The organism is Cellulomonas sp. NS3 (assembly GCF_024757985.1).
GTDB lineage: Bacteria > Actinomycetota > Actinomycetes > Actinomycetales > Cellulomonadaceae > Cellulomonas_A.
On sequence record NZ_CP103289.1, the window covers coordinates 3,308,361 to 3,366,031 of the forward strand.

Here is a 57,671-nt window from a genome sequence, read left to right on the forward strand (position 1 = left end):
GGCCGCGACGGCTCGTGGCGCCAGAAGGCCGACCCGCTCGCGAAGGGCACCGAGATCCCGCCGGCCACGGCGTCGGTCGTCGTCGAGTCCGCGTTCGAGTGGGGCGACACCGACTGGCTCGTCGCTCGCACGGAGCGCGACCCGCACACCGCCCCCATGAGCGTCTACGAGGTGCACCTCGGCTCGTGGCGCCAGGGCCTGTCGTACCGCGACCTCGCCGCACAGCTCACCGATTACGTGCTCGAGCTCGGGTTCACGCACGTCGAGCTCCTGCCCGTCTCCGAGCACCCGTTCGGCGGCTCGTGGGGCTACCAGGTGTCGAGCTACTACGCGCCGACGTCGCGCTTCGGGCACCCGGACGACTTCCGGTACCTCGTCGACACCCTGCACCGCGCCGGCATCGGCGTCCTGCTCGACTGGGTCCCGGCGCACTTCCCCAAGGACGAGTGGGCCCTCGCCCGGTTCGACGGCACCCCGCTCTACGAGCACCCCGACCCGCTGCGCGGCGAGCAGCCCGACTGGGGCACCTACGTCTTCGACTTCGGCCGCGCCGAGGTCCGCAACTTCCTCGTGGCGAACGCCACCTACTGGCTCGAGGAGTTCCACGTCGACGGCCTCCGGGTCGACGCCGTCGCCTCGATGCTCTACCTCGACTACTCGCGCCAGGCCGGCCAGTGGCGGCCGAACGTGCACGGCGGCCGCGAGAACCTCGAGGCCATCTCGTTCCTGCAGGAGGCCAACGCCACCGCCTACCGGCGCAACCCCGGGACGATGATGATCGCCGAGGAGTCCACCGCCTGGCCCGGCGTGACGGCCCCGACGAACGCCGACGGCCTCGGGTTCGGGCTGAAGTGGAACATGGGCTGGATGAACGACACCCTCCGCTACCTGGCGGAGACGCCGATCAACCGCCGGTACCACCACCACGAGATCACCTTCTCGATGGTCTACGCGTACTCCGAGCGCTTCATCCTGCCGATCAGCCACGACGAGGTCGTGCACGGCAAGGGGTCGCTGCTGCGCAAGATGCCGGGCGACGAGTGGCAGCAGCTCGCCGGCGTCCGCTCGCTGCTGGCGTACCAGTGGTCGCACCCGGGCAAGCAGCTGCTCTTCATGGGCAGCGAGTTCGCCCAGTCGTCCGAGTGGGCCGAGGGCCGCAGCCTCGACTGGCACGAGCTCGACCACGGCGGACACCGCGGCGTGCACACGCTCGTCCGCGACCTCAACGCGCTCTACAAGGAGCACTCCGCGCTGTGGCAGCTGGACCACTCGCCCGCAGGCTTCGAGTGGCTCACGTCCGACGACGCCGACCACAACCTGCTCGCGCTCCTGCGCCGTGACGCCGCCGGCGGCGTCGTCGCCGTGGTGGTCAACTTCGCGGGCACACCCCACGAGGACTACCGCCTGCCGCTGCCCTCGGGCGGTCGCTGGCGGGAGGCCCTCAACACGGACGCCGACATCTACGGCGGCTCCGGCGTCGGGAACCTGGGCTCCGTCCAGGCGGAAGCCGTGCCGCTGCACGGCCGGGCCTTCTCGGCGACGCTGCGGGTGCCGCCGCTCGGGGCGCTGTACCTCATCCCCGAGTGAGCCCTCATCCCCGAATGAGCTGACTCCGTCCACGACGCGATCGAGGCGCCGGCCCTCCGTGGGCCGGCGCCTTCGTCGTCTGCCCCGAGGGCCCATGAGACGTCGCTCGGTGCGCCGCTCCATGACCGAGCAGCAGCACGACCAAGCAGCAGCACGACCAAGGCCACGAGCACTGCGGGGACACCACCACTCGCATGTGCGGCGGTGCGCCCGCCATCTGCCCTGCAGGCGGTGCCCGGCGCGCTGCCTTCGAGGGGGTGCGGGGTGGTTGGGTGCGCCGGTGCGGACGGGTGGTTGCCGGCGGTGTGCGCGCGGGGGGCGCGCGGGCGTGTTCCGGGCATACAGAAAGAGCCACCCCAGCTGGGGTGGCTCTTTCTGAATGGTGTCCGGCGGCGACCTACTCTCCCACACCCTGGCGAGTGCAGTACCATCGGCGCTGAAGGGCTTAGCTTCCGGGTTCGGAATGGGACCGGGCGTTTCCCCTTCGCTATGACCGCCGTAACTCTGTCGAGTTATGACTTCACGGGAGTTCCCGTTCGTCTCTCGGGAACCGCACAGTGGACGCGTCGCACAAAAGTATTGTGGTGAAGTTGTCGGCTTATTAGTACCGGTCAGCTTCGTGAGTCTTTAGTCCCCACTTCCACATCCGGCCTATCTACCCAGTGGTCTAGCTGGGAGCCTCTCAGGGAACAAGTCCCCGTGGAAACCTCATCTTGAAGCAGGCTTCCCGCTTAGATGCTTTCAGCGGTTATCCCTTCCGAACGTAGCCAACCAGCCGTGCTCCTGGCGGAACAACTGGCACACCAGAGGTTCGTCCGTCCCGGTCCTCTCGTACTAGGGACAGCCCTTCTCAAGTTTCCTGCGCGCGCAGCGGATAGGGACCGAACTGTCTCACGACGTTCTAAACCCAGCTCGCGTACCGCTTTAATGGGCGAACAGCCCAACCCTTGGGACCTACTCCAGCCCCAGGATGCGACGAGCCGACATCGAGGTGCCAAACCATGCCGTCGATATGGACTCTTGGGCAAGATCAGCCTGTTATCCCCGGGGTACCTTTTATCCGTTGAGCGACGGCGCTTCCACAAGCCACCGCCGGATCACTAGTTCCGACTTTCGTCCCTGCTCGACCTGTCAGTCTCACAGTCAAGCTCCCCCTTGTGCACTTGCACTCGCCACCTGATTGCCAACCAGGCTGAGGGAACCTTTGAGCGCCTCCGTTACATTTTAGGAGGCAACCGCCCCAGTTAAACTACCCACCAGGCACTGTCCCTGATCCGGATTACGGACCGAGGTTAGATATCCAGAGCGACCAGAGTGGTATTTCAACGTTGACTCCACCGACACTGGCGTGCCGGCTTCACAGTCTCCCACCTATCCTACACAAGCCGCACCGAACACCAATACCAAGCTATAGTAAAGGTCCCGGGGTCTTTCCGTCCTGCTGCGCGTAACGAGCATCTTTACTCGTAGTGCAATTTCGCCGAGTTCGCGGTTGAGACAGCGGGGAAGTCGTTACGCCATTCGTGCAGGTCGGAACTTACCCGACAAGGAATTTCGCTACCTTAGGATGGTTATAGTTACCACCGCCGTTTACTGGGGCTTAAATTCTGAGCTTCGCCTTGCGGCTGACCCGTCCTCTTAACCTTCCAGCACCGGGCAGGCGTCAGTCCGTATACATCGTCTTGCGACTTCGCACGGACCTGTGTTTTTAGTAAACAGTCGCTTCCCCCTGGTCTCTGCGGCCGTCAGTGCTTCCCCAGCAAGTGGGTACACACGTCGGGCCCCCCTTCTCCCGAAGTTACGGGGGCATTTTGCCGAGTTCCTTAACCACGATTCTCTCGATCGCCTTGGTATTCTCTACCTGATCACCTGAGTCGGTTTAGGGTACGGGCGGCTAGAACCTCGCGCCGAGGCTTTTCTTGGCAGCATAGGATCACCCAATCATCCCGCATTCGCGGTCACCATCAGCTCTCAGGCTATGTGAGAGGCGGATTTGCCTACCTCTCGCCCTACAACCTTGGACGTGGTCTACCATCGCCACGCTGGGCTACCTTCCTGCGTCACCCCTGTTAATACGCTTACCTACTACCGGTTCGGGTCGCGCGCTCCCCCCCGTCCGAGTCCCCGAAGGGACGGTGGACGGCTTCGGGCGCTTAGCATCACCGGGCTCGGTATGGGCGGTTCTTCGCCGGTACGGGAATATCAACCCGTTGTCCATCGACTACGCCTGTCGGCCTCGCCTTAGGTCCCGACTTACCCAGGGCGGATTAGCCTGGCCCTGGAACCCTTGATCATTCGGCGGACGGGTTTCTCACCCGTCTTTCGCTACTCATGCCTGCATTCTCACTCGTGTGGCGTCCACCGCTGGGTCACCCCGCGACTTCACTCGCCACACGACGCTCCCCTACCCATCCACACGCCTGAACCCACAAGGGGCTGAGCTATTGTGTGAATGCCACAGCTTCGGCGGTGTGCTTGAGCCCCGCTACATTGTCGGCGCGGAATCACTTGACCAGTGAGCTATTACGCACTCTTTCAAGGGTGGCTGCTTCTAAGCCAACCTCCTGGTTGTCTGTGCAACTCCACATCCTTTCCCACTTAGCACACGCTTAGGGGCCTTAGCTGGTGGTCTGGGCTGTTTCCCTCTCGACTACGGAGCTTATCCCCCGCAGTCTCACTGCCACGCTCTCACTTACCGGCATTCGGAGTTTGGCTAACGTCAGTAACCTGGTGGGGCCCATCGGCTATCCAGTAGCTCTACCTCCGGCAAGAAACACGTGACGCTGCACCTAAATGCATTTCGGGGAGAACCAGCTATCACGGAGTTTGATTGGCCTTTCACCCCTAACCACAGGTCATCCCCTCGGTTTTCAACCCAAGTGGGTTCGGTCCTCCACGCGGTCTTACCCGCGCTTCAACCTGCCCATGGCTAGATCACTCCGCTTCGGGTCTAGAGCACGCGACTGAAACGCCCTATTCGGACTCGCTTTCGCTACGGCTTCCCCACACGGGTTAACCTCGCCACGTACCACTAACTCGCAGGCTCATTCTTCAAAAGGCACGCTGTCACCCCTGCTAGGGAGGCTCCAACGGATTGTAGGCACACGGTTTCAGGTACTATTTCACTCCCCTCCCGGGGTACTTTTCACCTTTCCCTCACGGTACTTGTCCGCTATCGGTCACTAGGTAGTATTTAGGCTTACACAGTGGTCTGTGCAGATTCACTCCGGGTTTCTCGGGCCCGGAGCTACTTGGGATCCCCTTCGGGAGGCCACGCCATTTCGTCTACGGGGGTCACACCCTCTGTGCCGGGCCTTTCAATGCCCTTCGACTATGACGCGACTTTCTGACTCCCTGCTCGGACGGCAGTCCCAGCTGAAAGGTCCACAACCCCGCACACGCAACGCCTGCCGGCTTTGACACGCATACGGTTTGGCCTGATCCGCTTTCGCTCGCCACTACTCACGGAATATCTCTTCCTGCCGGTACTGAGATGTTTCACTTCCCGGCGTTCCCTCCACACACCCTATATATTCAGGTGCGGGTCACTGGACATGACTCCAGCGGGGTTTCCCCATTCGGACATCCTCGGATCACGGTTCGTTTGCCAACTCCCCGAGGCTTATCGCAGGCTACAACGTCCTTCTTCGGCTCCTAGTGCCAAGGCATCCACCCTGTGCCCTTAAAAACTTGACCACAAAAACATACAAAGATGCTCGCGTCCACTGTGCAGTTCTCAAGCTACGAACGATCCCCGTCATCCCCGGCGCCTACCCCCAGCACCGACCACCGAAGCGATCGACACCAGGAGCGGTTCATCCGGACCCGACAGGCCCGCAGGCAGCCACCCCCACCGGGGGCGACCCCCAAGGACAACAACCGGTGAACGGCTGTTCCCTCAGGACCCAACAGCGTGCCAGGCCGACCCCCCACGAACCCCGCTCGTTCCCTCCCCAGGCGAACCCGAGGCGTACTAGAGCCAGACCCGCGACGAGCGCGGCCGTAGTCGATGTTCCACCCTTGAGCTCCACCCCGATCGCGTTCGGACCGAGCGTGGGCCTGGACACCAGGGCGCCGGCCACGAAGGACCGACCCGGTGCCAGATGCTCCTTAGAAAGGAGGTGATCCAGCCGCACCTTCCGGTACGGCTACCTTGTTACGACTTAGTCCCAATCGCCAGTCCCACCTTCGACGGCTCCCTCCACAAGGGTTGGGCCACCGGCTTCGGGTGTTACCGACTTTCGTGACTTGACGGGCGGTGTGTACAAGGCCCGGGAACGTATTCACCGCAGCGTTGCTGATCTGCGATTACTAGCGACTCCGACTTCATGGGGTCGAGTTGCAGACCCCAATCCGAACTGAGACCGGCTTTTTGGGATTCGCTCCACCTCGCGGTATCGCAGCCCTTTGTACCGGCCATTGTAGCATGCGTGAAGCCCAAGACATAAGGGGCATGATGATTTGACGTCATCCCCCCACCTTCCTCCGAGTTGACCCCGGCAGTCTCCTATGAGTCCCCACCATGACGTGCTGGCAACATAGGACGAGGGTTGCGCTCGTTGCGGGACTTAACCCAACATCTCACGACACGAGCTGACGACAACCATGCACCACCTGTACACCGACCTTGCGGGGAGCACATCTCTGCACTTTTCCGGTGTATGTCAAGCCTTGGTAAGGTTCTTCGCGTTGCATCGAATTAATCCGCATGCTCCGCCGCTTGTGCGGGCCCCCGTCAATTTCTTTGAGTTTTAGCCTTGCGGCCGTACTCCCCAGGCGGGGCACTTAATGCGTTTGCTGCGGCACGGAACTCGTGGAATGAGCCCCACACCTAGTGCCCAACGTTTACGGCATGGACTACCAGGGTATCTAATCCTGTTCGCTCCCCATGCTTTCGCTCCTCAGCGTCAGTTGCGGCCCAGTGACCTGCCTTCGCCATCGGTGTTCCTCCTGATATCTGCGCATTCCACCGCTACACCAGGAATTCCAGTCACCCCTACCGCACTCTAGTCTGCCCGTACCCACTGCAAGCCCGAGGTTGAGCCTCAGGTTTTCACAGCAGACGCGACAAACCGCCTACGAGCTCTTTACGCCCAATAATTCCGGACAACGCTTGCGCCCTACGTATTACCGCGGCTGCTGGCACGTAGTTAGCCGGCGCTTCTTCTGCAGGTACCGTCACTTGCGCTTCTTCCCTGCTGAAAGAGGTTTACAACCCGAAGGCCTTCATCCCTCACGCGGCGTCGCTGCATCAGGCTTGCGCCCATTGTGCAATATTCCCCACTGCTGCCTCCCGTAGGAGTCTGGGCCGTGTCTCAGTCCCAGTGTGGCCGGTCGCCCTCTCAGGCCGGCTACCCGTCGTCGCCTTGGTAGGCCATCACCCCCACCAACAAGCTGATAGGCCGCGAGCCCATCCTTGACCGATAAATCTTTCCAGACGCAACAGATGCCTGTACGTCTCATATCCGGTATTAGCCGCCGTTTCCCGCGGTTATCCCAGAGTCAAGGGCAGGTTACTCACGTGTTACTCACCCGTTCGCCACTGATCAGACAGGGCAAGCCCCGTCGTCACCGTTCGACTTGCATGTGTTAAGCACGCCGCCAGCGTTCGTCCTGAGCCAGAATCAAACTCTCCGTAAATGTCTACATGGCACCCCACCGCCGAAACGGCAAGGCAACCGACACACGAAACAGCCCCGAATCACTCCGGGACCAGTTGAATTCGGCTTCATGAGGACCGCACCCCCACGGAGGCGGAAGACGATCCCCAGTCAACCAAGACTCACCACACGAGACCACCCGACCAAACGGCCGAACAACCCCGCCGATGAACCATCTTGGCATCGACTACTTGGCACACTGTTGAGTTCTCAAGGAGCAGACGCTCATCCATCCAGGTCCTTCGACCCATCCGGAGGCAACTTCTCAATCTTACGTGCTTCCCTCGTCCCCGTCAACCCGCTCTTCCGAGCCGGTCTTCGGTGGGAGTTCCGCTCCGAGCACGCCAGGTGAGGCGGAAGACCGCCTCGGACGAGCTCGGGGTGTGGCTGCCTCGGTGGGACCGACCACCAGGAGCGTTCCTGGTGTCCGTTCCTCCCTGCCGGGCGGCCTGCTGAACCTTACCTGAGCTTCTCGCTCTCCGTGACCACCCGCTCGGGGCGATCCGGTCCGGCCCGCTGGGCCGATCCGAGGAGAGAGACTAGCTCATCCCGAGCGTGTCTCGACCGGCGCCAGAAGCGCCTCGGTGACTGCTCGGGGGTGGCCGCCTCGGTGGGACCAGCCACCAGGATGACTCGCTGGTGTCCGTTCCTCCCTGCCGGGCGACATCGAGAAACTTACGCAGCGGCCCGACGGCGGTCAAGTTGCGCCGAGGTGACGGCCGTCACGTGCGCCGGCCCCCGGTCGGTGGTGCGCCGCGGCCAGCTCCGCGTCGCCGCGACCGCGCACGCGGCCGGCGGCTGATCCCCTGCGTGCTGCGTCGGGCGGGGCCCCGGATCACGTCAGCACGACGCCCGGCCCACCGTCGAGGTGGACCGGGCGTGGTCGAGGGTGCCGGGTGCGCCGCCGGGAGCGAATCCCCAGGCGCTCCCCCGGCGCGGGTGCGGAGTTGGGGCGCCGCGGCTCAGTACAGGGCGTTCGCCAGCGCACGGCGGGCGGCGCCGACGCGCGGGTCCTCCGAGCCGACCACCTCGAACAGCTCGACGAGGTGCAGCCGCACGCGCTCGCGCTCCGGCCCTGCCGTGACCCGCACGAGGTCGACGAGCCGGCCGAACGCATCCTCGATCTTCCCGCCGAGGACGTCGAGGTCGGCGACGAGCAGCTGCGCCGCGACGTCACGCGGGTCGTCCGCCGCAGCACGCCGGGCGGCGTTGAGGTCCGCGTCGCGGGTCCGGGAGAGGAGCCCGACCTGCGCCAGGCCCGCCCGGGCCATCGCGTCACGGGGGTTCTCCCGGAGCGCCTGGGAGTACGCCTCCTGCGCGGCGGGGAGGTCGTCGCGCTCGATCGCGTCGTACGCCGCCTGGTGCAGCGGCGGGAGCGGCGGCTCCTCGGGCTCGTCCGTCGCGGCTGCGCCCGTGCCCGGCACGGTGCCCGTCACGCCGTTGGCCGCCGCGGCCGCGATCACCTGGTCGATCACCCCGCGGACCTGCTCGATCGGGTACGCGCCCTGGAACAGCGGGAGGGGCTGGCCGGCGACGACGGCGACCGCGACGGGGAGCGACTGCGGCGACTGGACGCCGAACGCCCGCGCGATCTGCGGGTTCGCCTCACCGTCGATACGGGCGAGCAGGAAGCGGCCCGCGTACTCGTCGGCGAGCGTGCCGAGGTCGGCTGCGAGACCGACGCTGACCTGGCTCCACGGCGCCCAGAGCAGGACCACGACCGGGTACGTCGTCGAGTCCTGGACGAGCTGGCCGAACGACGCCTCGTCCACGTCCACCACGAAGCCACCGGCAGCCGGCGGCCCGCCCGGCGCACCGGGCGGCGGCGTGCTCGGTCGGGCGAGCGACGACAGGTCGATCGCCCCGCGCACGTCGAGTCGAGGCTGGGGGGCGGACGGCTGGCTCATCGTGAGGCTCTCCTGGTCGGCGGGCCGGCTACTGACCGGCGACGGACGTACGGGCGTGCTCCCCCGCGAGCAGCTGGACCTGCGTCGTCTCGGAGTCCGCCGGGGGGACGTAGAACACGAGCACGTCGGCCCACGTGCTCACGAGGCCGCTCGTCACGCGGGGCTTGCCCGCGAGGGCCGCGGTGGTGGGGTCGAGGTCGATCCCCGGCTCGGCGATCGCGAGCGTGGTCGTGGTGTCGATGGCTCCGACGACGATCGCGCCGCCGTCCGCCGTCGCGAGCGCCACCGGCGCCTCCGCCCGGGGGACGTACGTCTCGGCGACGGTCCCTACGGGGGCGACCGCGGCCTGCATGGTGGCGCGCGCGGCCTCGATGGTCTGCCGGAAGAAGTCCTGCGGGTGCGTCGCCGCGTGCACGGACGCGTCGCCGTTGGCGAGCACGTCGGCATACTGCGGGAGCACGGACGCGGGCGGCACGAGCAGCGCGGTCGAGTCCGGTGCGACCGTCGCGCTGCCGAGCGTGGGGTCCGCGGTCGCGGGCATCTGGACCCCGGGACCGAGCCGCGCCCACCCCCACAGCTTGTACGGCTCGCGCGGCGACTCCTGGCGCAGCACCAGGATGCGCGGGGCCTCGAGCGTGTCGGGCTGCTCGGTCACCACGAGCTGCGTCCGAGGCCACTCCGTGGTGTCCGGCACGACGATCGCCTGCGGGGCGGTCGGCAGCGCGGTCGGGAGCCGGGTCCCGCCGGTCGAGGTCGCCCGCGCGTACTCGAGACGGCGCACGTCGAGCGCGGGCCCCATGAGCCGCGCGGGCAGGCCCGTCGCGTCGAACGTCGCGTCACCGGCCGCGAGCACCGCACCGACGTCCTCGAGCACGCTCGTCGACTGGGCGACCGTGAGCGCCGGGGGCGCGACGGCCGGGACCGGCTCGGGCTGGGGCTCGGGCGGCGGGGTCGCGCACGCGCCGAGCGCGAGCACGAGCCCGAGGGCGGCCGCGGCGGGGAGGCCACGGCGTGCACGTGCGTTCATCGCTGTCCCTCCCGGTTCGTCGGTCCGTCGTCCTGCTCGTCGTCCGTGGGCTCGGGGAAGCCCCAGGCCCGCCGCCAGGCGTCGGCCCGCGCGGCGGGCACCTCGCTCGGTGCGGCGTGGCTCCCGTGGTGCGGGGCGCCGGCGCCCGGCGCAGGGGCGCGGTCGCTGCGGCCTCCCGCGACGTGCGGGGCGGCGACGCCGGTGCGCGGACCGGCACCGGCCGTCGACGGCCGGGCGGCGGCCTGGCCGGGGCCTCGCGTCGGCACCGGCTGCGCGGAGCCGGGGCCGGACGCGGCGGGCCGGGCTCGAGGCGCGTCCTGCGGGCGCGCGCCCGGGGGCTGGGACGGGCCGGAGGGCAGCCACGACGCTCGCGGTCCGGTCGGCGAGGCGTCCGGGTGCGACGGACGTCCCGGAGGCCCAGGGAGCCGCGACGAGCCGACGGGCTGGCCCGGTCCGGCGGCGGGGGCTGCCCCGGGACGCGCGGGCGCCGACGGCGTCCAGCCCGTGGGTGGTCCGGCCGGGCGCTCGGGGCGGGCACCCGGACCGGGCGCGGAGGGACGGGACGCAGCGGGCTTCCCGGCGCCCACCGGGGCACCGGGTGCGCTGCCGGCGCCGGGGCCAGCGGGCTGTCGGCCGGGCGGCGGGACGGGGACCGACGGCGCGGGACCCGCGGCCCGGCGGCCGAGCTGCGCGGCCCACGCGGGGCCCCGGGGTGCGTCGCCCAGGCGCTCCGGCTGTGCGGGTGCGGGTGCGGCCGGCGGCCGGTCGGACGGGCTCGTCGCCGGAGGTGCGGGGGCGACGGGGCGGGTCGCCCCGGGGGCCGGGGCGTCTGCCGACGGGCGCGGCGCAGCACCGGGGACGGCGCGTCCCCACGGCGGACGTGCGCCCTCCGAGGGTGCGGCCGCCCGGCTCGTGGTGGGCACGGCGGCTGCGGCGGCGGCCCAGCGCGGGACCGGTGCGTCCGTGGGCGGCGCGGTCTCGGTGGGCGACGTCCCGCGCGCGACCCGGGCCGGTGCGTCGGCGGGCAGCGCCTGCTGCTCACCGGTCGCTGCGCGGCCCGCACGCTCGCGCCGGCGCGACCGGGTCTCGCCGGTCAGCCCGGCGTCGCGCATCTGCCGGCGCGTGAGCACGACCGTCTCGCCCGTGTCATTGCCGGCGGACGAGGTCGCGGCACCGGCGCCTGCGCCGGCGACCACGGGGACCGGCCCGGTGCCGACGGGGTGCCACTCGGCCGCGTCCTCACCGCGGCGGGCGCGCAGCCACAGCCGCACGGCGAGCGCGAGGCCCGCGAGCAGCAGCAGGGCGCCCACGGCGACGCACGGCCAGAGCCAGGGGGTCGTGACGGTGCGGGGCCAACTCAGCTCGACGACGGGCGGGGCCTCGCCCAGGCTCACGGCGACGAGGCTCCAGCGACCGGCCTGCGCGGGCCACGTGAGCGTCGCGCTGCCGACGCCGCTCTCCTCGAGGACCCACAGGTCCGAGCCCGCCGGGTTCGGGATCGCGGGGGGCGCGACGGCGGCTGCCGGGTCGGCCGCGGCCGGGTCGGCCGCCGGGTCCGCGGGTGCCGGGTCCGCGGGTGCGGCGGCGTCGTCGGCGGGGGCGGTGGCCTCGGCCGACGGCGCGGGCTCGGCCTCGACGTCGGTCGTGCGGAGCTCGTGCCAGCCGGACAGGCCCGTGACGCGCACGTGGGCGTCCTCGCCGACCCAGGCGGCGACGTCCGTGTCGCGCCCGACCGCGAGGACGACCGGCGAGTCGTCGGCGGCGGTGACGCGGACGGTGACCGGGTCGCCGGCGAGCTCGAGCACCCCGGCGTCCGTGGTGACGATCCGGGTGTCGCCCGACGTACGGGCGTCGGCGACGAGCACGTCGTCGGCGCGCCAGGCGGTCGCCGAGGCGACGCCGAGCCCGCCGACCACGAGGCCGAGCACGCCGAGAACGGCGGCGATGAGTCTCTGGAGCACGCGGGGTCCTCTCGAACGTGACGACCCAGGATAGGCGGAACCCTCGGCCGGGGCAGAACGGGCGGGTGTGCGACATGCTGGTCAGGGCACGGTTCGGCCCTCTCACGAGGACCGATATCCTGCCCGAGGACTACCGGCCGACTTGCCCCGCGCCTCGATCGAGGCGCCCGCGGACCGGCGCCGACGCGCCCAGGAGGATCCCGTGCCAGAGGACCGTTCGCCCTTCCCCGTCGTGAACTTCCGCGGGTACGACCGAGGACCCGTCGACGCGCGGATCAAGGCGCTCGAGCAGGCGCTCAGCGAGGCGCGCGACCAGGTCGAGCAGCTCGACGGCCGGGCGATGCAGATGGCCGGCGAGCTCTCCGAGGCGCAGCGGCACCTGCGCGAGGCCGAGCGCCCGACCTACTCCGGTCTCGGCTCGCGCATCGAGCAGCTCCTGCGCTCCGCCGAGGAACAGTCGTCCGACGTGGTGCAGCAGGCGAACGCGCAGGCGTCCGACGCCCTCGCGCGCGCCAAGCTCGCGGCCGGCCAGCTCCGCTCGCGCGCCGAGAACGAGGTCGGCGAGATGCTCGCGACGGCCCGGCGCGAGGCCGAGGAGCTGCGGACGACTGCGAGCACCGAGGCCGAGAGCACCGTGCTCGCGGCGCAGCGGCGCGCCGAGGAGCTCCTCGGGTCCGCGGAGCGCGAGGCCGCCCGCATCCACTCGGCGCTCAACACCGAGGAGAGCGAGCGCCGCACGTCGCTCGAGCGCGAGCTCGGGACGCTGCGCGCGACGGTCGAGCGCGAGGCGACCGAGCTGCGCATCTCGACCGAGCGGGCCGCGAGCGAGCTGCGGTCGACGACCGAGGCGGACACCGCCGCGCAGCGCGAGGAGGCCGAGCGCTATGCGCAGGACCTGCGCCAGAGCGCGGACGCCGAGACCACCGCCCTGCGCCAGCGGGTCGAGGGCGAGCTCGCGGCGCTGCGGGCGGAGGCCGAGCGGTACGCCGCGATGCAGCGGTCCGTCGTCGCGACCGAGGTGGCCGAGGCCCGGCAGCAGATCGCGGCGGAGTCGACGTCGCTGCGTGCCGAGGCGCAGGAGTACGCGGACGGCGTGCGCGCCCGTGCCGAGCGCGAGGCTGCGGCGCTCGAGCACCAGGTCGCCGCCGAGGTCGCCGGGCTGCGCGGCGAGGCGGAGCAGTACGCGGGCTCGGTGCGCGCGAGCGCCGAGCGGGAGACGGGCGAGCTGCGGGCGGCCGTCGGCGACGAGATCGCCGCATTGCGGGCGGAGGCCGAGCAGTCGATCTCGGCGCTGCGGCTCGAGGCGGAGCACTACGCCGCGGAGATCCGCGCTCAGGCCGAGCGCGAGACGACCGAGCTGCGCGAGCGGACGGTGCACGAGACGGTGCACCTGCGGTCCTCCGTCGAGCGCGAGACGGACGAGCTCCGGGACGCCACCGACCGGGAGACGACCGAGCTGCGCGACCGCACCGAGCGCGAGCTCGCCGAGCAGCGCGAGGCGACCCGCGTCGAGGTCGAGCGTGCCCTCACGGACGCGCGCCGGACCGGCGCCGAGATCGTCGCCAGCGCGCGGGCGCAGGCCGAGGAGCTCCTGCAGCGCGCGGAGCAGGCGCTCGCCGACGCCGAGCTGTCGATCGCCGCGCGGCACGAGGAGGCCGAGCGCGCGGACGCCGAGCGCCACGAGACGGCGCGCGCGGAGACCGAGCGGCTCGTGCGGGACGCCGAGGCGCACGCCGCCGACGCCGAGGTGCGGGTCGCGCAGGCGCTCGAGCAGGCCGAGAAGGTCCGGGTCGACTCCGAGGCCCACGCCAAGGAGCTGCTCGCGAACGCCCGGCGCACGGCCGACCGCGTGGTGGCCGAGGCGCGCGAGTACGCCGAGAAGTCGCTGTCCGACGCACTCACCGAGTCCGAGCGCGAGCGGACGACCGCACAGCGCCAGGTCGAGGAGCTCAACCGGCAGCGCGAGTCGATCACGTCCTACCTCGACGAGCTGCGCAACCTGCTCGGCAACGACCCCGTCCCGAACCGGACGACGCTCGAGCGCGCGGAGCAGGCCGAGGCCAGGCTGGCCTCCGCGGCGCCGGAGCCGGTCGAGAGCAGCGAGCCCGAGCCCGCACCGCGCACGCCCGCGCGCCCCGCGAACCGCCCGCAGGGCCGCCCGGCCGGCAAGCGTCCCTCCCCCGTGTCGGCGGCCGGGCGGGCGCGCGCGGCGGCGATCTCCTCGGCGCCCGCCGCCGACCCGGACGAGGGTGCGCCGTCGGCGTCGAGCGCAGCAGGGGCCGCCGGCCGCTCGAGCACGCCCGCCGCCGCGTCGGACGAGGCGGACCGGCCCACGCGGCCTGACAGCGCCGCCCCGCACGTCGGTTCGACGGGCTCGGCGGACGACGCCGCGGGCGACCCGGCCGCGCACGGCTCCGCGGCGCCCGACCGGGCGGGTGACGAGGCGACCGTCGATGTCGAGGCGTCCGAGGTGGGGACGACGGCGTCCGACGACGTGGACGGCGAGGAGCAGGTCGAGGTCCGGGACGGCGAGGCAGCCGACGACGAGGCCGAGCCGGTGCAGGCCGAGCCCGACGGAGGCGCCGGGGGCGCGGACGACGCGACGTCGGACCCGGGAGCGGGCACGCGCGGCACCGAGCCCGCGGTGGAGCAGGAGGTGGGGGCCGGCAGCGCGGCGCAGGACGAGACGGGGTCGTCGGCCGACCGCACCGCGACGGCCGGCGACGCGCGGTCCTCGACGCCCCGCCCGTCGAAGGCCCGCCGATGAGTCGCGCGCGGACCCGCGAGTGAGCACACCCGCGGGCGACGACTGGCGCACGCAGCGTCGGGAGGCCGCCGCGGTGCACGCCGAGGCGCTCGAACGGCGGCGGCTCGCGGAGTCGACGCGGGCGCGCGCGCTCCTCGCGGAGTTCGTCGAGACCGCGCGTGCACGCGGCGTCGTACCCGTGCCGCTGCGGGCGCACAGCTACGACGGCCGGCACCGCTACCGGACCCCGCACACGGGCTGGTACCTGCGCCGCGACGAGAAGGTCGCCGTCGGCACCGACGGCGAGTACTACGTCCTCGGGGTCCCGACCAGCCTGCGGGCGCAGCTGCGCGGGACGACGCTCACGCCGCAGGACCCCCCGCTCGTCATCGGCGCGGGCGGCAAGGACGGGGAGTCGCTGGACCTGCCCGACGCCCTCGCCCGCGCGCTGGGTCGCTGACCTCCCGCTGACGCCGGGAGACCGGGGTCACCCCTCGGGGTGGCGCTCCCCCGCGGTGTCGGCCCGGAGCGCGAGACGCTCGAGCGCCGCCGCGACGGGCCCGGGCTGCTCGACGGCGCTCAGGTGCCCGGCTCCGGGGACGACGACGAGCCCGGCGTGCGGCGCGGCGGTCCGGAGCCGCTCGGCGTCCGCGAGGGGCGTGATCGTGTCCTCGTCGCCGACGAGGACGAGCACCGGCCCGGCGTACGCGGCGAGCGCGGCGGTGCGCTCGGGCCGGGCGGCCATCGCGCGCTGCGACCACGCGATGCCGGCGGGCGGCTGCTCGCCGACCCACACGGCGACCTGGTCGACGACCTCCGGGCGGCCGGCGAGGGTCGTCGCCCCGAGCACCGCCCGCGCCATCGGTCGCACCTCGTCGACGGTCGAGGACCCCTCGACCGCGGCCGCGACGCGCAGCCGGTTCGCGCGCGCCTCGTCGGCGTCCGCCGTCGCGCGCGTGTCGAGCAGGCCGAGACCCGCGACGAGCGCGGGGTGCCGCTCGAGAAGAGCGAGCGCGACGTAGCCGCCCATCGACAGCCCGGCGACGACCGCCCGCTCGACCCCGACCTCGGCCAGCGACGCCGCGACCGCGTCCGCCACGGCCTCGAGCGACGGCTCCGCGGGGGTCAGCCCGGCCGCGGCGCCGTGACCCGGCAGGTCCAGCGCCAGCACCGGGCGGTCGGCCGGGAGCGCCGCGGCGACCTCGTCCCACATCCGGGCGTCGAACGGGAAGGCGTGCAGGAGCACCACGGGCAGCGCGGCGTGGTGGTGCGCGCGCCCGGTGCCGTCGGCATAGGTGCGGACCGGGAGGACCAGGTCGGCGGGGTCGGGTGCGGTGCTCATGCGGGCTCCTGGACGTCGGCGGTCGTGCTCTCGCCGTGCCACGTGGTGGGCAGCGGGACGGGGGCGCCCGGCAGCACGTGGGCGACGATCTCGTCGAGCACACGACGCACGGCCGGCTCGCCCACCCACAGGTGCTTCGCGCCGTCGACGCCGATGACCTCGGCGTGCCGGACGCGCGCGAACCGCTCGCGGGCCTCGGCCGGGCGCAGGTAGTCGTCGAGCTCGGGGACGAGCACGACGAGCGGCTTGCCGAACGCGTCCCACGCGTCGAGGTCGGCGTCCGTCGCGCGGTGCAGCGGCGGCGAGAGCAGGATCGCGCCCTCGATCGAGGGGTCCCGGCCGTGCATGAGCGCGAGCTCGGTGCCGAAGGACCAGCCGACGAGCCAGCGGTTCGGCAGGTCGTGGAACTCGGCGTACTCGATCGCGGCGTGCACGTCGAGCCGTTCGCCGACGCCGCCGTCGAACGCGCCGTGGCTCGTCCCCCGCGGGCTGCTCGTGCCGCGCGTGTTGAACCGGAGCACCGCGACGCCGGCCATCGCGGGCAGCCGCCACGACGCCTTGCGCAGCACGTGGGAGTCCATGTACCCGCCGTGCGTCGGCAGCGGGTGCAGCGTCACCAGGGTCGCGGCCGGTGCCGGCAGGCTGCCGTCCTCGGCGACCGGGCGCGCGAGCTCGCCGACGAGCGTGAGGCCGTCGGCGGTGTGCAGCTCGATGTCCTCGCGCTGCGCGGGCAGGACGGTCAGCGCGCGGACGGGGGTCGGTTCGCCGGTCAGGGCGTCGTCGGTGCTCATCGCCCCCGAGACTAGCCGCGCGTGCCCGGCCTCAGCGCGCCGGGCCGACGTACCCCGGAGCGTCCTCGAGCAGCCGGAGCGCCGCCTCGAGCTGCTCCGCGACGCCGTCGTCGTCGTTCGCCGCGCACCGGCGGCTCGCGGCGCCCGCGACGTCCGGGTGCGCGTTGCCGACGGCGAACGAGACGCCCGCCCACGCGAGCATCGGCAGGTCGTTCGGGGCGTCGCCGAACGCCCACACGTCGTCCGGCCCGAGCCCGCGCTCCTCGGCCCACGTCGCGAGCGTCGAGGCCTTCGTCACGCCGGGCCCGGTCACCTCGGCGAGCCCGACCGCCCCGGAGTCGGCCAGCACCGCGTCGGCCCCGAGCACCCCGGCCACGTCGCGCAGGAAGGCCGCAGGGTCCTCGCCGGGACGGCGTGCGAGGAGCTTGTAGGTCCCGTCGTCGAGCGCGGGCTCGAGCACGGCGACGACCGGGGCGCCCGCCGGGAGCGGGTGGGGGCCGACGAAGCCCTGCTCCGCGAGGATCCCGGCGCGGCGCTCGACGGCGAAGCGGGTGCCCGGGAGCCGGTCGCGCACGCGCGCCACCAGCGCCGACACCGCACGGCTGTCCATCGCCCGCTCGGCGAGCACGACGTCGGCGCGCACGTCGAGGACAGCGGCGCCGTTCGCGCAGATCGCGATGCCGTGCCGGCCGACGACGTCGCGCACGTCCTGCAGCCAGCGCGGCGGCCGCGCCGTGACGAAGACGACCTCGATCCCCGCGCGCTCGGCGGCGACCAGCGCGGCGCGCGTGCGCGGGGAGACGCTCCCGTCGCTGCGCAGGAGCGTGCCGTCGAGGTCGGTCGCGACGAGGCGCGGGGCCCGCAGGAGGGACGGCATGCGCCGAGGCTAACGACCGGGGCGGCGGCGCGTGCGCGCGGACCAGCACGAGGTGTGCCAGTGCCGCCGGTCCGCGAGCGCGGCGTCCGCGCCGAAGAGGTGGTCGGTCGGCCACGCGACGACGTGCGCGACGCCGGGCCCGACGAGCTGGTCGCACCCCGGGCAGCGGTAGCTGCGCTCGGAGGCCCCGACGCGCTGCACGGTCCACCCGCCGTCCGGCCCGGACTCGGTCGAGCGCCCGCCGCGGACGCGGTCGAGGTCGAGCGGCTCGACGGGCGCGCCGTACGGGCGCTTCGTCGAGCGTCGTCCCTTCGGCACCTGCCCATCCTCTCGTGTGCGGCCGGGCGTCGCGTGCCCGGCTGTCGGGTCTCGGGCGTCGGCGGGCGCCGCGCGCCGTCGCCGTGCCACGCACGGCCGGGCGCACCGCCGGGGCGCACCGCCGCCGGGTCGTGGACGACGAGCGCGCACCGGACCGTGGGGTCCGGTGCGCGCTCGTCGGTGCCGGGAGCGGTCGTCAGTCGGCCGCTCCGGGCGGTCAGGTCAGGTCGGCCGCCGACTCGATCGTCGGGATCGTGTTCGTGCGGACGAGCTCGGCGTACCAGTACGACGAGTCCTTGCGGGTGCGCACGAGCGTGTCGTAGTCGACGTGCACGATGCCGAAGCGGCGGTCGTAGCCGTACGCCCACTCGAAGTTGTCCATGAGCGACCACACGAAGTAGCCGCGGACGTCCACGCCCTTGTCGATCGCGTCGCCGACGGCGTCGATGTGGTCGTGCAGGTACGTCACGCGGTCGACGTCGTGGACCCGGCCGTCCTCGGCGACGGTGTCGTAGAACGCCGCGCCGTTCTCGGTGACCGCGAGCGGGACCTCGGGGTAGCGCGTGTGCACGTCGACGAGGAGCTCGGTGAGGCCCTCGGGCTCGATGTTCCAGCCCATCGCCGTGTACGGGCCGGGCTGCGGGAGCCACTCGACGTCGTCGGCCGCGGGCCATGCGCTCACCGGCGAGGACTTGTGGCCGTCGGGTCCGGGCGTGCCGTCGCCGGGGACGTAGTCGCCCTCGCGCTTCTTCACGAGGCCCGTCGAGTAGTAGTTGATGCCGAGGACGCTGAGCGGGACCTGGCAGAGCTCCGCGTCGCCGTCGTGCACGAACGACCAGTCGGTGACCGACGCGGTGTCGGCGAGGAGCTCCTCGGGGTACCGGCCCTCGAGCACGGGCTGCAGGAAGATCTCGTTCGCGAGGTTGTCGATGCGGCGCTTGGCGTCGACGTCCTCGGGCGCGGTGCTCGCGGCCCGCGTCACGTGCAGGTTGAGCGTGATCGACAGCTTCGCGTCGGGCAGGACCTCGCGGATCGCGCGACCGCCGAGGCCGTGCGCGAGGTTGAGGTGGTGCGCCGCCGCGAGCGAGTCGGCGTGGCTGTTGCGGCCCGGGGCGTGCACGCCGGACGCGTAGCCGAGGTACGCCGAGCACCACGGCTCGTTGAACGTGGTCCAGATCTCGACGCGGTCGCCGAGCACCTCGGCGACCTTGCCCGCGTACTCCGCGAACCGGTACGCCGTGTCGCGGTTCGGCCAGCCGCCCGCGTCCTCGAGCGGCTGCGGGAGGTCCCAGTGGTAGAGCGTGACCACGGGGGCGATCTCGGCGCCGCGCAGCTGGTCGACGAGCCGCGAGTAGAAGTCGAGGCCCTTCGGGTTGAACGCGCCCGAGCCGGTCGGCTGCACGCGCGGCCACGCGATCGAGAAGCGGTACGCGTGCAGGCCGAGGTCCTTCATGAGCGCGACGTCCTCGTCGACCCGGTGGTAGTGGTCGGCGGCGACCGCACCGGTGTCCCCGTTGAGGACCTTGCCGGGCGTGGCGGAGAACGTGTCCCAGATCGACGGCCCGCGGCCGTCCTCGGTCACGGCGCCCTCGATCTGGTAGGACGCCGTGGCGCTCCCCCAGAGGAAGTCGGCGGGGAACGTGCGACCGGAGGCGCGCGAGCTCGTCATCGGGAGTCCTTCGGGGTGAGGGGTACCTGCGGTGCAGGTCGTGCGGTGGTGGTGCGGAGGGGCCGGCGACGGCGCTGGTGAGGCGCGCGCGCGGCCCGAACACGTATCGAATCGATACGATACACGGACCGCACCCCGCCGAGAACGTCTCGGCGGGGTGAGTCTGGGGCCGGCCGCACAGGCGGCTCAGACGTCCAGGTCGACGCGTGTCGCGCTCGGGGCCGCCGCGACCGGCTCCCCCGTACCGATCTGGACCGACCAGGGCACGCTCGTGCCCGCGGCCTCGACCTGCACCCGCGACCCGTCCCGCGTCACCGTGAACGTCGCGCCCGGCGCACCGTCCGGGCCGGGGACGTGCGTCACCGAGCGGTGGCCGTCCGCGAGCTCGAACAGCCGCAGCGTGACGCCGTCGGCGTAGTCGTAGTCGGGCCGGTCCGTGCGGGCACCGACCGGGAGCACCGTCCCCGGGCGCACGAGCAGCGGCAGGGAGTCGTACCCGTGGCGCTCACGGACCCAGCGCGGGCCCGTGACCGTCTCGCCGGTCAGCAGGTGCGTCCAGGTCCCCTCGGGCACGTAGACCTCGACGTCACCCTCGGCGTTGAACACCGGCGCGACGAGCAGGCTGTCGCCGAGCATGTACTGCGTGTCGACGGTCGCGGCGCTCCGGTCGTCCGGGAACTCGAGCACCATCGGCCGCATCACCGGCACGCCCTCCTCGTGCGCCTGCGCGCCGGTGCGGGCGAGGTACGGCATGAGCGAGAGCTTGAGCCGCGTGAAGTGGCGCGTCACGTCGACGGCCTCGTCGTCGAACGCCCACGGGACGCGGTACGAGTCGGAGCCGTGCAGGCGGCTGTGCGAGGACAGCAGGCCGAACGCGAGCCAGCGCTTGAAGACGGCGGCGTCCGGCGTGCCCTCGAAGCCGCCGATGTCGTGGCTCCAGAACCCGAAGCCGGAGAGCGCGAGCGAGAGCCCGCCGCGCAGCGACTCCGCCATCGACACGAACGTCGACTCGCAGTCCCCGCCCCAGTGCACGGGGAACTGCTGCCCGCCGACCGTCGCCGACCGCGCGAAGAGCACCGCCTCGCCCTCGCCCTTCTCCTCCTCGAGGAGCTCGAAGACGGCCTTGTTGTACAGGTGCGTGTAGTAGTTGTGCATGCCCTGCGGGTCGGAGCCGTCGTGCCAGACCACGTCCGTGGGGATGCGCTCGCCGAAGTCCGTCTTGAACGCGTCGACGCCCTGGTCGAGCAGGACGCGCAGCTTGCTCTGGTACCAGGCGGTCGCCTCGGGGTTCGTGAAGTCGACGAGCGCCATGCCCGCCTGCCACAGGTTCCACTGCCAGACGGACCCGTCCGGGTTCTTCACGAGGTAGCCGCGCTCGCGGCCCTCCGCGAACAGCTCGGAGCGCTGCGCGATGTACGGGTTGATCCAGACGCAGATCTTGAGGCCCTTGGCCTTGAGGCGCGCGAGCATCGCCTCGGGGTCCGGGAACGTCGCCGGGTCCCACACGAAGTCGCACCAGTGGAACTGGCGCATCCAGAAGCAGTCGAAGTGGAACACCGAGAGCGGCAGGTCGCGCTCGGCCATCCCGTCGATGAAGCTCGTGACCGTCTTCTCGTCGTAGTCGGTCGTGAACGACGTCGACAGCCACAGGCCGTACGACCACTCGGGCACCCGCGCCGGGCGGCCGGTGAGCGCGGTGAGCTTGCGCAGCACGTCCTTGGGCGTCGGTCCGTAGATCACGTAGTACCGCAGCGACTGGCCCTCGACGCTGAACTGCGTGCGCGAGACGACCTCGGTGCCGACCTCGAACGACACGCGCTCGGGCTGGTCGACGAGCACGCCGTAGCCCGCGTCGGTCAGGTAGAACGGCACGTTCTTGTACGCCTGGTCGCTCGCGGTGCCGCCGTCGGCGTTCCAGATGTCGACCGTCTGACCGTTCTTCACGAGCGCACCGAAGCGCTCGCCGAGGCCGTAGACGTGCTCGCCGACACCGAGCGTGAGCTGCTCGCGCACGAAGTGCCGGCCGTCGGCGTCGGTGATGACGCCGATGCTGCGCGGGGTCGACGTGGTCAGCGTGCGGCCGCCGGCGAGGAAGTCGACGCCCCACTCCCCCTCGGTCTGCACGCGTGCGGTGAGCGCGCCCGAGCGGAACGTCGCGACGGGCTCCCCCGCGAGGTCCGGGCCCGCGACCTTGACGTCGGCGACCGAGCGCGCGATCTCGAACTCGGGGCCGCGGCTCAGCCCGCCCTGGAAGTGCTCGATCGTCACGCCGACCACGTCGTCCATCGGCGAGTCGAACGAGACCGTGATGAGCGGGCGGTTGAGCGTGTCCCCGCGCTTCTCCAGGGGCCCGGTCGCGGCGTAGACCGTGAGGCTCTCGTCGCCGGTGACGACGTCGTCGACCGCCTGCGGACGCAGGATCGTGACCCCGGGCAGGACCTGCCAGTAGCCGTCGGTGAACTTCATGAGGTCCTCTCGATCAGGGCGACGGCGTCCTCGGCTTCGAGGCGGACCGCGCCCGTGGTGTCGGTTCCGGAGAGCAGGTCGTGGTGGGTCCCGTCGAGCGCGAGCTCGTGCGCGACGGGCGAGGTGTTGAGCAGGAAGAGGACGTCGCCGCGGCGGACGGCCTCGACGCCCTCGGGGAGCGGGGACGCGCCGGGGACGACGCCGGTGACGCCGGCGGCGCGTGCGGCGCGGGTCAGCACGTCGTCGAGCACCGCGCGGGGCGGGAGCGTCGCGACGTACCAGGCCTCGCCGGTGCCGGCCCGGTGCCGGACGACCGCCGGGCAGCCGTCGAGGTCGGCCCCCGCGAACGTCGCGAGCGCCTCACCCCCGTCGAGCCGCAGGCGCTCGCCCCAGACGGTCCCGGTGAAGTCGCCGAGCTCGGCCGACGTCACGGGCACGCCGTCGTCGGGCAGCGGGCAGAACTCCTCCCCCGAGGCCCCGACGAGGTCGGCGAAGGGCACGGGGAAGCGCCCGGTCCGCACGTGCCCGTCGCGGTCGGCGACGCCCGAGAACGGCCCGAGCACGAGCACCCCGCCGCGCTCGACGACCCCGCGCAGGTGGCGCGCGTCGTCGTCGTCCACGAGGTAGAGCTGGGGCGCGACGACGAGGTCGTACCCGGCGAGGTCGCCGCCCGGGTGCACGACGTCGACCGCGACGCCCGCACGCCACAGGGCGCGGTAGTACGCGAGCACCTGGGGCAGCACGCGCAGCCGGTCGCTCGGCTGCGCACGCTCCTCGGCGGCCCACCAGCTCGACCAGTCGAAGACGAGGGCGGTGCGCGCCTCGACGCGGGTCCCGGCGACGCGTGCCAGCGACCGGAGCTCGGCGCCGTGCGCGCGGACCGCGCGGTGCAGGCGGGTGTCGGGGCCGGCGTGCGGCACGAGGGCCGAGTGGAACCGCTCCGCGCCGAACGTCGACGCGCGCCACTGGAAGTAGCAGGACCCGTCGGCGCCGTGGGCGACCGCGCGCAGCGAGTCGAGCCGGGCCTGCGCCGGGGACTTCGGCAGGTTGTGCGGGCGCCAGTTGACCGCGCTCACCGCCTGCTCCATGAGCAGCCACGGCTCCCCGCCGCGCAGCGAGCGCATGAGGTCGTGGCTGAGCGACTGCAGCACGCGCGACTCGGGGTCCGCGGGGTCGCCGTAGGTGTCGTCGGCGACGACGTCGACCTCGGACGCCCAGCGCCAGTAGTCCGTCGCGTGGTGGAACCCCATGAAGTTCGTGGTGACGGGCGTCTGCGGCGCGTGCGCCCGGACGAGGTCCCGCTGCTCGGTGTAGAGCGCCAGGAGCTGGTCGGATGCGAAGCGCCGGTGGTCGAGCACCTGGGTCGGGTTGATCAGGTACGGCGCGGCGCGCGGCGGGACGACCTCCGCCCAGCCGTCGTAGCGCTGGCTCCAGAACGTGGTGCCCCAGGCGCGGTTGAGCTCGGCGACCGTGCCGTACCGCCGCTCGAGCCAGGCCCGGAAGCCCGCGGCGCACAGGTCGCACGAGCACACCTGCCCGTACTCGTTGCCGATGTGCCACATCCGCACGGCCGGGTGAGCGGCGTACCGCTCGACGAGCACGCGGGCGATCGCGAGGGCGCGCTCGCGGTACACGGGCGAGGACGGGCAGAAGTGGTTGCGCGAGCCGTGGCTGAGCCGCACGCCGTCCGGGGTCACCGCGCGGGTCTCCGGCCAGCGCAGGCCGAGCCACGGGGGCGGCGACGCGGTGGGGGTCGCGAGGTCGACCGCGATCCCACCGGAGTGCAGCAGGTCGAGGACGTCGTCGAGCCAGCCGAGCTCGTGCTCGTCCGGGCGCGGCTCGAGGGTCGCCCAGCTGAACACCCCGACCGTCACGAGGTTGACCCCGGCGGCCTGCATGAGCGCGACGTCCTCGTCCCAGACGTGGCGCGGCCACTGCTCCGGGTTGTAGTCCCCGCCGTACAGCAGGCCCAGCTCGCCCGTGAGGGCGGCGAGGCCGGGCCGGGGAGGCGTCGGGCTGCTCACGCGGGGAACCTCCGGACTCGTGGGCGGGGAGAAAGGGACGACGTCGTACGCGGGAACCCGTGCGAATACCGATCGTCGAAGCGGTTCAACACCGTAGCCGCGTGCTCCCCTGCATGTCCAGGGACATACGAGCCACCTGCAGCAGGGATTGTGCGCCAGCCAAATCGAAGCGCTTCCGCAATGTTTCGATAACGCGTCGGAGCCCCGCGCGCAGGCCTCGCGGCGCTAGGGTGAGCGACGACCGACCAGCCCCGTGCGGCGCGCGACGAGCGACGTGCGCACGGACACGACAGGGGCACACCGTGGCAACCATCGACGACGTGGCACGCGCCGCAGGCGTCTCCACCTCGACCGTCTCCTACGTGCTGTCCGGCAAGCGGCCGATCTCCGGCCCCACGCGCCAGCGCGTCGAGCGCAGCATCCGCGATCTCGGCTACCGCCCCCACGCCGGCGCACGCGCGCTCGCGTCGAGCCGGACCAACGTGCTCGCGCTCATGGCGCCCCTGCGCGTCGACGTCAACGTGAGCGTCATCATGCAGTTCGTCACCGGCGTGGTGACGAGCGCCCGCACCTTCGACCACGACGTCCTGCTGCTCACGCAGGACGACTCCGCGGGCCTCGAGCGCGTCGCGGACGGCTCGATGGTCGACGCGCTGATCATGATGGACATCGAGGCCGACGACCCGCGCGTCCCGGTCCTCGCCGGCCTGCGCCAGCCCGCCGTGCTCATCGGCCTGCCGACCAACACCGAGGGCCTCTCGTGCGTCGACCTCGACTTCGAGGCCGCCGGGCGCACCGCCGTCCGCCACCTCGCGCAGCTCGGTCACCGCCAGGTCGCGCTCATCGGCTCCCCCACCGCGGTGCTCGAGCGGCACACCTCCTACGCCGACCGGATGCACCGCGGCTTCACGCAGCAGTCCGCCGAGCTCGGGCTCGACCACGCCTACGAGCCGTGCGAGTCGTCGCACTCGGGCGCCGTGGACGCCGTCGACCGCGTGCTCGCCCGCATGCCGGGCGTGACCGGGCTCGTCGTGCACAACGAGGTCGCGCTGCCCGCCGTGATCGCGACGCTGCGCGAGCGCGGCCGCACGATCCCCGACGACCTCTCGCTCGTCGCGGTGTGCCCCCAGGACATCGCCGTCGGCCAACCCGTCCCCCTGACCTCCGTGGACATCCCTGCGCACGCGATCGGCCGCGTCGCGGTCGAGATGGCGATGTCCCGCGTGGTGGGCGACCAGCCCGCCGAGACCCGCCTGCTGGCGCCCGTCCTGACCGAGCGGGCCACGACCGCGCCCGCACGATGAGCGCGCGGGCCGCGCCGAGATCGCCGTCGGCCCCGCGGTCCCCCGGCGGCCGGGACCCCCTGTCCCCGCCGCCGGGAGCCGCGTCCCCTGCACCACGTCAGCCCTTGATCGCGCCGAAGATGACGCCCTTCGTGAAGTGCCGCTGGACGAACGGGTAGACGATGAGGATCGGGACGAGCGCCAGCACCATCACCGCCATCTTCGCGGCGAGCGACGGCACCGCACCACCCGCACCGAGCTCGATCACCGTGCCCGTCGTGCCCTGCGGCGGCTGACCGCGCAGCACGTACGCGCGCAGCACCATCTGCAGCGGCCACTTCGCGCTGTCGCGCAGGTACAGCATCGCGTTGAAGAACGCGTTCCAGTAGCCGACGCCGTAGAACAGCGCGACGACCGCGACCACGGCGCGCGACATCGGCAGCACGATCGAGCCGAGCACCCGCCAGTCCCCCGCGCCGTCGATCCGCGCGGCGTCCGTGATCGACGCGTCGATCCCCATGAAGAAGTTCCGCAGGATCAGCACGTTGAACGCGGAGATCGCCCCGGGGAGGATCAGCGCCCAGTACGAGTCGATCAGGCCGAGCTGGCTGACCCACAGGTACGTCGGGATGAGCCCGGCCCCGAAGAACATCGTGATGAGGAAGACGAACAGGATCGGCCGGTGCAGGAACGAGTCGGTGCGCGAGAGCCCGAACGCGGCGAGCACCGAGACCACCGTCGAGATCAGCGTCCCCACGGCCGTCACGCCGATGCTCACGACGACCGAGCGGAACACGACGCCGCCGTCGAGCAGCTGCTGGTAGGCCGCGAACGTGATCTCGCCTGGCACGAGCACCATGCCGCCGGCCTCGCTGATCACCGACTGCGGCGACAGGCTGGTCAGCACGATCGTGTAGAGCGGCCCGAGCACGGCGAGCACGACGAGCGCGAGCGCCGCGAACTTCGCGATCGCGCCGCCGACCGTGGGCGGCTCCTCCCACGCGGGGCGGTGCTTGGACTTCCGGGGCCGCCTGCGGCTGCCCGCGGGCGGCTCGAGGACGATCGCCGGGTTCGTCAGGGAGTTCTCCGTCGCTGTCATGACCGCTTGTACACTCCTGCCTCGCCGAAGACGTGCGCGAGCTTGTTGGCGCCGAGCACGAGGATCAGGCTGACGACCCCCTTCATGAGGCCCGCTGCGGCCGCGAAGCCCCAGTCGCCGAACTGCACACCCTGGAAGTACACGTAGGTGTCGATCACCTCGGAGACCTGCGCGCCGACCATGTCGCGCTGCAGGAGGAGCTGCTCGAACCCGACGGTCAGCGCGTCGCCGAGGCGCAGGATGAGCAGCAGGATGATGACCGGCCGCAGCGCCGGCAGCGTGATGTGCCACATGCGCCGCCACCGGTTCGCGCCGTCCATCACCGCCGCCTCGTACTGCGCGGGGTCCACGGTGCTGAGCGCCGCGAGGAAGATGATGACGCCCCAGCCGGCGTCCTTCCAGATCGACTGCGACGTGATCAGCAGCAGGAACGTGTCGGGGTTGGTCATGATGTCGACCGGCTGCTGCCCGAGGCCGCGCAGCGTCTGGCTGAGCAGGCCGGCACCCCCGAAGAGCTGCTGGAACACCGCGACGACGAGCACCCACGAGAAGAAGTGGGGCAGGTAGACGATCGACTGGATCGTCGTGCGGATCCGCGGGCTCACGACGCTGTTGAGCAGCAGCGCGAGGAAGATCGGCACCGGGAAGTACAGCACGAGCTGGAACACCGTGATCGCGAGCGTGTTCTGCACCGCGTTGAGGAACAACGGGTTGTCGAACACGCGCAGGAAGTTGTCGAAGCCGACCCACGGGCCGCCGAGGAACCCGCGGTAGGGCGAGAACTTCTCCCACGCCATGACGTTCCCGAGCATCGGGATGTACGCGAAGAGCACGAGCAGCACGACGCCGGGCAGCGTCATGAGCAGCAGGGAGCGGTCCCGGCGGAGCTTGGCCCGCCAGGTGATCTTGCGAGCCGGGGGCCGGGCGGGCGAGGTGCCCGCCCGGCGCTTCGGCTCGTCGCCGGACGTCCGCGGGGACGTCGGTGCGTCGAGGGCTGCCACGATCAGGCCTCGAGGACGCCCTGGTAGAACTCGCGCAGCTGGTCGCCGCCCGACTGACGCCACGTCTCGACCGCGGCGTCGAGGTCGTCGAGGGACTTGCGGCCGCGCGAGATGTCCTTCTCGAGGTCGACGAACGGCTGACCGATCGAGGCGTACTCGTCGGGCTCGCTGATCTGCACGCCGTAGAACAGCGGCTCCTCGGTGTACTGCGCGGCGTCCGCGGTGAACTCGCTGGACGCCTTCACGAAGCCCGGGTACTGGACCTTCGCGTTCACGACCGGCGGCGCGGTGAGGAACATGTACGTCGGCTGGAGCTCGGTCGCGGCCAGCTCGGTCGGGACCGGCAGGCCGTCGGCGCCGCGCGTGAAGTGCACGCCCTCGACGCCGTTGTTGATGAGGTCGAACTCGGTGGTGCCGAACGGCGCGGCGAGCAGGTTCGCGATCCGCAGGAGCTCCTCGATGCGCTCGGGGTCGTCCGACTTCTTGAGGAAGCTGAAGATGTTCGCGGGCTGGCCCTTGTAGTAGACCGGGTCACCGCCGTCGGCGCCGAAGGGCGGCAGGGGCTGCTGGTTGTACGTCGGGTTGGTGGTGAGCTGTCGGCCGAGCGCCTCGTGCCACCCACCGATGCCGTCGTTCATCACGAGCAGCTTCCCGGACTCGAAGAGCTCCTTGTTCCAGGCGGTGTCGATGTCGGGGTGCACGAGCCCGGCGGCCCACACCGCGGCGTTCCACTCGAGGGCCTTGCGGTACTCCTCGGTCTCGACGCGGTGGACGAGCTTGCCGTCCACGAGCTTCCACTTGGGCACGACGCCGTGGATGATCGTCGACGTGTTCCACAGGTCCGCCGCGGCGTAGACGCCGGCCGACGGGTTGTTGATCTCCTGGAGCAGCGCCAGGAGGTCGTCGGCGCTCTTCACGTCCGGCGTGATGCCCAGGCCGTCGAGGATGTCCTTGCGGTAGAACACCACGTCGTTGATGACCTCGCCGGGGAACGGCAGGCCGTACAGGCGGCCGTTGAACGACGACCACTGCCAGGCGGCGGTGGGGATGTTCGCGAGGTTCGGGTACTCGAGCGCCTTGTCGCCGGCGAGGAAGTCGGTCAGGTCCTGGAAGACGTTGGGCACGACCTCGGAGGCGAAGCGCGGCGGGACGTTCCACGTCGGGACGCAGACCCAGTCCGGCAGGTCGTCCGCGGCCGAGAGCGCGGTCGCGAGCACCGTGCCGTAGTCGTTGCCGTCGGCGATGTTGAACGTGATGGTCGCGCCGAGCGCGGCGTTCACGGCCTCGTAGTACTGGTTGCCCTTGACCGGCGGCGGCGTGCCCCACAGCGGGGTCATCGCGGTGAACTCGGTCCCGTTGCCCGGGGGCTCCTCGACCGACTGCACGAGGTCCGTCGGGATCGTCTCGTAGCCCGCCGTCGACCCGTTGACGCTCGGGTAGTCGGGCTCCGCGAAGACGATCTCCTTGTACGTGGGCAGCACGTCGGCGCCGGCCGTCGCCCCGGGCTCCGCCGTCACGCCGGCCTCGCCGTTCGAGCACGCGGTCAGCAGCGACGGGACCCCGACGACGGCCGCGCCCGCGGCGACCATCCCGAGGAAGGACCGCCGCTTGACGGCGATCTCCCCGACCTGGCCGAGCTGTGTGGTGGTGTTCATGAGCGCCCTTCACTCCCTTGTGGAAACGCGGTGTCCTCGTGGTCCCCCGTGCCGACGACCCGCGATCGTCCGTGATCGGTGCGGGTGTCGGTCGATCCGCGAACATCGAAGCGGTTCGACGCCCGCACTCTACGGCCTCCCCCCGCGACCGAGCAACCACTGCCCAGATCGAGACCGGAACGTCATCGCGACGGGCGCGCGGCCGGTCGTAGGCAGGTCGACCGGTGCTCACGCGTCCGCTAGCGTGTGGCCCGCGTCACGCCCAGCACGTGGCTGCTATCGTCGAAACGGTTCGACGATCCGATCGAAGCGGTCCCCCCGCAGCGCGCCTCGCCGCAGCGCAGGACCGGTTCGCCCACCGCACCAGAACGAGGGACCCCCGTGGCCGACGACGACCTCCAGGCAGCCCCGACGTACCGCGACCCCGCCCAGCCGTTCCCGGCCCGGGCCCGTGACCTGCTCGCACGGCTCACGCTCGACGAGAAGGTCGCGCTGCTGCACCAGCACGCGCCCGCGGTCGACCGCGTCGGGCTGCGGGCCTTCCACACCGGCGCCGAGGTGCTGCACGGCGTCGCGTGGCTCGGCGTCGCGACGTCGTTCCCGCAGCCCGTCGGGCTCGCCGCGACCTGGGACGCGGCGCTGCTGACCCGGGTCGGCGAGGTCGTCGGCACCGAGCTCCGCGCCAAGCACGCCGCCGACCCCGCCGTGAGCCTCAACGTCTGGGCGCCGGTCGTGAACCCCCTGCGCCACCCCCTGTGGGGCCGCAACGAGGAGGGCTTCTCCGAGGACCCGCACCTCACGGCGCACCTCGCGACCGCCTACGCCCGTGGCCTGCGCGGGGACCACCCCGTCTACTGGCGCACGGTGCCCACGCTCAAGCACTTCCTGGCGTACAACAACGAGACCGACCGCGCGCTCACGAGCTCGCAGCTGCGCCCGCGCGTGCTGCACGAGTACGAGCTGCCCGCGTACCGCGGACCCATCGAGGCCGGCGTGGTCGGCGCCGTCATGCCGTCGTACAACCTCGTCAACGGGCGGCCCAACCACGTCGCCCGGGAGCTGCTCGACGAGCTGCGCAGCTGGACCGACGCCTCGCTCATGGTCGTGTCCGACGCCGCCGCGCCCGGCAACCTCGTGACGTTCGAGCGGTACTACGACGACCACGTCGAGAGCCACGCCGCGATGGTGCGGGCCGGCGTCGACTCGTTCACCGACAACGACGCCGACACCCGCCCGACCGTCGAGCGCCTGCACGCGGCGCTCGAGCGCGGGCTGCTCACCGAGGCCGAGGTCGACCGGGCCGTGCTGCGCCAGCTCGAGCTGCGCCTCGCGACCGGCGAGCTCGACCCCGGCCTCGACCCGTACGCCGGCGTGGGGGCGGACGCGCTCGACCTGCCGGAGCACCGCGCGCTCGCGCGTGAGGTCGCGGCGCGCGCCGTGGTCGTGCTCCAGAACGACGGCGTGCTGCCGCTGCGGCCCGGCGCGAGCGTCGCCGTCGTCGGCCCGCTCGCCGACCGCGTGCTGCAGGACTGGTACTCCGGCACCCCGCCGTACCTCGTGGGCCTCGGCAGCGCGCTCGCCGAGCGGCTCGGCTCGTCCGCGGTCCGCGTCGCCGACGGTGCGGATCGCGTCGCGCTGCGGTCCCTGACCACGGGCGCGTACGTGCGCCAGGTCGACGCCGCGACCCCCCTCACGGCCGACGCCCGCACCGCGACCGACGAGGGCGCCGCGTTCGACGTGACGTCGTGGGGCGAGGGCCTCGTGACGCTGCGCGGCGTCCGCTCAGGGCTGCTCTGGTCCGGTGCCGGCTGGGTCGTGCGCGCCGACGCCGAGCGCGTCGGCGGCTGGGTCGCCCAGGAGAGCTTCCGGCTGCACCGGCACCCCGACGGCACGTGGTCCGTCCAGCACGTCGGCTCGGGCCGGTGGGTCCGCGTCCAGAACGACACCACCGGCACGCTCGTGGCCGAGGCGCACGATGCCGCCGACGCCGAGCGGTTCACGCTGCGCACGCTCCGCTCCGGGCACGCCGAGGTCGCCGAGGCGGCCGCGGGCGCCGACGTCGTGGTCGTCGCGGTCGGGAACGACCCGCACCTGCTCGGGCGCGAGACCGAGGACCGCCCGCACCTGCGCCTGCCCGACGCGTCCGCCGAGCTCTGGCGCACCGCGCGCGACGCGAACCCCCGCGCGGTGCTCGCGGTGGTGTCCTCCTACCCGTACGTGCTCGGTCCCGTGGCCGACGAGGCCGCCGCGGTCCTGTGGTCCTCGCACGCCGGCCAGGAGCTCGGGCACGGGCTCACCGACGTGCTCGTGGGCGACGTCGAACCCTCCGGGCACCTCGCGCAGACCTGGGTCGCGGACGAGTCCCACGTCGGTGACCTGCTCGACTACGACGTGATCAGCGCCGGGTCGACGTACTGGTACGCCCGGCACGAGCCGCTCTACGCGTTCGGCCACGGGCTGTCGTACACGACGGTCGAGCACCGCGGCCTCCGCGTCGTGGCCCCGTCCGGCGCCGTGACCGGTGCGACGGACGGCGCCGACCCGGCGACCGGCGGCCGGCCCGCCGCGGCCGGCCCCGTGCGGGTCGACGCCGACGCGCACCTCGACGTCGAGGTCGACGTCGCGAACACCGGGGACCGCACGGTCGACGAGCTCGTGCAGGTCTACGCGAGCGCCGTCGACCACCGGCTCACGGTCCCCCGCCGTCGCCTGCTCGGCCACGTCCGCGTGCCGCTCGAGCCCGGCGCCGTCGCGACCGCGACGGTCCGGGTCAGGGTCGCCGACCTCGCCGTCTGGGACGTCACGCGCGACGCGCTCGCGGTCGAGCCCGGCAGGTATGTGCTCCACGCGGGCTCGTCGTCGACCCACCTGCCCGTGAACGCCGAGGTGGTCGTCGCCGGGGATCCCGTCGCGCCGCGCGACGCCCTCGACCGACCCCTCCGGGCGACCGACTTCGACGACCACGACGGCATCGAGCTCGCCGAGCGCACGCGCGACGCGGGCGACGCCGTCCAGGTGCCGCGGGGCTGTGGCTCCGCCGCCGTGACGCTGCGGGACGTCGACGCCCGGGGTGCCGCGCGGCTCGGGCTCACCGTCGCCCGGACCCGCGCCGGGGCCGCGTCCGTCCGCGTCGAGGTGCGCGACGGCGCCGGGGCGTGGCAGGTCGCCGCCTCGGCCGACGTCCCGGCGGACGGCGCGCGCCACGACTGGAGCACGGTCGACGCCGTGCGGGGTCCGGCGTGGGATGCGCTCACCGACGCGGTGACGGACCTGCGGGTGGTGCTCACCGGACCTGCCCGCCTGACCGAGCTCACGTTCGGCGGCTGAGTCGCGGCGGGCGCCGGGGTCGTGCGGGCGAGCCGCAGCACCCCGGAGCCGGCACGCGATCGGCCGGGTGCCGGCAACACCGGGCGAGCCACCGGCAGCGGCCAGGCCTCAGCCGGCCCGGGCGAGCCGCCGGGCACCGTGCGCGAGCAGCCGCAGGTAGGCGTGCTGGACGAGCGGCACCGCCCAGGCGAGCGGCACGAGCCAGCGCCACGCCGGGCGGCTGAAGGCGTCGACGACGAACCACAGCACGCCCGCGTCGTCGCGCTCGACCCGGAACGACTCCTCGCCGACGAACGGGTGTCCCGGCAGGCTGCCGTAACCGAACCCGACGCTGCGCTCGCCCGTCTCGGCCCACACGACCCGGCACGGCACGACCAGGCGCAGCGGGCCGGCACCCAGGCGCGTGCGGACGTCCACCCCCACGTCGGCGACCGGGGCGTCGGCGTCCACCGTGACGTGCGCCGCGGCGTGCACGCGCCACGCGAGCAGGCCGCGCCCGACGACACCGAGGTCGCCGCGACCGAGGCGGTGCCGGACGTGCAGGTGCCGGTACCCGGCCGGCAGCGGACCCCCGCGCGTCGCCGCGACCTCGGGGTAGGTCAGGCCCGGGCGCCCCGGGGACCCCTCGTCGCGCGTGCGCGCGGTCATCAGAACAGGCGCGAGTCGACGTCGTCCACGCCACGCATCGCGTCGTAGTCGAGCACGACGCACGCGATGCCGCGGTCCGTCGCGAGGACCCGGGCCTGGGGCTTGATCTCCTGCGCCGCGAAGACCCCGCGCACCGGCGCCAGGTGCGGGTCACGGTTCAGCAGCTCGAGGTAGCGCGTGAGCTGCTCGACGCCGTCGATGTCGCCGCGGCGCTTGATCTCGATCGCGACCGCCACGCCCGCGGCGTCGCGCGCGAGGATGTCGACCGGCCCGATCGCCGTCGGGAACTCGCGCCGCACGAGCGTGTGACCGCCGCCGAGCAGGTCGATCTGCGCCGCGAGCAGCTCCTGGAGGTGGGCCTCGACGCCGTCCTTGACGAGCCCGGGGTCGACCCCGAGCTCGTGCGCCGAGTCGTGCAGCACGTCGTGCACCTCGACGACGAGCCGGTCGTCGCTCTTGGCGTGCTGCACCGTCCAGACCTGGCTCACGCCGCGCTCGACGGCCTCGGCGTCGGGCTCGCCGATCGCGAGCGAGCACGGCGGGCTCATCCAGTTCAGGGGCTTGTACGAGCCGCCGTCGGAGTGCAGCAGCACGCTGCCGTCCGCCTTGACCAGCACCAGCCGGGTCGCGAGCGGCAGGTGGGCGTTGAGCCGGCCGCTGTAGCGCGCCGAGCAGCGCGCGACGACGAGGCGCATGCGGGGGGTTCCTCTCGTGGACGGCGACGACGCGCCGTCAGATCACGCGGCTGATCGTCGGTGGGGTGGCCTCGAGCCACGACGTGAGGCCCGCCGACGCCTCGGGGCTCATGAGCAGGTCGAAGGACTCGCCCTGCACCGTGCACCGCACGGCGACCTGCCGGCCGAAGCGAGGTGACTCCTCGATCACGGCGCGCTCGCACACGACGATCGCCGACCGCCGCCAGCACCGCGAGGGCCGCACCGACAACGACCGGGCCCGCCACCAGTACAGGCTCTGGGCGCCGTACTGGCCGACGCCCGTGACCCACGACGCGGACGGGCCCTCCGAGCGGCGGAACGCACACTCGAAGGACCCGACGCGACGCGTGAGTCGGCCCAGCCTCGACACGCTGAGACCGAGCACGATCAGGGCGACGACCACCGCTCCGAGGAGCACGAGAGCGATCTGCTGCCCTGACATGACTGCTCCGTCAGTGCGCGACCTGAGTGCCGGTCGTGTCCTCGACCGAGTCCACCACGACCGTCACCAGGTCCGAGTCGACGGACAGGAACCCGCCCCCGACCGTCCAGCGCAGGACCTCGCCGCCGGCCCGGGCGACCCGGACCTCACCGCGGCGCAGCACCGAGAGCACCGGGGTGTGCCCGGCGAGGATGCCGATCTCCCCGTCCGCGGCCGGCGCGCTCACCTGCCGCGCGTGGCCCGACCAGATCTTGCCGTCGGCGGCGACGACGTCGACCTCCAGCTCAGCCATGCTGACTCCCTCTGCTCAGTTCGAACCCGGTCGTGGACGCAGGCGTCAGACGCCGTAGTCCTTCTGGATCCGGGCCCAGTTGCGCTCGAGGTCCTCGAGGCCGCCGATGTTGAAGAACGCCTGCTCGGCGATGTGGTCGAACTCGCCGTCCGCGATCCGCGAGAACGCCTCGACGGTCTCCGCGACCGGGACCGTCGAGCCCACGACGCCCGTGAACTTCTCGGCCATGTAGGTGTTCTGCGACAGGAACTGCTGGATACGGCGTGCCCGGGCGACGACGGTCTTGTCCTCCTCGGACAGCTCGTCGACACCGAGGATCGCGATGATGTCCTGGAGCTCCTTGTTGCGCTGCAGGATCGACTTCACGCGCGTGGCCGTGTCGTAGTGCGCCTGGCCGACGTAGCGCGGGTCGAGGATGCGGCTCGTCGAGGCGAGCGGGTCGACCGCGGGGTACAGGCCGCGCGAGGCGATCTCACGGCTGAGCTCGGTCGTCGCGTCGAGGTGCGCGAACGTGGTGGCCGGCGCCGGGTCGGTGTAGTCGTCGGCGGGGACGTAGATCGCCTGGAGCGACGTGATCGAGTGACCACGCGTCGAGGTGATGCGCTCCTGGAGCTGACCCATCTCGTCGGCCAGGTTCGGCTGGTAGCCGACGGCGGACGGCATGCGGCCGAGCAGCGTCGAGACCTCCGAGCCGGCCTGCGTGAACCGGAAGATGTTGTCGATGAAGAGCAGCACGTCCTGCTTCTGCACGTCGCGGAAGTACTCCGCCATCGTCAGCGCGGACAGGGCGACGCGCAGACGCGTGCCCGGCGGCTCGTCCATCTGGCCGAAGACGAGGGCCGTCTTGTCGAAGACGCCGGCCTCCTCCATCTCGACGATGAGGTCGTTGCCCTCACGGGTGCGCTCGCCGACACCGGCGAACACCGACACACCACCGTGGTTCTGGGCGACGCGCTGGATCATCTCCTGGATGAGGACCGTCTTGCCGACGCCCGCACCACCGAAGAGGCCGATCTTCCCGCCCAGCACGTACGGCGTGAGCAGGTCGATGACCTTGATGCCGGTCTCGAACATCTGCGTCTTCGACTCGAGCTGGTCGAAGGCCGGGGGCTTGCGGTGGATGGGCCAGCGCTCGGTGATCTCGAGCTTCTCGCCCTCCTCGAGGTTGAGCACCTCGCCGATCACGTTGAAGACGCGGCCCTTGGTCACGTCGCCGACGGGCACGCTGATGGGCGCCCCCGTGTCGCGGACGAGCGCGCCGCGGACGAGACCGTCCGTGGGGCGCAGCGCGACGGCACGCACGAGGGAGTCACCCAGGTGCTGGGCGACCTCGAGCGTCATCGTGAACGAGCCGTCCTGCTCGCCCTCGCCCTGCGAGGACAGGTCGATGTCGACCTGGAGCGCGTTGTAGATGTCCGGGATCTGGTCCGACGGGAACTCGATGTCCACGACGGGGCCGATGACCCGGGCGACGCGACCCACTCCGGGCGCGCCCGGGTCGGTCGCCGTGGCGTCGACGGTGGTGGCGGTCATGTCCTGCCTCGCTTCGCTCGTCCGGAGCGGACTCCGGCGTGGTCTGGGTCGTGCTGGTGTCAGGAGGCGAGCGCGTCGGCGCCCGACACGATCTCGCTGATCTCCTGGGTGATCTCTGCCTGGCGGGCCTGGTTCGCGAGCCGCGTGTACATGCGCACGAGGTCCTCGGCGTTCTCGGTCGCCGTGTGCATGGCCCGCTGGCGGGCGGCGAGCTCGGAGGCGGCCGCCTGCAGCATGCAGCTGTAGATGCGGCTGCGGACGTAGCGCGGGAGCAGCGCGTCGAGCACGGCCTCCGGGCTGGGCTCGAAGTCGTACAGCGGCAGCGCGTCGCCCTCGCCGGCGGGCGCGACGCCCTCGACGACCTCGAGGGGGAGCATGCGGATGACGCGCGGCCGCTGCGTGACCATGTTGACGAACTGCGTGTACACGACGTGCAGCTCGCCGACCCCGCCGGCCTCGACCGGGGCGTCGAACGCGCTCAGGAGCGTGTCGGCGATGTCGTCGGCCACGTCGACCTGCGGTGCGTCGGAGCCGCCCTGCCACTGCGCCGCGAGCTCACGGCGGCGGAAGGTGTAGTAGGACACCGCGCGACGCCCGGAGACGTAGAGCGCGACCTCCTTGCCCGACGCCTGGAGCCGCTCGACGAGCCGCTCCGTCTCGCGGATGACGCTCGCCGAGTAGGCGCCCGCCATGCCGCGGTCGGAGGCGATGAGCAGCACCGCGACGCGGTTCGTGTCCGTGCGCTCGGTCAGCAGCGGGTGCGACGTGCTCGAGTGCGTCGCGAGCGCCGAGACGGCGCGCGTGATCGCCCGCGAGTACGGCGTCGCCTGCGCGACCCGGCCCCGCGCACGCCCGATGCGGGACGCGGCGATGAGCTCCTGCGCCCGGAACATCTTCTTGAGCGCCTGCGTCGACTTGATCCGCTGCTTGTAGACGCGCTGGGTACCGGCCATCGGTCAGGCCTTCTTCTGACGGACGATCTGCTCCTGCTCGACCGGCACGGACTCGCCCTCGTCGTCCCCGCCGACGAGCGGCGAGCCGTCGCCCTTGAGGAAGCCGTTGCGGAAGTCGTCGATCGCCGAGGACAGCGCCGACTCGGTCGCCTCGTCGAGCTTGCCCGTCGACGCGATCGTGGTCAGGACGTCGCTGTTGCGGCGCAGGTGGTCCAGCAGCTCGGTCTCGAACCGCCGCACGTCCTCGACCGGGACGTCGTCCAGCTTGCCCTTGGTGCCGGCCCAGATCGACGCGACCTGGTCCTCGACCGGGTACGGGCTGTACTGGCCCTGCTTGAGCAGCTCCATGAGGCGCGCACCACGGGTCAGCTGCGCACGCGACGCGGCGTCGAGGTCCGAGGCGAACATCGCGAACGCCTCGAGCGAGCGGAACTGCGCGAGGTCGAGCTTCAGCGTGCCGGAGACCTGCTTCATCGCCTTGACCTGCGCGGCACCACCGACGCGGGACACCGAGATGCCGACGTCGACGGCGGGGCGCTGGTCGGCGTTGAACAGGTCCGACTGCAGGAAGATCTGGCCGTCGGTGATCGAGATGACGTTGGTCGGGATGTACGCCGAGACGTCGTTGGCCTTCGTCTCGATCATCGGCAGACCGGTCATCGAGCCGCCGCCGAGCTCGTCCGAGAGCTTGGCACAGCGCTCGAGCAGGCGGGAGTGCAGGTAGAAGACGTCACCGGGGTACGCCTCGCGGCCCGGCGGGCGGCGGAGCAGCAGCGACACGGCGCGGTAGGCCTCGGCCTGCTTCGACAGGTCGTCGAACACGATGAGGACGTGCTTGCCCTGGTACATCCAGTGCTGGCCGATGGCCGAGCCGGTGTACGGCGCGAGGTACTTGAAGCCGGCCGGGTCGGACGCCGGCGACGCGACGATGGTCGTGTACTCGAGAGCACCGGCCTCCTCGAGCGCGCCACGCACCGCGGCGATGGTCGAGCCCTTCTGGCCGATCGCGACGTAGATGCAGCGGACCTGCTTGGTCGGGTCGCCCGACTCCCAGTTCGCCTTCTGGTTGATGATCGTGTCGATCGCGATCGCCGTCTTGCCCGTCTGGCGGTCGCCGATGATCAGCTGACGCTGGCCGCGGCCGATCGGGATCATCGCGTCGATGGCCTTGAGGCCCGTCTGGAGCGGCTCGTGCACGCTCTTGCGGTGCATGACGCCGGGCGCCTGCAGCTCGAGCGCGCGGCGACCCTCCGTGACGAGCTCGCCGAGGCCGTCGATCGGCTCGCCGAGCGGGTCGACGACGCGGCCGAGGTAGCCGTCACCGATCGGGACCGAGAGCACCTCGCCCGTGCGGCGGACCTCCTGGCCCTCCTCGATGCCGGTGAACTCGCCGAGCACGACGACGCCGATCTCGCGGACGTCGAGGTTGAGCGCGAGGCCGAGCGTGCCGTCCTCGAAGCGCAGCAGCTCGTTGGCCATGCAGCCGGGCAGACCCTCGACCTGCGCGATGCCGTCGCCCGCCAGGGTGACCCGGCCGACCTCTTCGGTGACCGCGCCGGTGGGCTCGTAGGACTTCACGAAGCTGTCCAGCGCGGAGCGGATGTCCTCCGGCCGGATCGTCAGCTCAGCCATTGCTTCTCTCCTGTCGTGTCGCACGCGGGTCGCGTGCGGGTCGAACGCGTTCTGGGGACGGGGCGCGGAGCGCGGCCGTCAGCTGGCAAGTCGGCGCCGGGCGTCGGCGAGCCGGGACAGCACCGTCGAGTCGACGACCTCGGCACCGACCTGGATGCGCAGGCCGCCGAGGACGTTCTCGTCGACGATCACGTTGAGCTGGACCGGCTGCCCGTACGCCCGCTCGAGGATGCCCTCGAGCCGGGTGCGCTGGACGGCCGAGAGCTCGGTGGCCGACGTGGCCGTCGCGACGAGCCGGTTGCGACGCTCGGCGACCAGGTCGCCGACGTGCCCGAGCGTCGTCACGAAGTGCCGGCCGCGCGGCTTCTGCGTGGCACGCCGCGCCAGGAGGGCCGCCGCCGGCGTCGCACCGCCCGCGAGGATCGCGTCGAGCAGGCCCGCACGGGCCTCCGGCGTCGACGTGGCGTCGTCGGACAGGATCCGCCGGACGTCACGCTGGCCGGCGAGCGAGCGCGTCAGGCGGAACAGGTCCTCCTCCACGCGCTCGAGCGTGCCCGTGGCCTCGGCCGACGCCAGCACCGCCTGGAACGCGAGGTGCTCGACCGCCTCGGTCAGGTCGACGTCCGCCGACCAGCGGGCCCGGACGAGCTCCTGCGCGACCGCGACCGTGCTCGTGTGCGCGCCCCGGAGGACGTGCGCCACGAGCTGGGCCTTCGCGTCACCGTCGGCCGACGGGTCCGCGAGCGTCCGGCGCAGGGCGCCGGACGAGTCGAGGGCGTCGACCAGGGCGAAGAGCTGCTCGCCCAGCGTCGCCGACTCGACGCCGGCAGCACGGAGGACCGGCTCGAACCGGTTCTCCACGCTCCGCAGCGACGCCTGACTCGTCCCGCGCATCAGTTCCCCTTACCGGCGTTCGCCGTGGTGCTGGCCTCGAGCTCGTCGAGGAAACGGTCGACGACGCGCGACTGGCGCGCGGTGTCCTCGAGCGACTCGCCGACGATCTTCGAGGCGAGCTGGGTCGCGAGCGACCCGACGTCGGCGCGCAGCGAGACCGACGCCTGCTGGCGCTCCGCCTCGATCTGCCGGTGCGCGGTCTCGACGATACGAGCCGCCTCCTCCTGCGCCTTGGTGCGCGACTCCGCGACGATCTGCCCGGCCTCGGTGCGCGCGTCCTCGCGGATCTTCGCGGCCTCGGTGCGGGCGTCCTGGAGCTGCTGGTGGTACTCGGCGAGCGCGGCTGCGGCCTCGGCCTGCGCCGACTCCGCCTTCGCGATGCCGCCCTGGATCAGCTCGGTGCGCTTGTCGAGCACGGCCTGGAACTTCGGCAGGACGTACTTGTAGAACGCGAACGCGATGATCGCCAGGACGATGACCGACCAGAAGATGTCGTACAGCGCCGGGATGAGCAGCTGGATGCCCTGGACGGGCTCTCCCTCGGCAGCCGTGATCAGGGCCGCCGATGTCGCGGCGGCGCTCATCAGAAGAGGAACCCGGTAATGAGGCCGAGCAGGCCGAGGACCTCGACGAAGCCGATACCGATGAACATCGTCGTCCGGAGCTGGCCGGCGACCTCGGGCTGGCGCGCGATGCCCTCGATCGTCTTGCCGATGAGGATTCCGAGGCCGATACCGGGGCCGATCACCGCGAGGCCGTAGCCGACCGTCGCGATGTTACCTTCGAGCTCGGCGAGGATGGTGGTGGTTTCCGCAAGTGCCACGGTTGCTCGTTCCTTCCGTAGGGCGCCTGACCGGTCGGCCCGACGCTCGTTCGTGGGTAGGGGTCACGCGACCCCTGGGGGTGTGGGTCAGTGCTCGTCTTCGATGGAGAGGCTGAGGTACACGGCCGTCAGCACGACGAAGATGTACGCCTGCAGAGCGGCGACGAAGACCTCGAAGAGCGTGAGCGCGAATCCCGAGACGAAGGTCAGCGCACCGAAGACCTGCATGCCGCCCGACGCCTCGAAGACGAAGAACTGGGTGGCCGAGAAGCAGAGCACCAGCATGAGGTGGCCGGCGACCATGTTGGCCATGAGTCGAAGCGCGAGCGTCGCCGGTCGCAGGACGAAGACCGTCAGGAACTCGATGGGCGTCAGCAGCACGTACATGAACGCGGGGACGCCCGGGGGGAACAGGCTCATCTTGAGGAACCCGCCGACTCCGTGCGCCTTCACGCCCGCCCCGAGGTACATGACGTAGACCCAGAGGGCGAGCATCACCGGGATGCCGATGAGCGACGACCCGGCGATGTTCAGCCCGGGGACGACGCCCGTGAGGTTGAACGCGAGGATCGCGAGGAACAGCGTGGTCAGGAGCGCGACGTACTTCTGCGCCTTCGCCTTGCCGATGATCTCCTCGGCGACGTTGACGCGCACGAAGTCCAGGAGGATCTCGACGACGTTCTGGCCGCGCGTCGGGACGAGCCGGGCCCGCTTGGCCGCGATCACGAAGACGATGATCAGCACGGCGGCGGCGATCAGGCGCACGAGCTGAAGCCGGTTGAACTCGAGGAACGTGCCCTCGAAGAGGAACGGCGCCGGGAAGAAGTCGGCGATGGACGGCGCGTGGAACCCGCTCTCCTCCTCGGTGGCGAGGGGGGCGATCATCGCGAGGCTGGACAGTGCGAGCTCCTGGTGGTCATCGGTGCCGGGCGGGCCGCGTCAGTGCGGGCACGCCGTAGGGACCTGGCCGTCATGGATGGGTGAAGCCTAACCTATGAAGTCGCCTCGCCTGGACCGCGATCCGCTGGCTCGACGTACGGCACACGCCCGTTCGTGACCGCCCGGTAGTCGAGCAGGGCCGAGCCCAGGACACCCACCAGGAGCACGGTCGCGAGGACCGTCCGGTCGTAGAAGTCGAGTCCGCGGAGCACCGCGAGGACCACGATGACGACCACGATCTTGCCGAGCCAGGCGCCCATCACGACACCCGCCATGGCCTGGGGGCTCGAGTGGGACGTGCGGAGCATCGAGACCACCGTCGTGCCCGAGAACACGAGCGCGAGGCCGACGCCGATGAGCGCCCCCCACACCCCGGCGGAGCCCGCGACGAGCCCTCCGACGCCCACACCGAGCACCGTGAGCAGGGCCAGGAGCACGAGCATGTCGCGCAGCGCGCGGCGGAAGACGGCGTCGGCCGCCGCGGAGGACGACGGGCGCGCGGGCGTGCGCTGGGGGTCCGAGGACGTCATGGGCGCTTCTCCGGGGTCGGGTGGCCGGCCGGGGGCCGGGCGGGGCCGGTGGTCGTGGTGGTGGGGCGGCCGGGGCCGAGGGTCGTGCGGGTCGCCGCGCGGTGCTCCGCGTCCCGGGTGCCGGGTGCCTGCGCGTCGGGGCCGGGCGGGACGGCCGGGGTCACGCCCGTGATGATGGGTTGGACGCCGCCGTCCTTGCCGCGCAGCGGCCCGAGCGTGAGCAGCGCCGCCGCGACCATCCCGAGGCCGAGCACCCACAGCGCCTGCGTCGTCGGGAGGACCACGAGCGACGCGGTGCCGAACGCGAAGACGACCGTCCAGACCCACATGATCCCGACCGCGCTGCGGTGCGAGTGCCCGAGCGAGAGCAGGCGGTGGTGCAGGTGCATGCGGTCCGGGTGGAACGGGGACTTGCCCGCGCCCACGCGGCGGACCACGGCGAGGCCCATGTCGAGCAGCGGGAGCAGCAGCACCGCGACGGGGAGCAGGATCGGTACGAACACCGGGATCTGCTGGCGCGGCAGGAGCGCGGTGCCCTCGTTCGCGGGGAGCGCGGACGCGTCGAGCTGGCCGGTCAGGACGATCGTCGCCGCGGCGATGACCAGGCCCAGCAGCATCGACCCTGAGTCGCCCATGAAGATGCGCGCCGGGTACACGTTGTGCGGCAGGAACCCCACGCACATCCCGACGAGCACCGCGAGCACCAGCGTCGCGAGGTTCGCGTAGTTCCCCCGGCCGCCGTCGACCGTGAGGACCGTGAGCCAGTACGAGTACAGGAAGAACGCCGTGCCGCCGATGCCGATCATCCCGGCGGCGAGCCCGTCGAGGCCGTCGACGAAGTTCACGGCGTTCATCGCCACGACGACGACGAGCACCGTGAGCCCCTGCCACACCCGCTCGGAGCCGATCACCACGTCGCCGAAGATCGGGAGCTGGAAGAGCAGCACGCCCTGCCACGCCATGAACCCCGCGCCGAGCACCTGGCCGATGAGCTTGGTGACCCAGTCGAGGTCCCAGATGTCGTCCGCGACGCCGAGCAGGCACACGGTCGTCGCACCGCCCGCGAGGCCCCAGATCGGGCGCGGGTCGGTGAACACGCTGCTGAGGAAGGGCAGGCCGCTCGCGACCGTGAGCGCGACGAGCAGCCCGACGAGCATCGCGAGGCCCCCGAGCCGCGGCGTCGGGATCGCGTGCACGTCGCGGTCGCGCACCGCGGTGATGGCCCCGAAGCGCAGCGCGCACCACCGGGCGAGCGGCGTCATGAGGTAGGTCGTCGCCGCCGAGACCAGCAGGAGGAGCAGGTAGACCCTCACCGGCCCGGCTCACCGCCCGGCTGGGGGGCGTCGTCGGCGGGGTCGTCGGACGGGGCCCGCGACGGGCGTGCCGCGGACGGCTTCGTCGTCGACACGGGTCCGCCCGGGGGCTCGGTCGGGGGCGTCGCGGGGTCGGTCGTCGGGATCCCGGTCGTCGCGGCGTCGGCCGTCGCGGTGCCGGTCGGGGTGGCCTCGCCAGTCGCACCCTCGGGCGCCACAGCACCCGGTGCCGGGGCCGGGCCCTCGACCGGCGCGACCGCGCGCAGCTCCTCGAGGCTCAGCGCACCCTCGCGCACGACGCGCAGCACGTCGCCCGTCGCGTCGACGATGGTCGACGACACCCCGCCGGGCGCCTCTCCCCCGTCGAGGAACACGGGCACGCGCGCGCCGAGCTGGCGGTACGCCTCGCGCACGTCGGTGCCCGCGGGCTTGCCGGTGCGGTTCGCGCTCGAGACCGCGAGCGGTCCGGTGCGGCGCAGCAGCTCGAGGGCGACGGGGTGGTCGGGCACGCGCAGCGCGACGGTCCCGTGCGTCTCGCCGAGGTCCCACGCGAGCGACGGCTGCGCGCGCACGATGAGCGTCAGGCCGCCGGGCCAGAAGGCCTCCGCGAGGGCGCGCGCGGCGTCGGGCACCGCGGTGGCGAGGCCGTCGAGCGTGCGCAGGTCGGGCATGAGCACGGGCGGCGGCATCTGCCGGCCGCGGCCCTTGGCGTCGAGCAGGGCCTGGACGGCCGCCGGGTCGAACGCGTCGGCGGCGATCCCGTAGACCGTGTCGGTCGGCAGCACGACGAGGTCGCCGCGGCCGAGCGCCTCCACGGCGGCGTCGAGCGACGGCCCCCACGTCGCGGGGTCCGTCGCGTCCTTGATGCGCAGCAGGCTCACGGCTGCGAGTCTCCCACGGAGGGGCCGGGCGCCATGCCGTCCGACCGGTCCGGATCGGCCCGCCGCGCGAGCACCATGCGGGCGCGCCCGGTGAGGTCGGGCGCGGTCACGACGCCGGCGAACGCCCCGGTCGCCTCGACCGTCGCCCGCGCCGCGGCGTCCTGGACCTCGGCGTGCTCCATGACGAGCAGCCCACCGGGCCGCAGGAGCCGTGCCGCGGCGGCGACGATCCCGCGCGGGACCTCGAGGCCGTCGGCGCCGAGCCCGTACAGCGCGACGGCCGGGTCGTGGTGCGCGACCTCGGGGTCGACCGGCACCGCGCCCGGCGGCACGTACGGGGGGTTCGACACGACGACGTCGACCGTGCCGTCGAGCGCGCGCAGCGCCGTGCGCGCGTCGCCGCGGTGCAGGTGGACCCCCGGGGCGAGGGCCTCGACGTTGCGCGCCGCCCAGGCGTGCGCCGCGGCGTCGAGCTCGACCGCGTGCACCACGGCACCGGGCACCTCGACGGCGACCGCGACGGCGATCGCGCCCGAGCCGGTGCACAGGTCCACGACCAGCGCCGAGCCGGTGCGCGCGAGCGCGTCGGCGGCCTCCCGCACCGCGCGCTCGGCGACCTGCTCCGTCTCGGGGCGCGGGACGAAGACGCCCGGCCCGACGGCGAGCTCGACCCGCCGGAACGGCGCGCGCCCGGTGAGGTGCTGGAGCGGCTCGCGGGCAGCACGGCGGCCGACGAGCTCCGCGTACCCCTCGGGGGCCGGCCGGCCGAGCAGCGCCGCGGTCTGCACCTCGCCGCGGCTGACGTCCTGACCCGACGCGGACCGCAGCAGGTGCGCCGCGAGCAGCTCGGCGTCCACGCGCGCCGACCCGATCCCGGCGGCGGCCAGGGTGCGCTCGGCGTCCCGCAGCGCGGCCGCGAGCGTCGTCGGGCTCACGCGCCGGCGGCGGCCAGCCGGGCCGCCTCGTCCGCCTCGATCGCCGAGCGGACGACCGCGTCGAGGTCGCCGTCGAGCACGACGTCGAGGTTGTACGCCTTGTAGCCCGTGCGGTGGTCCGCGATCCGGTTCTCCGGGTAGTTGTACGTCCGGATGCGCTCCGAGCGGTCGACGGTGCGGACCTGGGACCGACGGGCCTCGCTCGCCGCGGCCGCGGCCTCCTCCTGCTTCGCGGCGAGGAGCCGGGCGCGCAGCACGCGCATCGCCTGCTCCCGGTTCTGCAGCTGGGACTTCTCGTTCTGCATCGACACGACGATGCCCGTGGGCACGTGCGTGATGCGCACCGCGGAGTCGGTCGTGTTGACCGACTGGCCGCCCGGCCCGGACGAGCGGAACACGTCGATGCGCAGGTCGTTGGGGTCGATCCCGACCTCGGCCTCGTCGTCCGCCTCGGGCAGCACGAGCACGCCGGCGGCCGACGTGTGGATGCGGCCCTGCGACTCCGTGACGGGGACGCGCTGCACCCGGTGCACACCGCCCTCGTACTTGAGGCTGGCCCACACGCCCTGCGCGGGGTCGGTGAGCGTGCCGCGCGCCTTCACCGCGACCTGGACGTCCTTGTAGCCGCCGAGGTCCGACTCGGTGGACTCGATGACCTCGGTCTTCCAGCCCCGGCGCTCGGCGTAGCGCAGGTACATGCGCAGCAGGTCGCCCGCGAACAGCGCGGACTCCTCGCCGCCCTCGCCGGCCTTGATCTCGAGGATCACGTCGCGCGCGTCGTCGGGGTCGCGCGGCACGAGCACACGGCGCAGGCGCTCGGCGGCCGCGGCGGCGGTCTCCTCGAGCGCGGGCAGCTCCGCGGCGTACGCGTCGTCCAGCCCGGCGAGCTCGCGGGCGTCGGCCACGTCGTCGGTCGCGGCGCGGTACGCGCGGTAGGCGGCGACGACCTGACCGAGCTCGGCGTACCGGCGTCCGAGCTTGCGGGCCCGCCCGGCGTCGGCGTGCACCCCGGGGTCGGCGAGCTGCGTCTCGATCTCGGCGTGCTCGGCGAGCAGCGGCTCCGCTGCGGCGAACGGGTCGCTCATGCGGGCGCCTCCTGGCGTGACGTGCGACGGGTGACGTGCGGTGAGGTGTCGTCGGGGTGGTCCGCCGGGCGTCCGGGCCCGGGCAGACAAACAGCGCCGGTGCCCTGCGCGGACACTGCCATGGAGGGCAGTCGTCCGCCGGGCACCGGCGCTGTCAGGTCGCTACTCGGCCGAGGTGTCGGCGGCCGGCGCGGCAGCCGGCTTCTTGCCGTAGCGCGCCTCGAACCGGGCCACGCGGCCACCGGTGTCGAGGATCTTCTGCTTGCCCGTGTAGAACGGGTGGCACGCGCTGCACACGTCGGTGCGGATCTGGCCCGAGGTCTCGGTGGACCTCGTCGTGAACGTGTTGCCACAGGTGCACGTCACCTGGGTCACGACGTACGCGGGGTGGATCTCAGACTTCACAGGGTTCTCCTCGCTGGGTTGTCTCCGGGTCGTGCACGCGAACCGCACACGTGAACCGGAGACCAACGGAACATTGTGCCAGAACACGGCGGGGGCCGGAAACCTTCCCGATCCCGCCGCCGTCTCTCGCAGGCTCCCGCAGGGCCGTCATGACCCACGGCGCCGCACCCGGTCCGGGCGCGGCGCGCGTGCGTCAGTCGTTGTTGCCCATGCCGGGCGTCGTCTTCTGGACCTGCATGAGGAACTCCGCGTTCGAGCGGGTCTCGCGCAGCTTGCCGAGCAGGAGCTCGATCGCCTGCTGCTGGTCGAGCGCCCCCATGACCCGGCGGAGCTTCCAGACGATCTTGAGCTCGTCGGACCCCATGAGGATCTCCTCGCGGCGCGTGCCCGAGGCGTTGACGTCGACGGCCGGGAAGATGCGCTTGTCCGCGAGGTTCCGCGAGAGCCGCAGCTCCATGTTCCCGGTGCCCTTGAACTCCTCGAAGATGACCTCGTCCATCTTGGACCCGGTCTCCACGAGCGCCGAGGCGAGGATCGTGAGCGAGCCGCCGTGCTCGATGTTGCGCGCCGCACCGAAGAACCGCTTGGGCGGGTACAGCGCCGAGGCGTCGACACCACCCGAGAGGATGCGGCCCGACGCGGGCGCCGCGAGGTTGTAGGCCCGCGACAGGCGCGTGAGCGAGTCGAGCAGCACGACGACGTCCTGGCCGAGCTCCACGAGGCGCTTGGCCCGCTCGATGGCGAGCTCCGCGACGATCGTGTGGTCCGACGCGGGGCGGTCGAACGTCGAGGCGATGACCTCGCCCTTGACCGTCCGCTCCATGTCCGTGACCTCCTCGGGGCGCTCGTCGACGAGCACGACCATGAGGTGGACCTCGGGGTTGTTCGTGGTGATCGCGTTCGCGATCTGCTGCATGATGATCGTCTTGCCGGCCTTGGGCGGCGACACGATCAGACCGCGCTGGCCCTTGCCGATCGGCGCGACGATGTCGATCACGCGGGGCGTGAGCTTGTTCGGCTCGCTCTCGAGGCGCAGGCGCTCCTGCGGGTAGAGCGGCGTGAGCTTCGAGAACTCCGCGCGCTGACGCGCCTCCTCGGGCGGCAGGCCGTTGACCGAGTCGAGGCGCACGAGCGCGTTGAACTTGGCCCGCGCGGCGTTGCCCTGGGGCAGCTGCTCGCCCTCGCGCGGCTGGCGGACGGCACCGGTGACGGCGTCGCCGCGGCGCAGGCCGGCCTTCTTGACCTGGCCGAGCGAGACGTACACGTCGTTCGGGCCGGGCAGGTACCCGGTCGTGCGGACGAACGCGTAGCTGTCGAGGATGTCGAGGATCCCGGCGACGGGCAGCAGGACGTCGTCCTCGCCGACCTCGATCTCCTCGTACCCCGCGAGGTCGCCACCCTGGGCGCGGCCACCACGGCCGCGCTGCGGCTTGGTGCGGTCCCGGTCGCGGTAGCGGTCGCGCGAGCGCCGGCGACGGCCGCCGCGCTCGTCGTCCTCGAGGAGCGCCTGGTTGCCGGCGGCCTGGTTCTGGTCGCGGTTCTGCCGCGGCTGGCCGTCGCGCTGCTGACCGTCGCGCTGGCCCTCGCGCTGCTGCGCGCCGTCACGCTGCTGCGCGCCGTCACGCTGCTGCGCGCCCTCGCGCTGGGCACCGTCGCGCTGGCCGCCGTCGCGCTGCTGGCCGCCCTGCTCGACGTCGGGACGCACGTCGGTGTCGGCACCGGCCTCGACGCGCGGCGCACCGGCGCCCCGGCCCGACCGGCGCGAGCGCCGCTCGCCCGCGAGCGGCGCGATGGCCTCGGCGGCCCGTGCGGCACGCTCGTCCCGGGTCTCCCCCGCGAGGCGTGCGTCGAGCGTGCGCTCGACGGCCTCCAGCCGGGCGTCGACGCGGACGGGGACGTCTCCGTTCGCCGCGTCCCGATCGGCGGGCTCGGGCTGCTCGACGCGCGGAGCCTCCTCGCGACGGCTCGCGCGGCGACCGCCGGTGCGCGCCCGGGCGGGCTCGGGGGACGTCTCGGGCGCGCTCCCCGCGGTGACCCCCGCGAGCGTCGGCTGCTCGGCAGCCGGCTGCGGCTCGGGGGCGGAGGCGCGGCCGCCCGAGCGCTTGGTCTTGATGGCGTCCACGAGATCGCTCTTGCGCATCTTGGACGTCCCGGTCACGCCGAGCTCGGCGGCGAGCGCCTGGAGCTCAGGGAGCCGCAGTGCCGAGATCGCGGCGCTGCGGCCCGATCCACCGGTGCTGGAGCTCACGGCGGACTCGATGGTGTCTGTCACGAAGGACCCTTCCCCCTCGTCGGTGGCCCTCACCCGGTCTGCGGGTTCGGCCTACGCCCGGTCCTGAGCGGCCGGATCGTGTGCTGGAGCCACACGCGCTGCGTACGACGACGTCTGCGCACGTGGGCTGGATCGCTCCCGGCGAGGCTCGCGGTGCCCGTCGCGCACCCTCGAGGCTGAGGTGTGCGGGTGTGGAGAGACGGGAACGTGACGGAGCACGAGATCCGGAGAACAGCGTCATCGTACCACCGCGCGTGAGACCGCCCGCTTCTGGACGCACGTTCACCCGACCGGGTGGCGCCCCGGCCGTCGCGGCTCCGAGGGTGGCCCGACGAGCGACCCGATGACGCCGCCGAGGGCTCCCGCAGCCGGCTGCCGCACGCCTGCGCGGCGAGGTCTCAGCCGACCGGCCAGGCGCTCCCGCCGGCGAGGTCGACGTCCGGGCGCAGCACCGTCCAGCCGCCCATGACGCCACCGAACGCGTCGTCGACCACGGCGTCCGCGTCGGTGCCGACAGGCGTCCCCGCGGCGTCCCGCCGGACGCGGGCCAGCGCGAGGACCGTCGGCCCGGCGCCCGACACGACCGCCGCGACCCCGTGCGCCCGCAGCGCGTCGACGAGGGCGAGGCTGTCCGGCATGACGTCGCGGCGGTAGGGCTGGTGCAGCCAGTCGCGCGTCGCGGGCAGCAGGAGGTCGGGACGGCGCGACAGCGCCTCGACGAGCAGCGCCGCGCGCCCGGCCTGGTGCGCGGCGTCACCGTGCGGGACGCTCGCGGGCAGCACCCCGCGGGCGCGCCGCGTCGACAGCTCGGTCCCCGGGACGACGACGAGCGGGGCGACGTCCGGGTGGAGGTCGAGGCGGACCGCGCGGGGACGGCCGGCACCGGTCGCGTGCGACGGCGTCGTCGCGGCGCCGCCAGCGGGAGCGGTGTTCCCGGTGGCCTCACCCCCCGTGCCGGGGCCCGGTCGGCCGCCCGGCGCCCGCTCCCCCACGCCCTCGAGCCACGCGATCGTCGCGCCGCCGAGCAGCGCCGGGGCCGCGTTGTCCGGGTGCCCCTCGAGCTCGGTCGCGAGGCCCAGCACGGTGTCGTCGTCGAGCGCCTCCGGGTCCGCGAGCAGCGCACGCGCGAGCAGGAGCCCGCCGACCGCCGCGGCCGCCGAGGACCCGAGCCCCCGCCCGTGCGGGATGCGGTTGGTGCACGTCAGGTGCAGGCCGGTCTGGGACGCGCCGACGTGGTCGAGCGCGAGCCGCAGCGCGCGCACCACGAGGTGGTCCTCGCCGCGCGGCACCGAGTCGGCACCCTCGCCCGTCACGTCGACCACGACGCCGGGCGACCCGAGCGCCCGCAGCTCGAGGTCGTCCTGCAGGCCGAGCGCCAGCCCGAGCGCGTCGAAGCCGGGCCCGAGGTTCGCGCTCGTCGCGGGGACCCGCGCGCGAACGTGGTGGTGACCGAGGCGCATGGGCGTGCGGCTCAGGACAGCTCGAGCGCGTCGGCGATCGACACGACGTCCGCGCTGACCCGCACGGGCACGATCTCGGAGCCGTCGGCCGTCTTGAGCGCCCACTGCGGGTCCTTGAGGCCGTGGCCCGTGACCGTCACGACGATGCGCGCGCCCGCGGGGACCCGACCCTGCTCCGCGAGCATGAGGATGCCCGCGACGCCCGCGGCCGAGGCGGGCTCGACGAACACGCCGACCCGGCTCGACAGGATCCGGTGCGCGGCGAGGATCTGCTCGTCGGTCACGGCCTCGATCAGCCCGGCCGACGTGTCGCGCGCGTCCTCGGCCTGCTGCCACGACGCCGGGTTGCCGATCCGGATCGCGGTCGCGATCGTCTCGGGCTGGTCGACGGGGTGGCCGGCGACGATGGGCGCCGCGCCGGCGGCCTGGAAGCCCCACATCGCGGGGGTCCGGGTCGCGACCGCGCCGTGCTGCTCGCCCGCGTCGAGCCCCGCGTACTCGCGGTACCCGCGCCAGTAGGCCGTGATGTTGCCCGCGTTCCCGACCGGCAGCGCGTGGATGTCGGGCGCGTCGCCGAGCGCGTCGACGACCTCGAACGAGCCGGTCTTCTGCCCCTCGATGCGGTCCGGGTTCACCGAGTTGACGAGCTCGACGGGGTAGACGTCCGCGAGCTTGCGGGCCGCGACGAGGCAGTCGTCGAAGTTGCCGTCGACCTGGAGCAGGCGCGCGCCGTGCGCGATGGCCTGGCTGAGCTTGCCCATCGCGATCTTGCCGTCCGGCACGAGCACCGCGCACAGCATCCCGGCCGCCGTGGCGTAGGCCGCCGCGGACGCCGACGTGTTGCCGGTCGACGCGCACACGACCGCCTTGGCACCGCGCCCGGCGGCCGACGAGATCGCCGTGGTCATGCCGCGGTCCTTGAACGAGCCGGTCGGGTTCATGCCCTCGACCTTGAGGAACACCTCGGCGCCCGTGAGCTCCGAGAGCGCCGGCGCGGGGACGAGCGGCGTGCCGCCCTCCCCCAGCGTGACCACCTTGCGCTGCACGTGCTCGGGCAGCCGGTCCGCGTACTCGGCGATGATGCCTCGCCACTGGTGGGCCATCAGACTCCCTCGACTCGCAGCACGGACAGCACCCGGCGGACCGCCTCGTGCTCGGTGATCGCGGCGACGGTGGCCGCGAGCGACTCCTCGGCCGCCTCGTGCGTCGTGATGATCAGCCGCGCGAGGCCGTCGCCGGCGTCGGGGCCGGCGGGCGCCTGGCGGACCGCCTCGATCGAGACGCCGTGGTCGGCGAGCAGCGCGGCCACCTGGGCGAGGACGCCCGGGCGGTCCTGCACGTCGAGACGGACCTGGTAGCGCGTGCGCGCCGACGACGCGGGCAGCACGGGCAGGTCGGCGTACGACGACTCGACCGGGCCCTTGCCGCCGAGCACGCGGTGGCGCGCGGCCGAGACCACGTCGCCCAGCACCGCGGACGCCGTGGGCGCCCCGCCCGCGCCGCGGCCGTAGAACATGAGCTCGCCGGCGGCCTCGGCCTCGACGAACACCGCGTTGAACGCCCCGCGGACGCCCGCGAGCGGGTGCGCGAGCGGGACGAGCGCGGGGTGCACGCGCACCTGGACGCCCTCCTCGCGGCGCTCGGCGATCGCGAGCAGCTTGATGACGTAGCCGGTGCGCTCGGCCCAGGCGACGTCGTCCGCGGTGATCGCGGTGATCCCCTCGCGGTCCACGTCGTCGATCGACACGCGCGTGTGGAACGCGAGCGAGGCGAGGATCGCGGCCTTCGCGGCGGCGTCGAAACCCTCGACGTCCGCGGTCGGGTCGGCCTCGGCGTACCCGAGCGCCTGCGCCTCCTTGACCGCCTGGTCGAGGTCGAGACCCTCGCTCGTCATGCGGTCGAGCACGTAGTTGGTCGTCCCGTTGACGATGCCGAGCACGCGGCGCACGCGGTCGCCCGCGAGCGACTCCCGGACCGGACGCACGATCGGGATGGCGCCGGCGACGGCCGCCTCGAAGTACACGTCGACGCCCGCGGCGTCCGCCGCGGCGTAGAGGGTCGGGCCGTCCTGCGCGAGCAGGGCCTTGTTGGCCGTGACGACCGATGCGCCGTGCTCGATGGCGCGCAGCAGGAGCGAGCGCGCGGGCTCGATGCCGCCCACGACCTCGATCACCACGTCGGCGCGCGTGACGAGCTCCTCGGCGTCGGTCGTCAGCAGCGCGGGGTCGACGACCGCGTCGCGCGGCGTCGCGGTGTCGCGGACCGCGATCCCGACGAGCTCGAGCCGGGCGCCCGTGCGCGCGGCGAGGTCGTCGGCCTGCGTCGTCAGGAGGCGCACGACCTCGGTGCCCACGACGCCGCACCCGAGCACGGCCACGCGCAGCGGCGTCGTGCGGGGCTCGCCGGTGCGCTCGTCGGTCGGGGCGCCTGCCTGCCCGTCGGCTGCTGTCACTGCGTCGGCCTCCGCCTCGGGGCTGCGCCCGCTCGGTCGTCTGTGGGGTCGTGCGTCGGTCTCGTCCGGCCCTGGGCCCGCGCACCACGCGCTCGTGAGCACGCGCGCGACGCGGGTCCGTCGGGCCGGGTCACAGGATAGGGGCCCGGCCGCGGGGACCTCAGCCCTGGTCCAGCGCCAGCAGGTCGTCCTCGGTCTCGCGGCGGACGAGGACGCGCGTCGCGCCGTCCGTCACCGCGACCACCGGGGGGCGCGGCACGTGGTTGTAGTTCGAGGCCATCGAGCGCCCGTACGCACCGGTCGCGGCGACCGCGAGCAGGTCCCCCGTCCGCACGTCGGCGGGCAGCTGCACCTCGTGGACCACGATGTCGCCGCTCTCGCAGTGCTTGCCGACGACGCGCGCGAGCACGCCCGCCTCGCTGCTCGTCCGGGAGACGACCTCCGCGTGGTACGCCGCGCCGTACAGCGCCGGGCGGATGTTGTCGCTCATGCCGCCGTCGATCGACACGTACAGCCGCGTGCGTCCGTCGTCGAGGGCGACCGGCTTGACGGTGCCTACCGTGTAGAGCGTGCACGTCGTGGGCCCGACGATCGCCCGGCCCGGTTCGATCGACAGGCGCGGCAGCGGCGTGGACAGCTCGGCGCACACCGCGTCGACCGTCGACGCGAGGTCCTTCGCGACGCGGGCCGGGTCGAGCGGGACCTCCCCGGGCACGTAGGCGATCCCGTAGCCGCCGCCGAGGTCGACCTCGGGGACGAGGTAGCCGGTGTCGCGCGCGAGCTCGGCGCGCAGCGCGAGCACCTTGCGGGCGGCGACCTCGAAGCCCGACGGGTCGAGGATCTGCGAGCCGATGTGCGAGTGGATGCCGAGCAGGTGGAGCTCCGGCGTGGCGAGCACGGCGCGCAGCGCGGTCATCGCGGGGCTCGTGCCGCCGTCCGGGCCGGCGACGAGCGAGAGACCGAACTTCTGGTCCTCGTGCGCGGTCGAGATGTACTCGTGGCCCCCCGCGTGCACGCCCGTGGTGACGCGCACCATGACCGGCGCCGGTCCCTCACCGTGGGCACGCGCCGCCTCGGCGACCCGCTCCACCTCGCCGAGCGAGTCGACGATGATCCGGCCGACGCCCGCGTCGAGCGCGCGCGCGAGCTCCGAGTCCGACTTGTTGTTGCCGTGCAGCCCGATCTCCGAGCCGGGCAGCCCCGCGCGCAGCGCGACCGCGAGCTCGCCGCCCGTCGACGTGTCGACGCGCAGCCCTTCCTCGTGGGCCCACCGCGCGACGGCGACCGACAGGAACGCCTTGCCCGCGTAGTACACGTCGACGCCCGTGCCGAGCGGCTCGAACGCCGCGGCGAACGCGTCGCGGTACGCCCGGGCCCGTGCACGGAAGTCGGCCTCGTCGAGCACGTACGCCGGCGTCCCGTGCTCCGCGGCGAGCGCGCGCACGTCGACGCCCGCGACCGCGACCGCGCCGTCGGCCGTGCGGGCGACGCCGCTCGACCAGGGCGAGCCGGTCACTTGCGCTCGGGCGCGCTCACGCCCAGGAGCTCGAGACCGTTCGCGAGGACCTGGCGGGTCGCGTCGTTGAGCCACAGCCGCGTGCGGTGCACGTCCGTGACCTCCTCGTCGCCCATCGGCGTGACGCGGCGCAGCTCGTACCACTTCTGGTAGGCGCCGGCGACCTCCTCGAGGTACCGGGCGACGCGGTGCGGCTCGCGGAGCTCCGCGGCCTGGGTCACGACGCGCGGCAGCTGTGCGAGCAGGCCCAGCAGCACCGCGTCGGCCTCGTGGTCGAGGAGCGACGGATCGAAGCCTGCGGCGCGGTCGACGCCGGAGTCCGCCGCGTTGCGCCCGACGCCCACCGTGCGGGCGTGCGCGTACTGCACGTAGTGCACGGGGTTCTCGTTGGTCGCGCTCGCGAGCAGGTCGAGGTCGATGTCGAGCTGCGAGTTCGCCGCCGAGCGCGCGAGCGCGTACCGGGCGGCGTCGATCCCGACGGCGTCCACGAGGTCGTCGAGCGAGATGATCGTGCCCGCCCGCTTGGACATCCGGACCGGCTCGCCGTCCTTGAGCAGGTTGACCATCTGCCCGATGAGGATCTCGAGGTTGACGCCCGGGGTGTCGCCGAATGCCGCGCACATGGCCATCATCCGTCCTATGTACCCGTGGTGGTCCGCGCCGAGCATGATGATCGCGCGGTCGAAGCCCCGCTCGCGCTTGTCGAGGTAGTACGCCAGGTCGCCCGCGATGTACGCGGCCTCGCCGTCGGACTTGACGATGACGCGGTCCTTGTCGTCCCCGAACTCGGTCGTGCGCAGCCACGTCGCGCCGTCGGTCTCGAAGATGTGCCCGAGCTCGCGCAGGCGGGCGATCGCGCGCTCGACGGCCCGCGACTCGTGCAGCGAGTCCTCGTGGAAGTACACGTCGAAGTCGACGCGGAAGTCGTGCAGCTTGGCCTTGATCTCGCCGAACATCCGCTCGACGCCGCGCGAGCGGAACGCCTCGACCGCCTCGGCGTCGGGCAGCGTGCGGGGGTCGGGCTCGCCGGCCGCGAGCGCGTCCGAGACGACGGCCTCGGCGATGTCGGTGATGTACTGCCCGCCGTAGCCGTCCTCGGGGGCCTCCTCGCCGCGGGCCCGGGCGACGAGCGAGCGCGCGAACCGGTCGATCTGCGCGCCGTGGTCGTTGAAGTAGTACTCGCGCGTCACGTCGGCGCCGGACGCCTGGAGCACGCGTGCGAGCGAGTCGCCGACCGCCGCCCAGCGCACGCCGCCGATGTGCAGCGGGCCCGTCGGGTTGGCCGAGACGAACTCGAGGTTGATCCGCTGACCCGCGAGCGTCTCGCTGCGCCCGTACGCCGCGCCCTGCTCGACGATCGAGCGCGCGAGCTCGCCGGCCGCTGCCGCGTCGAGCGTGATGTTGAGGAAGCCGGGACCGGCGACGTCGACCTTCGCGACGCCGGGGTGCTCGGCGAGCCGGCGCGCGAGCTCCTCGGCGAAGGCCCGCGGGTTGGTGCCGGCCTTCTTCGCGAGCTGCATCGCGACGTTGGTCGCCCAGTCGCCGTGCTCGCGCTGCCGCGGTCGCTCGACGTGGACCTCGGCGGGGACGAGCGCGGCGTCGAGGGCGAACGTGCCGTCGTCCACCGCCGCCACGAGGGCAGCACGGAGGGCCTGGGAGAGCTCAGCGGGGGTCACCGACCCAGGGTACCGAGCGCGCGCCGGGCACCCCGACAGGATTCCGCCGCTCGGGCGCTCCCCGGGCGTCCGCCCACGCGTCCGGCCCCGGCGCCCGCGACGGACGTCCACGCGCGCCGCCGCCCGCGCGTGCCGGACGCCCGTCCGGGTCCGGGGGTCCCCGGTCCCTGGCGGTCACCACCGTGCACGGTGTTGACTGCACCGGCACTCGACCTGCGGCCCGCACCGCGGCAGGTCGTCACGGACGCGAAGAGGGACGGGATGACACGCCGCACCGGGCTGATCGACAACGCCGTCGACACGCTGCGCCAGCGCATCACCTCCGGCCAGTGGGCCGTCGGCACCCGCATCCCGCCCGAGCCCGCGCTCGCGGAGCTCCTCGGGGTCGGGCGCAACACCGTGCGCGAGGCGGTGCAGTCGCTCGTGCACGCCGGGCTGCTCGCGCGGCGGCAGGGCTCGGGGACGTACGTGCTCTCGACGTCCGAGCTCGCGGTCACGATGGGCCGGCAGATCGCGGACGCGCGCCAGCGCGACGTCGTGGAGGTCCGGCGCAGCCTCGAGGTCGAGGCGGCGCGGCTCGCGGCCCGGCGGCGCACGGCCACCGACGTCACGACGCTCGAGCGGCTGCGCGAGCAGCGCGCCGTCGCGCACGCGGGCGGCGACCTCGACGAGATGGTGAGCACCGACCTCGCGCTGCACCTCGCGATCGCGCGCGCGGCCCGCAACCCGGTGCTGCTCTCGCTCTACGAGAGCCTGATCGACGCGATCAGCGAGAACATCCGGTTCAACTTCGAGCGGCCGGCGCTGGGCGACGCGGGGCACGACGAGCTCGTCGCCGCGATCGCCGCCGGGGACGAGGAGACCGCGATGACCGAGGTCGAGACGTACCTGTCGGCGCTCGTCGGGCGCGGCTGACCCCGCACGACCGGACCGGCGGCCCGCCGGGGCTGGTAGTGTCGTGCACCGCGCCAGCACCACCGGCGCAGGCCCGCGTAGCTCAGTGGATAGAGCGTCTGCCTCCGGAGCAGAAGGTCGAAGGTTCGAGTCCTTTCGCGGGCACCCCTCCTCGTCACCCGGCACGTCCCCGCCGGGTCCTCCCCGCCGCGTGACGGCGCAGTAGCGTCGGCCGATGGTCTCCCTCACGTGGCCGGGCGCGCTCGCGTGGCGCCTGCAGCGCCAGCTCCTCGAGCCCGTCGGCAGCACCTCGGTCGTCGACGTCGTCGCGACCCTCGGCGCGGTCGCCGCGCAGCTCGACCCCTCCTCGGCGGAGCTGGGCCTCCGCACGCGCCTCCGGTCGTCCGCCCCGGGCGACGTCGCCCGCGCGCTCGACGAGGGCCGGCTCGTGCGGACGTTCGCCCACCGCGGCGCGGTGCACCTGATGACGCCCGAGCACGCCGCCGGCACGCTCGCGCTGCGGGCCGCGAGCCGCATGTGGGAGCGGCCCGGCTGGCAGAGCTTCTACGGGCTCGCCCCGGACGACTGGCCGGACCTGCGCGCGGCCGTGCGTGCGGCGCTCACCGGCGGGCCGCTGACG

43 protein-coding genes, 1 tRNA gene and 3 rRNA genes (2 of these 47 cut by a window edge) are annotated in these 57,671 nt (G+C 72.7%); 8 read left to right on the plus strand and 39 right to left on the minus strand.

Annotation, left to right across the window (positions count from 1 at the left end):
• A protein-coding gene (glgB, locus tag NXY84_RS15085; protein WP_258723880.1) for a 1,4-alpha-glucan branching protein GlgB crosses the window boundary here: on the plus strand, positions 1–1,587 show its 3' portion. 597 nt of this gene lie to the left of the window's left edge; the window shows 1,587 of its 2,184 coding nt (coding positions 598–2,184); its start codon lies beyond the left edge, outside the window; the stop codon is at positions 1,585–1,587.
• 384 nt (positions 1,588–1,971) lie between these two features.
• Here glgB and rrf read toward each other — a convergent pair.
• From rrf to NXY84_RS15115, 6 genes are all read right to left on the minus strand, one after another.
• Positions 1,972–2,088 (minus strand): 5S ribosomal RNA (gene rrf, locus NXY84_RS15090).
• An 80-nt stretch (positions 2,089–2,168) separates the two neighbouring features.
• Positions 2,169–5,283 (minus strand): 23S ribosomal RNA (locus tag NXY84_RS15095).
• 418 nt (positions 5,284–5,701) lie between these two features.
• Positions 5,702–7,227 (minus strand): 16S ribosomal RNA (locus NXY84_RS15100).
• The 16S, 23S and 5S rRNA genes sit together here, the layout of an rRNA operon.
• A 982-nt stretch (positions 7,228–8,209) precedes the next feature.
• A complete protein-coding gene (locus tag NXY84_RS15105; protein ID WP_258723881.1) occupies positions 8,210–9,154 on the minus strand; it encodes a tetratricopeptide repeat protein in 945 nt (314 codons plus the stop codon).
• A gap of 28 nt (positions 9,155–9,182) precedes the next feature.
• Positions 9,183–10,181, minus strand: a complete 999-nt coding sequence (locus NXY84_RS15110) for a hypothetical protein (protein WP_258723882.1) — start codon at positions 10,179–10,181, stop codon at positions 9,183–9,185.
• A complete protein-coding gene (locus NXY84_RS15115) occupies positions 10,178–12,142 on the minus strand; it encodes a hypothetical protein (protein WP_258723883.1) in 1,965 nt (654 codons plus the stop codon). The genes NXY84_RS15110 and NXY84_RS15115 overlap by 4 nt, the downstream gene beginning before the upstream one ends.
• A gap of 202 nt (positions 12,143–12,344) precedes the next feature.
• Here NXY84_RS15115 and NXY84_RS15120 point away from each other — a divergent pair, with 202 nt between their 5' ends.
• Together NXY84_RS15120 and NXY84_RS15125 are read left to right on the plus strand one after the other, a co-directional pair.
• On the plus strand, positions 12,345–14,909 hold the full coding sequence (locus tag NXY84_RS15120; RefSeq protein WP_258723884.1) for a hypothetical protein: 2,565 nt from the start codon (positions 12,345–12,347) through the stop codon (positions 14,907–14,909).
• A 19-nt stretch (positions 14,910–14,928) separates the two neighbouring features.
• A complete protein-coding gene (locus NXY84_RS15125; protein ID WP_258723885.1) occupies positions 14,929–15,348 on the plus strand; it encodes a hypothetical protein in 420 nt (139 codons plus the stop codon).
• 27 nt (positions 15,349–15,375) lie between these two features.
• Here the strand turns inward: NXY84_RS15125 and NXY84_RS15130 are convergent, their stop codons facing one another.
• The 7 genes from NXY84_RS15130 to NXY84_RS15160 form a co-directional block, all read right to left on the minus strand.
• Positions 15,376–16,230, minus strand: a complete 855-nt coding sequence (locus NXY84_RS15130; protein ID WP_258723886.1) for an alpha/beta fold hydrolase — start codon at positions 16,228–16,230, stop codon at positions 15,376–15,378.
• Positions 16,227–17,021, minus strand: coding sequence for an alpha/beta hydrolase (locus NXY84_RS15135; RefSeq protein ID WP_258723887.1), 795 nt, complete (start codon positions 17,019–17,021; stop codon positions 16,227–16,229). Before NXY84_RS15135 ends, NXY84_RS15130 begins: the two co-directional genes overlap by 4 nt.
• A gap of 31 nt (positions 17,022–17,052) precedes the next feature.
• Positions 17,053–17,898 (minus strand): HAD family hydrolase, encoded by an 846-nt coding sequence (locus NXY84_RS15140; protein WP_258723888.1) that lies wholly within the window; start codon positions 17,896–17,898, stop codon positions 17,053–17,055.
• Between the two features lie 9 nt (positions 17,899–17,907).
• Positions 17,908–18,216, minus strand: coding sequence for a hypothetical protein (locus NXY84_RS15145; RefSeq protein ID WP_258723889.1), 309 nt, complete (start codon positions 18,214–18,216; stop codon positions 17,908–17,910).
• A gap of 217 nt (positions 18,217–18,433) precedes the next feature.
• The gene (locus NXY84_RS15150) at positions 18,434–19,885 is read right to left on the minus strand and encodes a GH1 family beta-glucosidase (RefSeq protein WP_258723890.1); all 1,452 of its coding nucleotides are present in this window, start codon (positions 19,883–19,885) and stop codon (positions 18,434–18,436) included.
• A 186-nt stretch (positions 19,886–20,071) separates the two neighbouring features.
• Entirely contained in the window at positions 20,072–22,351 is a 2,280-nt protein-coding gene (gene yicI / locus NXY84_RS15155; RefSeq protein WP_258723891.1) for an alpha-xylosidase, read from the minus strand.
• Positions 22,348–24,375 carry a beta-galactosidase gene (locus NXY84_RS15160; protein WP_258723892.1) on the minus strand — a complete coding sequence of 676 codons (2,028 nt, stop codon included), beginning with the start codon at positions 24,373–24,375 and terminating at the stop codon, positions 22,348–22,350. Before NXY84_RS15160 ends, yicI begins: the two co-directional genes overlap by 4 nt.
• Positions 24,376–24,677: 302 nt before the next feature.
• Between NXY84_RS15160 and NXY84_RS15165 the strand changes: the two genes are divergently transcribed.
• The gene (locus tag NXY84_RS15165; RefSeq protein WP_258723893.1) at positions 24,678–25,679 is read left to right on the plus strand and encodes a LacI family DNA-binding transcriptional regulator; all 1,002 of its coding nucleotides are present in this window, start codon (positions 24,678–24,680) and stop codon (positions 25,677–25,679) included.
• 97 nt (positions 25,680–25,776) lie between these two features.
• Here NXY84_RS15165 and NXY84_RS15170 read toward each other — a convergent pair whose 3' ends face one another.
• The 3 genes from NXY84_RS15170 to NXY84_RS15180 are packed head-to-tail and all read right to left on the minus strand — an operon-like array spanning position 25,777 to position 29,413.
• Positions 25,777–26,757 (minus strand): carbohydrate ABC transporter permease, encoded by a 981-nt coding sequence (locus NXY84_RS15170; RefSeq protein ID WP_034627958.1) that lies wholly within the window; start codon positions 26,755–26,757, stop codon positions 25,777–25,779.
• Positions 26,754–27,758, minus strand: coding sequence for an ABC transporter permease (locus NXY84_RS15175; RefSeq protein WP_396126248.1), 1,005 nt, complete (start codon positions 27,756–27,758; stop codon positions 26,754–26,756). The genes NXY84_RS15170 and NXY84_RS15175 overlap by 4 nt, the downstream gene beginning before the upstream one ends.
• Positions 27,759–27,760: 2 nt before the next feature.
• Positions 27,761–29,413: an extracellular solute-binding protein gene (locus NXY84_RS15180; protein ID WP_258723894.1), complete on the minus strand. Its 1,653-nt coding sequence runs from the start codon at positions 29,411–29,413 to the stop codon at positions 27,761–27,763.
• A gap of 381 nt (positions 29,414–29,794) precedes the next feature.
• Here NXY84_RS15180 and NXY84_RS15185 point away from each other — a divergent pair, with 381 nt between their 5' ends.
• Positions 29,795–32,740, plus strand: coding sequence for a glycoside hydrolase family 3 C-terminal domain-containing protein (locus NXY84_RS15185; RefSeq protein WP_258723895.1), 2,946 nt, complete (start codon positions 29,795–29,797; stop codon positions 32,738–32,740).
• A gap of 108 nt (positions 32,741–32,848) precedes the next feature.
• Here NXY84_RS15185 and NXY84_RS15190 read toward each other — a convergent pair whose 3' ends face one another.
• The 23 genes from NXY84_RS15190 to argS form a co-directional block, all read right to left on the minus strand.
• The gene (locus NXY84_RS15190) at positions 32,849–33,388 is read right to left on the minus strand and encodes a DUF1990 family protein (RefSeq protein WP_258723896.1); all 540 of its coding nucleotides are present in this window, start codon (positions 33,386–33,388) and stop codon (positions 32,849–32,851) included.
• Positions 33,388–34,083 carry an endonuclease NucS gene (gene nucS, locus NXY84_RS15195; protein ID WP_258723897.1) on the minus strand — a complete coding sequence of 232 codons (696 nt, stop codon included), beginning with the start codon at positions 34,081–34,083 and terminating at the stop codon, positions 33,388–33,390. Before nucS ends, NXY84_RS15190 begins: the two co-directional genes overlap by 1 nt.
• A gap of 37 nt (positions 34,084–34,120) precedes the next feature.
• Positions 34,121–34,546, minus strand: coding sequence for a DUF2550 domain-containing protein (locus NXY84_RS15200; RefSeq protein ID WP_258723898.1), 426 nt, complete (start codon positions 34,544–34,546; stop codon positions 34,121–34,123).
• Between the two features lie 10 nt (positions 34,547–34,556).
• Entirely contained in the window at positions 34,557–34,838 is a 282-nt protein-coding gene (locus NXY84_RS15205) for a F0F1 ATP synthase subunit epsilon (protein ID WP_183296639.1), read from the minus strand.
• Positions 34,839–34,883: 45 nt separating this feature from the next.
• Positions 34,884–36,371: a F0F1 ATP synthase subunit beta gene (atpD, locus tag NXY84_RS15210; protein ID WP_258723899.1), complete on the minus strand. Its 1,488-nt coding sequence runs from the start codon at positions 36,369–36,371 to the stop codon at positions 34,884–34,886.
• 59 nt (positions 36,372–36,430) lie between these two features.
• Positions 36,431–37,324: a F0F1 ATP synthase subunit gamma gene (locus NXY84_RS15215; RefSeq protein WP_258723900.1), complete on the minus strand. Its 894-nt coding sequence runs from the start codon at positions 37,322–37,324 to the stop codon at positions 36,431–36,433.
• A gap of 3 nt (positions 37,325–37,327) precedes the next feature.
• Positions 37,328–38,956, minus strand: coding sequence for a F0F1 ATP synthase subunit alpha (gene atpA, locus NXY84_RS15220; RefSeq protein WP_258723901.1), 1,629 nt, complete (start codon positions 38,954–38,956; stop codon positions 37,328–37,330).
• A gap of 78 nt (positions 38,957–39,034) precedes the next feature.
• A complete protein-coding gene (locus NXY84_RS15225; RefSeq protein ID WP_258723902.1) occupies positions 39,035–39,850 on the minus strand; it encodes a F0F1 ATP synthase subunit delta in 816 nt (271 codons plus the stop codon).
• Positions 39,850–40,434 carry a F0F1 ATP synthase subunit B gene (locus tag NXY84_RS15230; RefSeq protein ID WP_258723903.1) on the minus strand — a complete coding sequence of 195 codons (585 nt, stop codon included), beginning with the start codon at positions 40,432–40,434 and terminating at the stop codon, positions 39,850–39,852. Before NXY84_RS15230 ends, NXY84_RS15225 begins: the two co-directional genes overlap by 1 nt.
• Positions 40,434–40,673: an ATP synthase F0 subunit C gene (atpE, locus tag NXY84_RS15235; protein ID WP_309485003.1), complete on the minus strand. Its 240-nt coding sequence runs from the start codon at positions 40,671–40,673 to the stop codon at positions 40,434–40,436. Before atpE ends, NXY84_RS15230 begins: the two co-directional genes overlap by 1 nt.
• Before the next feature lie 87 nt (positions 40,674–40,760).
• On the minus strand, positions 40,761–41,558 hold the full coding sequence (atpB, locus tag NXY84_RS15240) for a F0F1 ATP synthase subunit A (RefSeq protein WP_258723904.1): 798 nt from the start codon (positions 41,556–41,558) through the stop codon (positions 40,761–40,763).
• 107 nt (positions 41,559–41,665) lie between these two features.
• Complete coding sequence (locus NXY84_RS15245) at positions 41,666–42,142, minus strand: hypothetical protein (protein ID WP_258723905.1); 477 nt, start codon at positions 42,140–42,142, stop codon at positions 41,666–41,668.
• Positions 42,139–43,455: a glycosyltransferase family 4 protein gene (locus NXY84_RS15250; RefSeq protein WP_258723906.1), complete on the minus strand. Its 1,317-nt coding sequence runs from the start codon at positions 43,453–43,455 to the stop codon at positions 42,139–42,141. The genes NXY84_RS15245 and NXY84_RS15250 overlap by 4 nt, the downstream gene beginning before the upstream one ends.
• Positions 43,452–44,336 (minus strand): L-threonylcarbamoyladenylate synthase, encoded by an 885-nt coding sequence (locus NXY84_RS15255; RefSeq protein WP_396126249.1) that lies wholly within the window; start codon positions 44,334–44,336, stop codon positions 43,452–43,454. The genes NXY84_RS15250 and NXY84_RS15255 overlap by 4 nt, the downstream gene beginning before the upstream one ends.
• Positions 44,333–45,271: a peptide chain release factor N(5)-glutamine methyltransferase gene (prmC, locus tag NXY84_RS15260; protein ID WP_258723907.1), complete on the minus strand. Its 939-nt coding sequence runs from the start codon at positions 45,269–45,271 to the stop codon at positions 44,333–44,335. Before prmC ends, NXY84_RS15255 begins: the two co-directional genes overlap by 4 nt.
• The gene (gene prfA, locus NXY84_RS15265) at positions 45,268–46,356 is read right to left on the minus strand and encodes a peptide chain release factor 1 (protein WP_258723908.1); all 1,089 of its coding nucleotides are present in this window, start codon (positions 46,354–46,356) and stop codon (positions 45,268–45,270) included. The genes prmC and prfA overlap by 4 nt, the downstream gene beginning before the upstream one ends.
• A gap of 162 nt (positions 46,357–46,518) precedes the next feature.
• Complete coding sequence (rpmE, locus tag NXY84_RS15270; protein ID WP_258723909.1) at positions 46,519–46,761, minus strand: 50S ribosomal protein L31; 243 nt, start codon at positions 46,759–46,761, stop codon at positions 46,519–46,521.
• A 193-nt stretch (positions 46,762–46,954) separates the two neighbouring features.
• Positions 46,955–49,033, minus strand: a complete 2,079-nt coding sequence (gene rho / locus NXY84_RS15275) for a transcription termination factor Rho (protein ID WP_258723910.1) — start codon at positions 49,031–49,033, stop codon at positions 46,955–46,957.
• 398 nt (positions 49,034–49,431) lie between these two features.
• Entirely contained in the window at positions 49,432–50,493 is a 1,062-nt protein-coding gene (thrB, locus tag NXY84_RS15280) for a homoserine kinase (RefSeq protein WP_258723911.1), read from the minus strand.
• 11 nt (positions 50,494–50,504) lie between these two features.
• Positions 50,505–51,596: a threonine synthase gene (gene thrC / locus NXY84_RS15285; protein ID WP_258723912.1), complete on the minus strand. Its 1,092-nt coding sequence runs from the start codon at positions 51,594–51,596 to the stop codon at positions 50,505–50,507.
• Positions 51,596–52,876, minus strand: coding sequence for a homoserine dehydrogenase (locus tag NXY84_RS15290; protein ID WP_258727235.1), 1,281 nt, complete (start codon positions 52,874–52,876; stop codon positions 51,596–51,598). Before NXY84_RS15290 ends, thrC begins: the two co-directional genes overlap by 1 nt.
• 229 nt (positions 52,877–53,105) lie before the next feature.
• On the minus strand, positions 53,106–54,461 hold the full coding sequence (lysA, locus tag NXY84_RS15295) for a diaminopimelate decarboxylase (RefSeq protein WP_258723913.1): 1,356 nt from the start codon (positions 54,459–54,461) through the stop codon (positions 53,106–53,108).
• Positions 54,458–56,137, minus strand: a complete 1,680-nt coding sequence (argS, locus tag NXY84_RS15300; RefSeq protein WP_258723914.1) for an arginine--tRNA ligase — start codon at positions 56,135–56,137, stop codon at positions 54,458–54,460. Before argS ends, lysA begins: the two co-directional genes overlap by 4 nt.
• A 261-nt stretch (positions 56,138–56,398) precedes the next feature.
• Between argS and NXY84_RS15305 the strand changes: the two genes are divergently transcribed.
• From NXY84_RS15305 to NXY84_RS15315, 3 genes are all read left to right on the plus strand, one after another.
• Entirely contained in the window at positions 56,399–57,052 is a 654-nt protein-coding gene (locus NXY84_RS15305) for a FadR/GntR family transcriptional regulator (protein WP_258723915.1), read from the plus strand.
• 71 nt (positions 57,053–57,123) lie between these two features.
• Positions 57,124–57,196, plus strand: a tRNA-Arg gene (locus NXY84_RS15310).
• A 70-nt stretch (positions 57,197–57,266) separates the two neighbouring features.
• Positions 57,267–57,671, plus strand: partial view of a winged helix DNA-binding domain-containing protein gene (locus NXY84_RS15315; protein WP_258723916.1) — the 5' portion only. Its footprint extends 720 nt past the window's final position; the window shows 405 of its 1,125 coding nt (coding positions 1–405); the start codon lies at positions 57,267–57,269; its stop codon lies beyond the right edge, outside the window.

Coding starts and splice junctions, on each gene's coding strand:
- NXY84_RS15105 (WP_258723881.1), bottom strand. CDS start 9,154: ATGAGCCAGCCGTCCGCCCCCCAGCCTCGACTCGACGTGCGCGGGGCG.
- NXY84_RS15110 (WP_258723882.1), bottom strand. CDS start 10,181: ATGAACGCACGTGCACGCCGTGGCCTCCCCGCCGCGGCCGCCCTCGGG.
- NXY84_RS15130 (WP_258723886.1), bottom strand. CDS start 16,230: ATGAGCACCGCACCCGACCCCGCCGACCTGGTCCTCCCGGTCCGCACC.
- NXY84_RS15135 (WP_258723887.1), bottom strand. CDS start 17,021: ATGAGCACCGACGACGCCCTGACCGGCGAACCGACCCCCGTCCGCGCG.
- NXY84_RS15140 (WP_258723888.1), bottom strand. CDS start 17,898: ATGCCGTCCCTCCTGCGGGCCCCGCGCCTCGTCGCGACCGACCTCGAC.
- NXY84_RS15150 (WP_258723890.1), bottom strand. CDS start 19,885: ATGACGAGCTCGCGCGCCTCCGGTCGCACGTTCCCCGCCGACTTCCTC.
- yicI (WP_258723891.1), bottom strand. CDS start 22,351: ATGAAGTTCACCGACGGCTACTGGCAGGTCCTGCCCGGGGTCACGATC.
- NXY84_RS15170 (WP_034627958.1), bottom strand. CDS start 26,757: ATGACAGCGACGGAGAACTCCCTGACGAACCCGGCGATCGTCCTCGAG.
- NXY84_RS15180 (WP_258723894.1), bottom strand. CDS start 29,413: ATGAACACCACCACACAGCTCGGCCAGGTCGGGGAGATCGCCGTCAAG.
- NXY84_RS15190 (WP_258723896.1), bottom strand. CDS start 33,388: ATGACCGCGCGCACGCGCGACGAGGGGTCCCCGGGGCGCCCGGGCCTG.
- nucS (WP_258723897.1), bottom strand. CDS start 34,083: ATGCGCCTCGTCGTCGCGCGCTGCTCGGCGCGCTACAGCGGCCGGCTC.
- NXY84_RS15200 (WP_258723898.1), bottom strand. CDS start 34,546: ATGTCAGGGCAGCAGATCGCTCTCGTGCTCCTCGGAGCGGTGGTCGTC.
- NXY84_RS15205 (WP_183296639.1), bottom strand. CDS start 34,838: ATGGCTGAGCTGGAGGTCGACGTCGTCGCCGCCGACGGCAAGATCTGG.
- atpD (WP_258723899.1), bottom strand. CDS start 36,371: ATGACCGCCACCACCGTCGACGCCACGGCGACCGACCCGGGCGCGCCC.
- NXY84_RS15215 (WP_258723900.1), bottom strand. CDS start 37,324: ATGGCCGGTACCCAGCGCGTCTACAAGCAGCGGATCAAGTCGACGCAG.
- atpA (WP_258723901.1), bottom strand. CDS start 38,956: ATGGCTGAGCTGACGATCCGGCCGGAGGACATCCGCTCCGCGCTGGAC.
- NXY84_RS15225 (WP_258723902.1), bottom strand. CDS start 39,850: ATGCGCGGGACGAGTCAGGCGTCGCTGCGGAGCGTGGAGAACCGGTTC.
- NXY84_RS15230 (WP_258723903.1), bottom strand. CDS start 40,434: ATGAGCGCCGCCGCGACATCGGCGGCCCTGATCACGGCTGCCGAGGGA.
- atpB (WP_258723904.1), bottom strand. CDS start 41,558: ATGATCGCCCCCCTCGCCACCGAGGAGGAGAGCGGGTTCCACGCGCCG.
- NXY84_RS15245 (WP_258723905.1), bottom strand. CDS start 42,142: ATGACGTCCTCGGACCCCCAGCGCACGCCCGCGCGCCCGTCGTCCTCC.
- prfA (WP_258723908.1), bottom strand. CDS start 46,356: ATGAGCGACCCGTTCGCCGCAGCGGAGCCGCTGCTCGCCGAGCACGCC.
- thrB (WP_258723911.1), bottom strand. CDS start 50,493: ATGCGCCTCGGTCACCACCACGTTCGCGCGCGGGTCCCCGCGACGAGC.
- thrC (WP_258723912.1), bottom strand. CDS start 51,596: ATGGCCCACCAGTGGCGAGGCATCATCGCCGAGTACGCGGACCGGCTG.
- NXY84_RS15305 (WP_258723915.1), top strand. CDS start 56,399: ATGACACGCCGCACCGGGCTGATCGACAACGCCGTCGACACGCTGCGC.